The sequence below is a fragment of the Sphingobacterium sp. UBA1897 genome, assembly GCF_002337775.1.
GTDB classification, from domain to species: domain Bacteria; phylum Bacteroidota; class Bacteroidia; order Sphingobacteriales; family Sphingobacteriaceae; genus Sphingobacterium; species Sphingobacterium siyangense.
The window spans coordinates 57,672-115,342 of record NZ_DDGR01000031.1 but is presented as its reverse complement, the minus strand read 5'-3'; the positions used below and the strand labels follow the sequence as shown (position 1 = coordinate 115,342).

The 57,671-nt window shown below is 38.3% G+C and carries 58 protein-coding genes and 1 riboswitch (1 of these 59 only partly in view); of the genes, 34 read left to right on the top strand and 24 right to left on the bottom strand.

Going from position 1 to position 57,671, the window contains the following annotated elements; translation table 11 throughout:
• The first annotated feature begins 6 nt into the window (after positions 1–6).
• From B4N43_RS21185 to B4N43_RS21175, 3 genes are all read left to right on the top strand, one after another.
• Positions 7–846, top strand: a complete 840-nt coding sequence (locus B4N43_RS21185; protein WP_286736114.1) for a DUF4846 domain-containing protein — start codon at positions 7–9, stop codon at positions 844–846.
• A gap of 254 nt (positions 847–1,100) precedes the next feature.
• Positions 1,101–2,303: an NO-inducible flavohemoprotein gene (gene hmpA, locus B4N43_RS21180; RefSeq protein WP_232475555.1), complete on the top strand. Its 1,203-nt coding sequence runs from the start codon at positions 1,101–1,103 to the stop codon at positions 2,301–2,303.
• 97 nt (positions 2,304–2,400) lie between these two features.
• The gene (locus tag B4N43_RS21175) at positions 2,401–2,880 is read left to right on the top strand and encodes an RrF2 family transcriptional regulator (RefSeq protein ID WP_088162157.1); all 480 of its coding nucleotides are present in this window, start codon (positions 2,401–2,403) and stop codon (positions 2,878–2,880) included.
• Positions 2,881–3,448: 568 nt separating this feature from the next.
• On the opposite strand, the gene B4N43_RS21170 is transcribed toward B4N43_RS21175, so the two are convergent.
• A complete protein-coding gene (locus tag B4N43_RS21170) occupies positions 3,449–3,580 on the bottom strand; it encodes a hypothetical protein (protein WP_280176843.1) in 132 nt (43 codons plus the stop codon).
• A 734-nt stretch (positions 3,581–4,314) separates the two neighbouring features.
• Between B4N43_RS21170 and B4N43_RS21165 the strand changes: the two genes are divergently transcribed.
• On the top strand, positions 4,315–4,935 hold the full coding sequence (locus tag B4N43_RS21165) for a hypothetical protein (protein WP_286736113.1): 621 nt from the start codon (positions 4,315–4,317) through the stop codon (positions 4,933–4,935).
• Positions 4,936–5,095: 160 nt separating this feature from the next.
• On the opposite strand, the gene B4N43_RS21160 is transcribed toward B4N43_RS21165, so the two are convergent.
• Entirely contained in the window at positions 5,096–5,575 is a 480-nt protein-coding gene (locus tag B4N43_RS21160) for an SRPBCC family protein (protein ID WP_286736112.1), read from the bottom strand.
• Between the two features lie 115 nt (positions 5,576–5,690).
• Here B4N43_RS21160 and B4N43_RS21155 point away from each other — a divergent pair, with 115 nt between their 5' ends.
• Together B4N43_RS21155 and B4N43_RS21150 are read left to right on the top strand one after the other, a co-directional pair.
• A complete protein-coding gene (locus B4N43_RS21155; RefSeq protein WP_286736111.1) occupies positions 5,691–6,191 on the top strand; it encodes a GNAT family N-acetyltransferase in 501 nt (166 codons plus the stop codon).
• Between the two features lie 9 nt (positions 6,192–6,200).
• Positions 6,201–7,046, top strand: a complete 846-nt coding sequence (locus B4N43_RS21150; RefSeq protein WP_286736110.1) for a metallophosphoesterase — start codon at positions 6,201–6,203, stop codon at positions 7,044–7,046.
• A gap of 34 nt (positions 7,047–7,080) precedes the next feature.
• Here the strand turns inward: B4N43_RS21150 and B4N43_RS21145 are convergent, their stop codons facing one another.
• Positions 7,081–7,662: a TetR/AcrR family transcriptional regulator gene (locus B4N43_RS21145; RefSeq protein WP_286736109.1), complete on the bottom strand. Its 582-nt coding sequence runs from the start codon at positions 7,660–7,662 to the stop codon at positions 7,081–7,083.
• Between the two features lie 61 nt (positions 7,663–7,723).
• Between B4N43_RS21145 and B4N43_RS21140 the strand changes: the two genes are divergently transcribed.
• Positions 7,724–7,909: a hypothetical protein gene (locus B4N43_RS21140; protein ID WP_088162164.1), complete on the top strand. Its 186-nt coding sequence runs from the start codon at positions 7,724–7,726 to the stop codon at positions 7,907–7,909.
• 624 nt (positions 7,910–8,533) lie between these two features.
• Here the strand turns inward: B4N43_RS21140 and B4N43_RS21135 are convergent.
• Positions 8,534–8,959, bottom strand: a complete 426-nt coding sequence (locus tag B4N43_RS21135; RefSeq protein WP_075993311.1) for a cold-shock protein — start codon at positions 8,957–8,959, stop codon at positions 8,534–8,536.
• 371 nt (positions 8,960–9,330) lie between these two features.
• On the opposite strand from B4N43_RS21135, the gene B4N43_RS21130 reads away from it, so the two are divergent.
• Complete coding sequence (locus B4N43_RS21130; RefSeq protein ID WP_070565582.1) at positions 9,331–9,612, top strand: GNAT family N-acetyltransferase; 282 nt, start codon at positions 9,331–9,333, stop codon at positions 9,610–9,612.
• 53 nt (positions 9,613–9,665) lie between these two features.
• Here the strand turns inward: B4N43_RS21130 and leuS are convergent, their stop codons facing one another.
• On the bottom strand, positions 9,666–12,449 hold the full coding sequence (gene leuS, locus B4N43_RS21125) for a leucine--tRNA ligase (RefSeq protein WP_286736108.1): 2,784 nt from the start codon (positions 12,447–12,449) through the stop codon (positions 9,666–9,668).
• A gap of 218 nt (positions 12,450–12,667) precedes the next feature.
• Between leuS and B4N43_RS21120 the strand changes: the two genes are divergently transcribed.
• From B4N43_RS21120 to B4N43_RS21100, 5 genes are read left to right on the top strand one after another with little or no spacing between them, the layout of a single operon-like run.
• Positions 12,668–13,546: a cell division protein FtsX gene (locus tag B4N43_RS21120; RefSeq protein ID WP_046674489.1), complete on the top strand. Its 879-nt coding sequence runs from the start codon at positions 12,668–12,670 to the stop codon at positions 13,544–13,546.
• A gap of 2 nt (positions 13,547–13,548) precedes the next feature.
• On the top strand, positions 13,549–13,788 hold the full coding sequence (locus tag B4N43_RS21115; RefSeq protein ID WP_075993313.1) for a DUF3098 domain-containing protein: 240 nt from the start codon (positions 13,549–13,551) through the stop codon (positions 13,786–13,788).
• 22 nt (positions 13,789–13,810) lie between these two features.
• Positions 13,811–14,605, top strand: a complete 795-nt coding sequence (locus B4N43_RS21110) for an undecaprenyl-diphosphate phosphatase (RefSeq protein WP_075993314.1) — start codon at positions 13,811–13,813, stop codon at positions 14,603–14,605.
• Between the two features lie 9 nt (positions 14,606–14,614).
• Complete coding sequence (gene truB / locus B4N43_RS21105; protein ID WP_075993315.1) at positions 14,615–15,337, top strand: tRNA pseudouridine(55) synthase TruB; 723 nt, start codon at positions 14,615–14,617, stop codon at positions 15,335–15,337.
• Between the two features lie 55 nt (positions 15,338–15,392).
• A complete protein-coding gene (locus B4N43_RS21100) occupies positions 15,393–16,367 on the top strand; it encodes a bifunctional riboflavin kinase/FAD synthetase (protein WP_075993316.1) in 975 nt (324 codons plus the stop codon).
• Between the two features lie 91 nt (positions 16,368–16,458).
• On the opposite strand, the gene aroQ is transcribed toward B4N43_RS21100, so the two are convergent.
• Together aroQ and B4N43_RS21090 are read right to left on the bottom strand one after the other, a co-directional pair.
• Entirely contained in the window at positions 16,459–16,878 is a 420-nt protein-coding gene (gene aroQ, locus B4N43_RS21095) for a type II 3-dehydroquinate dehydratase (RefSeq protein WP_286736107.1), read from the bottom strand.
• 265 nt (positions 16,879–17,143) lie between these two features.
• A complete protein-coding gene (locus B4N43_RS21090; protein WP_286736106.1) occupies positions 17,144–18,817 on the bottom strand; it encodes a gliding motility protein RemB in 1,674 nt (557 codons plus the stop codon).
• 195 nt (positions 18,818–19,012) lie between these two features.
• Here B4N43_RS21090 and B4N43_RS21085 point away from each other — a divergent pair, with 195 nt between their 5' ends.
• The 4 genes from B4N43_RS21085 to B4N43_RS21070 all read left to right on the top strand — a co-directional run bounded on the left by B4N43_RS21085 (position 19,013) and on the right by B4N43_RS21070 (position 23,030).
• The gene (locus tag B4N43_RS21085) at positions 19,013–20,428 is read left to right on the top strand and encodes a glycoside hydrolase family 125 protein (protein WP_286736105.1); all 1,416 of its coding nucleotides are present in this window, start codon (positions 19,013–19,015) and stop codon (positions 20,426–20,428) included.
• Between the two features lie 53 nt (positions 20,429–20,481).
• Positions 20,482–21,306, top strand: coding sequence for a glutamate racemase (gene murI / locus B4N43_RS21080; protein WP_286736104.1), 825 nt, complete (start codon positions 20,482–20,484; stop codon positions 21,304–21,306).
• Positions 21,307–21,376: 70 nt separating this feature from the next.
• Entirely contained in the window at positions 21,377–21,622 is a 246-nt protein-coding gene (locus B4N43_RS21075; RefSeq protein ID WP_075993320.1) for a hypothetical protein, read from the top strand.
• Positions 21,623–21,776: 154 nt separating this feature from the next.
• Positions 21,777–23,030, top strand: coding sequence for a PQQ-dependent sugar dehydrogenase (locus tag B4N43_RS21070; protein ID WP_286736103.1), 1,254 nt, complete (start codon positions 21,777–21,779; stop codon positions 23,028–23,030).
• Between the two features lie 607 nt (positions 23,031–23,637).
• On the opposite strand, the gene rlmH is transcribed toward B4N43_RS21070, so the two are convergent.
• The gene (rlmH, locus tag B4N43_RS21065; RefSeq protein ID WP_286736102.1) at positions 23,638–24,111 is read right to left on the bottom strand and encodes a 23S rRNA (pseudouridine(1915)-N(3))-methyltransferase RlmH; all 474 of its coding nucleotides are present in this window, start codon (positions 24,109–24,111) and stop codon (positions 23,638–23,640) included.
• A 451-nt stretch (positions 24,112–24,562) separates the two neighbouring features.
• Here rlmH and B4N43_RS21060 point away from each other — a divergent pair, with 451 nt between their 5' ends.
• Positions 24,563–25,456: a DUF3078 domain-containing protein gene (locus B4N43_RS21060; protein WP_205400933.1), complete on the top strand. Its 894-nt coding sequence runs from the start codon at positions 24,563–24,565 to the stop codon at positions 25,454–25,456.
• A 129-nt stretch (positions 25,457–25,585) separates the two neighbouring features.
• Here the strand turns inward: B4N43_RS21060 and dnaB are convergent, their stop codons facing one another.
• A complete protein-coding gene (gene dnaB / locus B4N43_RS21055; protein WP_370445164.1) occupies positions 25,586–27,196 on the bottom strand; it encodes a replicative DNA helicase in 1,611 nt (536 codons plus the stop codon).
• A 385-nt stretch (positions 27,197–27,581) separates the two neighbouring features.
• Here dnaB and ubiE point away from each other — a divergent pair, with 385 nt between their 5' ends.
• From ubiE to B4N43_RS21025, 6 genes are all read left to right on the top strand, one after another.
• Positions 27,582–28,322 (top strand): bifunctional demethylmenaquinone methyltransferase/2-methoxy-6-polyprenyl-1,4-benzoquinol methylase UbiE, encoded by a 741-nt coding sequence (ubiE, locus tag B4N43_RS21050; RefSeq protein ID WP_120332660.1) that lies wholly within the window; start codon positions 27,582–27,584, stop codon positions 28,320–28,322.
• 64 nt (positions 28,323–28,386) lie between these two features.
• A complete protein-coding gene (locus B4N43_RS21045) occupies positions 28,387–29,148 on the top strand; it encodes an SDR family NAD(P)-dependent oxidoreductase (protein ID WP_088162176.1) in 762 nt (253 codons plus the stop codon).
• A 10-nt stretch (positions 29,149–29,158) separates the two neighbouring features.
• Positions 29,159–29,608, top strand: coding sequence for a GatB/YqeY domain-containing protein (locus B4N43_RS21040; RefSeq protein ID WP_286736098.1), 450 nt, complete (start codon positions 29,159–29,161; stop codon positions 29,606–29,608).
• 88 nt (positions 29,609–29,696) lie between these two features.
• Positions 29,697–30,149: a GNAT family N-acetyltransferase gene (locus B4N43_RS21035; RefSeq protein WP_286736096.1), complete on the top strand. Its 453-nt coding sequence runs from the start codon at positions 29,697–29,699 to the stop codon at positions 30,147–30,149.
• An 11-nt stretch (positions 30,150–30,160) separates the two neighbouring features.
• On the top strand, positions 30,161–30,535 hold the full coding sequence (locus tag B4N43_RS21030) for a DUF423 domain-containing protein (protein WP_286736094.1): 375 nt from the start codon (positions 30,161–30,163) through the stop codon (positions 30,533–30,535).
• Positions 30,536–30,541: 6 nt separating this feature from the next.
• Positions 30,542–30,604, top strand: a riboswitch (Fluoride riboswitch).
• Between the two features lie 36 nt (positions 30,605–30,640).
• Entirely contained in the window at positions 30,641–31,879 is a 1,239-nt protein-coding gene (locus tag B4N43_RS21025; RefSeq protein ID WP_286736093.1) for a voltage-gated chloride channel family protein, read from the top strand.
• A 239-nt stretch (positions 31,880–32,118) separates the two neighbouring features.
• Here B4N43_RS21025 and mgtE read toward each other — a convergent pair whose 3' ends face one another.
• The 4 genes from mgtE to B4N43_RS21005 form a co-directional block, all read right to left on the bottom strand.
• Positions 32,119–33,435, bottom strand: a complete 1,317-nt coding sequence (gene mgtE / locus B4N43_RS21020; RefSeq protein WP_088162181.1) for a magnesium transporter — start codon at positions 33,433–33,435, stop codon at positions 32,119–32,121.
• Positions 33,436–33,605: 170 nt separating this feature from the next.
• Positions 33,606–34,316 (bottom strand): dipeptidase PepE, encoded by a 711-nt coding sequence (gene pepE / locus B4N43_RS21015; RefSeq protein WP_088162182.1) that lies wholly within the window; start codon positions 34,314–34,316, stop codon positions 33,606–33,608.
• An 89-nt stretch (positions 34,317–34,405) separates the two neighbouring features.
• Entirely contained in the window at positions 34,406–34,582 is a 177-nt protein-coding gene (locus B4N43_RS21010; RefSeq protein WP_088162183.1) for a ribbon-helix-helix domain-containing protein, read from the bottom strand.
• A gap of 10 nt (positions 34,583–34,592) precedes the next feature.
• Positions 34,593–35,456, bottom strand: coding sequence for an SPFH domain-containing protein (locus B4N43_RS21005; RefSeq protein ID WP_088162184.1), 864 nt, complete (start codon positions 35,454–35,456; stop codon positions 34,593–34,595).
• Positions 35,457–35,553: 97 nt separating this feature from the next.
• Between B4N43_RS21005 and B4N43_RS21000 the strand changes: the two genes are divergently transcribed.
• The 5 genes from B4N43_RS21000 to B4N43_RS20980 all read left to right on the top strand — a co-directional run bounded on the left by B4N43_RS21000 (position 35,554) and on the right by B4N43_RS20980 (position 41,662).
• On the top strand, positions 35,554–36,036 hold the full coding sequence (locus B4N43_RS21000; protein WP_286736091.1) for a DNA-deoxyinosine glycosylase: 483 nt from the start codon (positions 35,554–35,556) through the stop codon (positions 36,034–36,036).
• Positions 36,037–36,089: 53 nt separating this feature from the next.
• Positions 36,090–37,268, top strand: coding sequence for an AIR synthase related protein (locus B4N43_RS20995; RefSeq protein ID WP_286736089.1), 1,179 nt, complete (start codon positions 36,090–36,092; stop codon positions 37,266–37,268).
• A 62-nt stretch (positions 37,269–37,330) separates the two neighbouring features.
• Positions 37,331–37,768, top strand: coding sequence for an ATP-dependent zinc protease (locus B4N43_RS20990; protein WP_286736088.1), 438 nt, complete (start codon positions 37,331–37,333; stop codon positions 37,766–37,768).
• Between the two features lie 58 nt (positions 37,769–37,826).
• The gene (gene rimK / locus B4N43_RS20985) at positions 37,827–38,762 is read left to right on the top strand and encodes a 30S ribosomal protein S6--L-glutamate ligase (RefSeq protein WP_046674465.1); all 936 of its coding nucleotides are present in this window, start codon (positions 37,827–37,829) and stop codon (positions 38,760–38,762) included.
• 158 nt (positions 38,763–38,920) lie between these two features.
• On the top strand, positions 38,921–41,662 hold the full coding sequence (locus B4N43_RS20980) for a DUF3857 domain-containing protein (protein ID WP_286736086.1): 2,742 nt from the start codon (positions 38,921–38,923) through the stop codon (positions 41,660–41,662).
• Between the two features lie 70 nt (positions 41,663–41,732).
• Here B4N43_RS20980 and B4N43_RS20975 read toward each other — a convergent pair whose 3' ends face one another.
• The 5 genes from B4N43_RS20975 to thrS form a co-directional block, all read right to left on the bottom strand.
• Positions 41,733–42,182 carry a DUF3060 domain-containing protein gene (locus B4N43_RS20975; RefSeq protein WP_075993337.1) on the bottom strand — a complete coding sequence of 150 codons (450 nt, stop codon included), beginning with the start codon at positions 42,180–42,182 and terminating at the stop codon, positions 41,733–41,735.
• 252 nt (positions 42,183–42,434) lie between these two features.
• A complete protein-coding gene (gene rplT / locus B4N43_RS20970; RefSeq protein ID WP_286736084.1) occupies positions 42,435–42,779 on the bottom strand; it encodes a 50S ribosomal protein L20 in 345 nt (114 codons plus the stop codon).
• Between the two features lie 98 nt (positions 42,780–42,877).
• On the bottom strand, positions 42,878–43,078 hold the full coding sequence (gene rpmI / locus B4N43_RS20965; RefSeq protein WP_002993964.1) for a 50S ribosomal protein L35: 201 nt from the start codon (positions 43,076–43,078) through the stop codon (positions 42,878–42,880).
• A 39-nt stretch (positions 43,079–43,117) separates the two neighbouring features.
• Positions 43,118–43,678 (bottom strand): translation initiation factor IF-3, encoded by a 561-nt coding sequence (gene infC, locus B4N43_RS20960; RefSeq protein WP_075993338.1) that lies wholly within the window; start codon positions 43,676–43,678, stop codon positions 43,118–43,120.
• 11 nt (positions 43,679–43,689) lie between these two features.
• Entirely contained in the window at positions 43,690–45,615 is a 1,926-nt protein-coding gene (thrS, locus tag B4N43_RS20955) for a threonine--tRNA ligase (protein ID WP_112376148.1), read from the bottom strand.
• 647 nt (positions 45,616–46,262) lie between these two features.
• On the opposite strand from thrS, the gene B4N43_RS20950 reads away from it, so the two are divergent.
• Positions 46,263–46,886: a 7-carboxy-7-deazaguanine synthase QueE gene (locus B4N43_RS20950; protein ID WP_075993340.1), complete on the top strand. Its 624-nt coding sequence runs from the start codon at positions 46,263–46,265 to the stop codon at positions 46,884–46,886.
• A gap of 103 nt (positions 46,887–46,989) precedes the next feature.
• Here B4N43_RS20950 and B4N43_RS20945 read toward each other — a convergent pair whose 3' ends face one another.
• The 3 genes from B4N43_RS20945 to B4N43_RS20935 all read right to left on the bottom strand — a co-directional run bounded on the left by B4N43_RS20945 (position 46,990) and on the right by B4N43_RS20935 (position 50,056).
• Entirely contained in the window at positions 46,990–48,237 is a 1,248-nt protein-coding gene (locus B4N43_RS20945; protein ID WP_286736083.1) for a hypothetical protein, read from the bottom strand.
• A 135-nt stretch (positions 48,238–48,372) separates the two neighbouring features.
• Complete coding sequence (locus B4N43_RS20940; protein ID WP_286736082.1) at positions 48,373–49,449, bottom strand: Gfo/Idh/MocA family protein; 1,077 nt, start codon at positions 49,447–49,449, stop codon at positions 48,373–48,375.
• A 16-nt stretch (positions 49,450–49,465) separates the two neighbouring features.
• A complete protein-coding gene (locus B4N43_RS20935) occupies positions 49,466–50,056 on the bottom strand; it encodes a phosphatase PAP2 family protein (RefSeq protein WP_286736081.1) in 591 nt (196 codons plus the stop codon).
• A gap of 581 nt (positions 50,057–50,637) precedes the next feature.
• Between B4N43_RS20935 and hisG the strand changes: the two genes are divergently transcribed.
• Together hisG and hisD are read left to right on the top strand one after the other, a co-directional pair.
• The gene (hisG, locus tag B4N43_RS20930; protein WP_075993344.1) at positions 50,638–51,489 is read left to right on the top strand and encodes an ATP phosphoribosyltransferase; all 852 of its coding nucleotides are present in this window, start codon (positions 50,638–50,640) and stop codon (positions 51,487–51,489) included.
• Between the two features lie 21 nt (positions 51,490–51,510).
• A complete protein-coding gene (gene hisD, locus B4N43_RS20925) occupies positions 51,511–52,797 on the top strand; it encodes a histidinol dehydrogenase (RefSeq protein ID WP_286736079.1) in 1,287 nt (428 codons plus the stop codon).
• Between the two features lie 98 nt (positions 52,798–52,895).
• Here hisD and B4N43_RS20920 read toward each other — a convergent pair whose 3' ends face one another.
• The 3 genes from B4N43_RS20920 to B4N43_RS20910 form a co-directional block, all read right to left on the bottom strand.
• Complete coding sequence (locus tag B4N43_RS20920) at positions 52,896–53,810, bottom strand: YARHG domain-containing protein (RefSeq protein ID WP_182984053.1); 915 nt, start codon at positions 53,808–53,810, stop codon at positions 52,896–52,898.
• Positions 53,807–54,376 (bottom strand): DUF2306 domain-containing protein, encoded by a 570-nt coding sequence (locus tag B4N43_RS20915; RefSeq protein WP_286736077.1) that lies wholly within the window; start codon positions 54,374–54,376, stop codon positions 53,807–53,809. Before B4N43_RS20915 ends, B4N43_RS20920 begins: the two co-directional genes overlap by 4 nt.
• 80 nt (positions 54,377–54,456) lie before the next feature.
• Positions 54,457–55,701 (bottom strand): ABC transporter permease, encoded by a 1,245-nt coding sequence (locus tag B4N43_RS20910; RefSeq protein WP_286736076.1) that lies wholly within the window; start codon positions 55,699–55,701, stop codon positions 54,457–54,459.
• Positions 55,702–55,885: 184 nt separating this feature from the next.
• On the opposite strand from B4N43_RS20910, the gene queA reads away from it, so the two are divergent.
• Both queA and B4N43_RS20900 read left to right on the top strand, forming a co-directional pair.
• A complete protein-coding gene (gene queA, locus B4N43_RS20905; RefSeq protein WP_075993349.1) occupies positions 55,886–56,935 on the top strand; it encodes a tRNA preQ1(34) S-adenosylmethionine ribosyltransferase-isomerase QueA in 1,050 nt (349 codons plus the stop codon).
• An 87-nt stretch (positions 56,936–57,022) separates the two neighbouring features.
• Positions 57,023–57,671 carry the 5' portion of a 2-C-methyl-D-erythritol 4-phosphate cytidylyltransferase gene (locus B4N43_RS20900; RefSeq protein ID WP_286736075.1) on the top strand. Its footprint extends 35 nt past the window's final position, so 649 of the gene's 684 nt are visible here — the first part of the coding sequence; the start codon lies at positions 57,023–57,025; the stop codon falls past the right edge of the window.

The following is a 57,671-nucleotide window of genomic DNA, read 5'->3' as shown; positions in this document are numbered from 1 at the left end:
TTTTATATGAGATCAATATATGTACTCATTCCACTCCTCTCGTGTCAGGTTTTCAGTGGATGTGGGCAGCCAAATGTTGCTGCACCTAATAACAAAACTTTGAATCCGGCAACTACTGCGTCAATAGCACCTGACGGAAATCAGTTTATCAACCCCGATGGGATGACGATCAAATCGCGCATTTTGTTACCAGAAGGCTTTAAAAGGCCTACCTACCGGGTCGAAGAATTTGGAAATTTTCTCGAAAATCTTCCATTATACCCCATCGACCAGGAGGTACATTATTATAACGGAAAAATTAAACCTAGAAATAACATCTACAATAGTGTTGTGAAGCTAGACATAGGAAAGCGCGATTTACACCAATGCGCCGATGCTGTAATGCGACTCAGGGCAGATTACTTATACCAACAAAAGCGGTATAAGGATATCAAATTCAACTTCCTTTCCGATAGCAAGCCCCGCGCATATACAAACTATGCAAAAGGAGACTCCTCCTACCCAACCTATTGGAAATACCTGGAATATGTGTTTGCCTATGCCAATACGGCTTCGCTACACGATGAGCTGCCCAGCGCAAAAACGACTCAGGAAGTTAAGATTGGAGATACTTTTATCCAGAAAGGATCACCCATTGGCCACGCAATCATTGTAGTTGATCTAGCCAAGGACAATACTGGAAAAACAATCGTGCTGCTCGCGCAAAGTTACATGCCAGCCCAAGAAATACAAATTTTAAACAATTGGAACAACAGCACGCTTAGTCCTTGGTACGATATAGACCAGGATATTATAAAAACCCCTGAATGGACATTTTACCCTAAAAACCTCAAAACATGGGAATAGCCAGGGTTAAAAACTTGTGAATAGCCAGAGCTGATCATAATAATACTTTTTCAATCGATCAGGTGATGACCAAACAACAGGTAAAAAATAATAAAAGATATTTTTGTCTTTTATTATAAATTTCTATTTTTGTACCCGATAGTCACTTGCAAATGAACCCTATCAAGGTTTACAAAATTCCTCGTAGCGAGGTGGATTTTTTTGTTTTTTATTCCGATCAAATAAAAGATAAAAAGGTATTTAAATATTTTATTATGATTACTGAAGCACAAAAAGAGTTAATCAAAGGCACTGTACCGATTTTAAAAGAACATGGTGTAGCGCTGACTAGTTATTTTTATAAACGTATGTTTGCCCACAATCCTGAGCTTAAACATATCTTCAATATGGGAAACCAACAAAATGCGCGACAACAAACGGCGTTGGCTACAGCTGTGTTAGCCTATGCGGAGCATATCGAGAATCCCGCAGTCCTCCTTTCTGCAGTGAAACATATTGGACAAAAACACAGTAGTCTCAATATTCGTCCGGAGCATTATCAGATTGTTGGCAAGCATCTATTGGCCTCCATTCAAGAAGTATTGGGGGATGCAGCAACAGAAGAACTGATTGAAGCCTGGAAAGTTGCCTATTTTCAATTAGCAGATCTGATGATCGGAGTCGAAAAGGATATGTATGATCAAATGATCCAGAACGAGGGCGGATGGACGGGTTGGAAGCCATTCACCATTGTAAAAGTGGTATCTGAGACCGCCGAGATTCAGTCTATTTATCTCAAGCCAACAGATCAAGGAAAACTTCCAAAACATGAGGCAGGCCAGTATGTAAGTGTACGTGTATTTCTTCCCGAATTACACCTGTATCAACCAAGACAATATAGTCTTTCCGATGCGAGCAATGGAGAGTACCTTCGGATTTCGGTAAAAAGAGAAGCTACGGAAGGAAAACCTGAGGGTATGGTGAGTAATTATATACATCAATACTTTGAAGTTGGAAAACAACTGGAACTCACAGCACCTACAGGTTCCTTTCAACTTATCGAAAGTGAAAAACCACATGTATTTATTAGTGGTGGAGTTGGTCAGACCCCATTAATTGCCATGTTAGAGCATTTAGCTGACAAGAAAGAAGACAAACCAATCACTTGGATCCACGGTTGCCGTAACCCTGATTTACATGCGTTTAAAGAAAGATTAATAACATTGGAAAATCAACATCAAAACATAACTAGTTTTTCTTTCTATGACGAAGCTCAAGATGCGGATGCCGACGTACTTGTGGGTTGGGTTGATCTCGCTAAAATAGATGCTTCGCATCTTCCACAGGAGGCAAACTATTACCTCTGTGGCCCATCAGGATTTATCAAAAAGCACTTCCAATATTTAACGAATCAGGGTGTCAACGCTGAGAACATTCATTTCGAAGAATTTGGTCCAGCATCTTTGCAACTAAATTAATTGCACTACCCCACTTCATCAAATAGTCATCCCTAATTTTTAATCATTGGCGGATGGCTATTTTTGATTTTGTACATTTGCAAAAAGCAAAAAGATTATGGGTATTTTTTCTAAAACATGTGAATATGGACTACGGGCAGTTTTTTTTATCGCACAAAGCTCCCAAGAAAATAAACGCGTGAGCATAAAAGAAATAGCAGAGAGCATCCATTCTCCGGAAGCTTTTCTAGGCAAGATACTACAGAATCTAAGCCGTGCAGGTATCATTCGATCCATGAAGGGACCTGGTGGTGGATTTTACCTCGATAGGGAAGACATGTCCACTCCACTATCCGAAGTCGTCAAAGCGATCGATGGTGAAAGTCTATTTGTCGGCTGCGGCATGGGGCTTGAATTCTGCTCCGAACAATATCCCTGTCCCTTGCATCACGAGTTCAAAAGCATACGCAACAACCTCTCGGAAATGCTTCAAAAAACAACGGTCGGCCAATTCAATGATGACCTGATTAAAGGGAAAATCCTGTTAACGAAAAGCCATATCGACCCGAATAAAACCACGGGTAATTCCTTGGATTAACAGGCTAAATCTTCAGCTTTTTCCTTCATTTTTTCTATTGAGTACCGTTTTGAAAATAATTCGGAAGACGTAAAATTCGCTTTTTTTCGTATAAAACTACACGTTCACATAATCCACATAACACAGCTGATTAAAAGCAATATAAAAATTACAAAACATTAGAATGTATCGCATTTAAGCGTCCCGGCATCCAATTATTCAAATCATTGAAATTACGCGAAATAGGATACCCCAAGACCATTTCTAAACTTGTTATCAGGTCGCCACCAAACTCGATATAACTCCCTGAAAGTAACCCTCACTTTTTATTTAATCCGCTCCATGAAACAAGGAAATAGGCTTTTTGTCAGCCTATACCAAGGCAACAATGCTCCTTTTTTGACGTATTTCTTTTGGGTTAAACCCAAAAAACATGAATTATTTTCTGACTATCACACCATTTTCATACAATTTTGCAGCTTTTAATATAAAACCAAAAAAAATACAAATTAACATCTAAACAACAACATATTACATATTTTATATAAATAAATAAAACACATATAAAACGGTTTAAAAAGCTTGATTTTTATAACAGAAAGGGTGTGGATAAAATTTTATCCACACCCTTTCTGTTATTCATGGATAGCGCTAAAGCGGGCATTCCCTCCAGTGCCGGATACAAAAAAATACAGGAGACCACAATCTTTAAATTCTTCATGTGTATTGTACAGTTCGAGGTCACAGTTCCCGCCATTAACGATGATTACCTACGAAAAGAGCATCCATGTAGTAGAGCGAGCACATAGACGTTACTATATTTTTTTAGCGCTTCTCCCAACATCATGCGAAACGTTTCGCCCCTCAAGCTAGTCCATTTGTAAAGACCACTTCATTATGAGTAAGCAAACACACGATTTAACACCCTTTTGAATCGATCTAAGACAATATCCCTACATAATCATTGCCTTTACCCACAATTTACACAAAGTCGCTTAAAACGAATAATAACAACCTTTCAGCAAAACTATAGGATGATTCAAAAAACTCCCCGTTAAATTAGACAGGCAACTCCCACCTGAATGGACCTACGGCAACCAAGACCAACGACCCAAATCACCCGACTTAATTCTAGCCCTCTTTTAATCGATTTAAGACATCTTCTCCGAGTAAAGCACCATACGGTCACTCAAGAAAAAGAGAAGCAAAAACGAGCTTAAAACAACCTTCACAGCATCGGACCAGCACTTGAATGTGATGAGTTAGACAACCCTTTCGGTATATCCAACAGCGTCAAAAAACAACAAAAAAATCAATAAGAAGATTTAATACAGCTAAATAAACAGAATAACTTTAAGTAAAACATTACAACTAAAACTACCCAAATCCATTAAAATCAAATTCACACAGAACAAAACAAACGCTTTTATTATATTTAAGTTTTCCCAACAAACCATGAGTAACACCCCCTTTGTATTGAGATCATTTTTAAAAACCGAACTTATAAAGATCAGGAAAACCCGCAATGTGATCATTGGTATCTTCCTCGCGATATTCGTTTTTTGTTACGGATTTTTTCTGGTGGCTTTTTTTCAGAAATGGTCGGACAGTGAAGACAGGCTGTCGTTTTTTTACAAATCACTCCCTACCCTATCCTTTCTTTTCGTTTATCTAGGCTTTGCGTTCGGCCTGTTGTGTTGGATAGCTTATATTAAAAACCAAAAATTCATCCATGCACTGCGGCAACTAAACGACGATGATCTTTACATCTACCAACAATACAGCAGACGACTGGTCCGCATCTTTTCAGCTATTGCCCCTTATCTTTTTTGTGAAAATGAAATTTTATTTTTCCCATTTATTGGAAACAAACAGATCCCAATTAGTCAAATCCATCGCATTGAAACAAAAATCATCAGAAGCTACCGAGGGCCCAACAGCTATCGCGTCTATTTCTATAATGAATTCAACAAAATCTATCAGACAACCATGAATCAGAAAGGAGCTTTTGATTTCTTACAGGAGCAGCTTCGGAAGGAAAATCCAGCGATAGTTGTTGTCGCTAGAAACCATTAAACACATACGAGTTTTCAGATAATTCAGCGAAAAAGCGGAGCATCCCCATATCATCGTTCATTGAACTGCTAAATGTGATCCAGTTGAAAAATTAACCCCTATGCTTCTCGCGAAAACCAACAGTCGACACCTACAACCTATCGCTTATTCCCGAAGGAAACTAGACTGGAAGATACAACAGGTATTTACCCGACTCAGCAACTTCTTTGATCACCTGGTTTCTTTCTTCAAGAAAGCGCAACATGTATCGGGTTAAAAATAGCCATTCTACAAGCCTTCCCAGAACTCCGAGAGGAGCCTTAAAATTAAACACATCGCGCATTAATACTTTACCATGTTCCAGTTCCTTGAAAATATGCTGGTGATCCATCGAATGAAACACTCCTTGAGTCATTCGATCTTCGAAAAAATGAGGTTTTTCCATCGCTGTTATCTGTACAGTTAATGTTTGCTTTACTCCAAGATGCCTTGCACGCCACCGCACATGCTGACCTGCCTCGATTAATCCTGTCGTCACCCCATCAATTGCCTTCTCCCCAGTTTTCTTTGTCGAATACATATGCAGATCAATACTACGTGCCAAGTCAAAAACAACCGATAAAGGAGCTTCTATAATTGTATCTAAAATAAGCTGCGGCATAATACTCTTTTAATATATTTCACACGAATTTCGTAAAATTCAGTAATTTCTTTAGGATCGGGCTCGAGAATTTTCTAAATTGATTTACCTTCAGAACGGCAACTAGACAATAATCATGATAACACTACTTCAATTCGAAAAATCAGATTTCCCGCTTTTTAAGTCATGGATTCGATCAGCTGAGGATCTATTACAATTTGCAGGGCCGTATTTTTCGTTTCCGCTTACCGATGACCAACTTGAAAAATACATTCAAGACCCAAAGCGAAACGCCTTTAAAATTATCGACACAGCAACCAAAGAAATTATCGGCCACTGCGAATTAAGCTTCGAACAGGACATTCCAAGACTTTGCCGCATCCTAATTGCAAAAAGTTCCGAACGAAATAAAGGTTATGGCAAGAGCACTGTGAACACACTCCTCAGGCGGCTTTTTATTGAAGGTAATTATGAAACAGCCGATTTAAATGTCTATGACTGGAATCACAATGCAATCCGATGTTATGAATCCGTAGGTTTTCGGATTAACGAAAATATGATTTCGGAAGTAACAATTGGCAACGAAACCTGGAAAAGCCTTAACATGAAGATTAGCAAATCTGATTGGAAAAGTTAATTTAGCACCATGAAAAATAAGCGAAAATTAAAGCATATAGCGATTTACTTATTCGTAATTGGCGCATTACTCGGTTTTTACAGCTGGAAAATTGAGCCACATTGGGTAAAATATGAGCAAATCAATCTAACTGTAAAACATTTACCCGAAGCATTGCAAGGAAAGTCATTGATCCAAATCTCGGACATCCATATTGGCAATTACGTGGATAAAGATTTTATAAAAAGAACCTTTCGGGAAATCGCGGCATTAAAGCCCGATATCATGGTATACACCGGCGACTTTGTACGTCTTGTCCATAATAAAATTCCCTTAGAAGAACTCGATGAAGTCATGCAAGATGCCCCAAAAGGCAAACTTCAAACATTGGCAATTCTAGGCAATCATGACTATGGAAAGAATTTTCAGGACAGTGCAGCGGCAGATTCAATCGTTAGCCTACTCAATGGATATTCGATAAAAGTATTGAGAAATGAAAGCGTAATAACCCAAGGATTAAGAATATTCGGTATAGATGACTTTTGGGGAACGAACTTTGACCTTGTAAAGGCCATGAAAGACTATAATCAATCTCAAGCCAGTTTAGTTTTATGTCACAATCCGGATGCCGCAGACCTCGACGGCTGGAATGGATACAATGGCTGGATACTGGCAGGACACACGCATGCTGGCCAAGTAAGAATTCCTTTTTGGGGCTCCCCGATTATTCCCGTCAAAAACAAAAACTACGATCAAGGAATCAAGAAAATAAGCGGAGACAGAACATTGTATATCAACCGCGGACTGGGCCACAGCATCCCCATCAGATTCAACGCTCGACCCGAGGTTACCATTTTCACGTTAAGGAAAGAATAACAACCCAAGGATCGATTCAATTTGACCCGTTCCTTTAAACAAGATATGGATAAAAGGCCGTGTGAATCGTCTGTCTATAATCTTCCAGTGGATTTCCATTTTGGTGTGCACCCAAAACAGCATAGCTTGAGCTCCAAAAATCTGAAATGATAAAAAGTTGGCGCACGAACCCCTGTAAATTTGCCAAGGGTATATCAGAGCGAAACATGCCTAGCTCAGCGTAATACAAAAACAGAGAGACAAGTTGCTCTTCACGCTGTGCCACCAAATTTCTGTAAGCCTCTGCAATACTGGGGATCCAGTTGCAAATTTCGACAAAATTCTCAAAAATAAACCTGTATTTCGATATTAGCGCATAAGAGCCATCAATAAAACTATCCAGCACCCGGCGAAATGTGCTTGCATCATCTTCAGGTTTCAAAATCATCTTTTCATACTCGTTTTGCAATAATTGGAAAAGTTGAAAAATAATATCCTCGGTATGTTTAAAATGATAATGAAGATTACCGGCACTTATATTCAGTTCCTGAGCAATTTGACGCGTTGTTACCGTACGTATACCATCACGATTGTAAAGCTTCAACGCACCCACAATAATTTTTTCTTTCGTATTCATGATGCAAAATTAGAACAATTGTTCTAATTTTGCATCATAAACTAAAAATAAGATCATATACATGGAAAAATCAACGGGAAATTGGCTAAAAAGGCAATACATCGAATTAAAACAAACTTTAATCCCAGCTCATCCAAACGACAGTTCTTGGAAGAAATTCGGTAAACAGACTGCTTTCTTTATGTTTTTAACTTTAATGGCATGCGGTGCTATAGCAATGTTAATCGCCATCTCCTTCGCTCATTAAGTAGGGAGCTGTTTGACGGCTTATTTATCTTCTACTGGTTTTGTTGGTTCTTTATTCGATTTACTCGGGCTAATCATTTCCCTATCCCCTTCCTAAACGACTGGCTGACTGATTTCGTTTTTGTACCGATTATTATCCATTGTTCATCTATAGTAGGTAGTTATGTATTCAACAATGGCAGAGCCCATGGTTATCCGCTTTACCAAATCTGGATAATTTCATTCTTCACCTCCTTACTTTTTGAATGGATCATGCCTCAATGTACCACTTATAATACCGGAGATATTGCTGACGTCGCAGCTTACTTTGCTGGAGGGTTATTTTATTTCTGTTTCCATCAATCCTTCTATATCAAAAAAAATCATCAACTTATCCGAGAGAGGAACAATAAGCAGAAATCGTGAAATTATACCGGTAGAAAAAAACTCTTTTCGCTCTCAACAGCGATTAATGAAAGCGATTTAAACGCTGAAACTGCGGGAAGCCTCTCTTTATAAAGAATACCTTTAGCGGGAAAGCAGGCATTCGGATAAATGTAAAAAAACCTTTGTTTGACTCCAAATACCCTGACATCAAACAAAAGGCCTTATAATCATCAATACTCGATTAAGAGTACTTTTTCAGCTAATACTCGATCAAGACTTCAGTGACTTGAGCACCTTGTTTAGCACTTTTAAATTTAAACTTCACTTTCTGATTCAAGTTCAATTTCTGTCCAGCAAGACGGTCATTGAAATAAATAGATTGTTGAGTTTCGTTGTCTCTAATAAACCCATAGTTGGAGTCGTTATTGTAATGGACAACTTTTCCGAAGGAATACTCGTCATGATGATTTGAGGCCATGCTTGGACTCTCCCCTTCTTTCAATTTTATCGCAGGTCTGTCTGAAATATTCCCATGTTCATCAACATAAGCAAACAATTCTTCCAAAGATTTCCCCTTGTCGTTGTTTGTTTTGTTGAATTCTTTTTTCTCAATTTTTTGTTGTTTTTTGAGTAGTTTCTTTTTTTCTCGTTCTTTTTTGTTAAATGTAATTTGGCTTTTGCTCATTCAATATGGATTAAAATAAATGTTCCCGAGGAGGTTACGGACCTTTAGAGCTTCGTTGAAAAGATAAAAATGCGATGTGTTCTAAGGAGATAATTGCAAAGGTACAAAAAATTCTTTAAAAAAGGGATATTGAGCGATCCTGCACCAAGTGATCTTAACCTGGAACCGATTCGTTTCTTCGACTTTAAACACAAATATCCAGTTCATAAATTTTTGTCTAAACCTAGTCGCGTACAATGGGCCCTGATAACAGTCAGTTACCTGAAGCCCATCGATCTTTCGATCTTTTTAAACAAGATTTATTTCGATCACAAAATTGAAAAATTCCATAAAACAAAAAGATCATTTGGACGTTATTTTTAAAAAAAACTATGGAAATAAGAAACATCGAAAGGGACGAAAGAGGCAATTTTATTGCAGAAGTTGAAAATAATGAAGCCGGAATTTTAGAGTATACCTGGCAAAACGATCATGAGTTTTCCATTGATCATACAGAAGTCTACGATGAGTATCAGGGAATGAGTGTGGGAAAAAAATTGGTACTGGAGGCTGTTGACTATGCCCGAAAGAATGACGCCAAAATTATCCCAAATTGTCCCTATGCGAAAGCTATCTTCGATAAAACAATAGCTTTTCAAGATGTATTGGCATAAAAAAGCCGTTTTATCCTGTCGATAAAACGGCTTTTTATACTGTATTGAGTGGGTTAAATCACGATATTGATTATTTTTCCTTTGACAAAAATAATCTTTTTGATTGTCTTCCCATCTAAATGCCGTTGTACATCAGCATGTGCTCTAATCGTATCTTCTACTGCTTTTTGATCTAAATCAAGCGCTAATGATAGATTGAATTTCATCTTGCCATTGAAAGATACCGGATAAGCAAATTCAGATTCAACCAAATATTCTGCTTTGAACACAGGATATGAAGCGTAAGAAAGTGTACCGGCGTCGTTACCCAACAGCGCCCACAACTCTTCCGTAATATGTGGTGCATAAGGCTGAAGAACAATGACGAGCTGTTCCAATATCTGTCGTTTATTGCATTTCAACTCGGTCAATTCATTGACACAGATCATAAAGGCTGAAACAGAAGTATTGAATGAGAAACGTTCAATATCATCTTCCACCTTTTTGATAATTTTATGTAAGGCTTTAAATTCTGCTTTGGATGGATCTTCATTGGAAACACTGAAATTACCCTCAGCATCGTGGAACAGTCGCCATACTTTACGTAAGAACTTATAAACCCCTTCAATACCATTTGTATTCCAAGGCTTAGCCTGCTCCAAAGGCCCTAAAAACATTTCGTATAGACGCAATGTATCTGCTCCATAGGATTCGATAATATCATCAGGATTGACCACATTGAATTTGGATTTCGACATTTTCTCTACCTCACTACCGCAGATATACTTACCATTTTCCAATACAAATTCAGCATTTGCAAAATCCGGCCTGAAGTTTTTGAATTTTTCCAAGTCCAGCACATCATTATGAACAATATTCACGTCTACATGCAAAGGAATAGTTTTGTATTCATTTTTTAATCCATAAGACACAAATTGATTTGTACCTCTCCCTTCGCCATCAAGTACACGATACACAAAATTAGAGCGCCCTTGAATCATACCTTGATTAATCAATTTGCGGAATGGCTCTTCCTCATTTTGGTAACCCAAATCTTTCAAAAACTTGTTCCAAAAACGCGAATACAACAAGTGTCCAGTAGCATGCTCAGAACCACCGATATATAAATCTACGGCTTTCCAATAATCCACAGCCTCTTTGGACGCAAAATTACCTTCATTTTTTGGATCCATATATCTAAACCAATACCATGAGGAGCCTGCCCATCCCGGCATCGTACTCAATTCATACTCATATTGATCTTCATATTTCCAATCTTTGGCCCTTCCCAATGGAGGTTCACCCGATTCCGTTGGTAAATATTTATCAACTTCGGGCAATAAGAGCGGTAATTCTTCTTCTTTAATTAAATAAGGTAATCCATTTTTAAAGTAGACAGGCACGGGTTCTCCCCAATAACGCTGACGCCCAAAAATAGCATCACGCATGCGGAAGTTTATTTTCGCTTTACCTAATTTTAATTCTTCCAATTTAGCAATCAAAGCAGGAACCGCCTCTTGGTAAGTCATACCATTGATAAAATCGGAATTGATGTATTTTCCATCTTTATTTGGATCAGCTTCTTCTTCAATATTTTGGGTATCCGAAATAGGAATAATAGGAAGAGTGAAATGTTTAGCAAACACATAGTCACGTTGATCGCCACTAGGAACTGCCATTACAGCACCTGTACCATAACCAGCAAGTACATAATCTGCGATCCAAATCTGTACATCCTGTCCAGAAATTGGATGTTTAGCGTAAGAACCCGTAAAAGCACCAGAGACTGTTTTTGTATCGGCCATACGATCCAATTCAGATTTTTTCGAAGTTTTCTCGATATAGGCGTCTACTTCTGTTTGCTGCTCAGGGGTAGTCAATGCTGCAACCAATTCATGTTCTGGAGCCAAAACGACAAAAGAAACACCATATATAGTATCTACACGCGTCGTAAACACTTCAATTGCTGTATTTAATTGTGGTACGGGAAATTTCACCGAGGCACCTACCGATTTTCCGATCCAGTTACGTTGCATTTCAACCAAAGGTTCTGGCCAATCAATTGTATCCAAACCTTTCAACAAACGATCCGCGTAAGCAGTAATGCGCATAGACCACTGCATCATCTTCTTTTGCTCCACAGGATAACCACCGCGCTCAGAGACACCGTTGATTACCTCGTCATTCGCTAATACTGTACCTAAAGCAGCACACCAGTTTACTGTACTTTCACGCAAATAAGCAATCCGATATTTCAACAATTCCCGTTGCTGTTTTTCTTCATCAAAAGATTTCCATTCGTCAGCGCTGAACTCCAAGAAGTCTTCATCTGAAACTGCTGAAATGCCAGTTGAACCACTTGCAACAAACCTCGCGATTAACGTTCCGATCGGTTCAGCTTTATCTGATTCCTTATTATACCAAGAATCAAACAATCTCATAAAAATCCATTGTGTCCATTTGTAATATGACGGATCAGAAGTACGCACTTCTCTACTCCAATCATAAGAGAACCCAATGTTGTCCATTTGCTCACGATATCGATTGATATTTACCTCAGTCGTCACTGCAGGATGCTGACCAGTTTGAATGGCATATTGCTCTGCTGGAAGTCCAAAAGAATCATATCCCATCGGATGCAATACATTGAAACCTTTCAAACGTTTATATCTTGAAAAGATGTCCGAAGCAATATATCCCAGCGGGTGACCAACGTGCAGCCCCGCTCCGGAAGGATAAGGAAACATATCCAATACATAGTATTTTGGCTTTTGATGCGTATCGGAGGTTTTATACGTTTGATGATCCGCCCAAAACTTTTGCCACTTTTTCTCTAATGATTTGTGATTATACTCCATTTTTATTCGTAAGGAATTTTTATGACTTGCGAAATTACGATTTTAATACTGAAATGTGATAAAAGTTTTGTAGTTTGAACAATAAATTATAGTATTGAAAAGTTAATTAAACATAGGAAGAAAACAGCCTTCGAATTGATTTTTATCAAAGTAATTACAAGATTAATTCGAAATCTTCCACTCAAATAGTTACTTTCGCAAATAAATTTTTGCTTATTATGTCAGAATACGAATTAAGCACACAAAAAAGAAAAACAAAATCTGTATATGTATCTACGGTTATCAGTATCGCTCTCGTGTTGTTGGTAACAGGTATGTTGGGATTACTCTTGGTGCACGCTAAAAATCTTTCGAAATACGTTAAGGAAAATATCGTCTTAAATGTCATCGTAAATGATGGCACAAGTGAAGGTGATGTCCTTTCTCTACAAAAAGACCTGGAAAAAGATCCTTACGTGCTTCGCACCGAATATATTAGTAAGGAATTGGCTGCAAAAAACTTGAAAGAAGATCTTGGTGAAGATTTCGTACAATATTTGGGACATAACCCACTTCTACCTTCTTTGGATGTTTACATGAAAGAGAATTATGCCAATACAGATAGCATTAAAACTTTTATTGAAAAGATCTCCAAAAACAATAAAATTAAAGAAGTTGTATACCAAGAGTCATTAATTGACATGGTCAACAAAAACGTACGTATAATCGGAATGATTGTTCTTGCTTTTGCGGTTATCCTATTGATTATCGCCGTAGCTTTAATCAACAATACGATACGTCTTGCGATCTATTCACAACGTTTCTTAATCAAAAGTATGCAATTGATTGGGGCTACTAAAAACTTTATTCGTAAACCATTTATAACGTATGGCATCATTCATGGTTTACTGGGATCTTTGATCGCGATTTTACTCCTTATTTTAACGCTGAAATTTGCACAACAGCAAATACCAGAACTGGTCTTTTTACGCAATTGGTTCGAATTTGCGGTGATCTTTTTAGGCGTAATCTTGATTGGAATTCTCATTTCGGGACTTAGCACCTATTTCGCAGTAACAAAATATTTAAAGGCACAATCTAACGATTTATACAGATAAAAATGGCTCAAATAAAGAAATCTACTGAATCAGTCAACAAAGGTTCATTTGTATTCTCCAAAGTAAATTACCAACTGTTCATAGCGAGCTTAGCTATTGTAATCATAGGCTTTACATTGATGTCTGGTGAAACTGATATCTATAGTTTTACCAAGATTACCTTGGCCCCTATTGTTGTTGTTCTTGGGTTTGCGATAGGCTTTGCGGCAATCCTATATCGTCCCAAAAACAAATCAAATTAAAGCATAATCTTATCTTAAACAGATGTCTATTATTGAAGCTATCATCCTTGCTATCATTGAAGGATTAACGGAGTTTTTGCCTGTATCTTCGACAGGTCATATGATCATTGCTACTGCCTTAATGGGTATTCAACCATCGGCATTTGTCAAACTATTTACGATTGTCATCCAGTTAGGAACAATATTATCGGTTCTGGTACTATACTACAAACGTTTTTTTAAAACGCTATCATTTTACTACAAATTGGTCATTGCAGCTATTCCAGCCTCTATATTGGGTTTGCTATTCAACGATTATATTGATGCATTATTAGAGAGTCCTTTAATGGTCGCAGTGATGTTGGTAGTCGGCGGCGTAGTGCTACTTTTCGTTGACAAGTGGTTCAACAAACCAACTGTTGAAGATTCGGACAAGGTTTCCTACAAACAAGCTTTTATGATCGGGGTATACCAATGTCTTGCATTAATCCCGGGTACCTCAAGATCTGCAAGTACAATTATTGGCGGTATGGCTGAGAAACTAACCCGTAAAGCTGCTGCGGAATTTTCCTTTTTCCTTGCTTTGCCTATGATGTTTGGTGCTTCTGCAGTAAAGCTTTTAAAGTTTTTTAAAGAAGGTAACACCTTCACAGGAGAAGAACTTAATTTGCTTATTATTGGAAATCTAATTGGTTTCGTTGTTGCAATTGTAGCCATTAAGTCTTTTATTGGCTTTTTGACCAAATATGGTTTTAAAGCATTTGGTTGGTACCGAATCATCGTTGGTGTTATTATTCTTGCCCTCCTACTTTCGGGCCATAGTTTACAAATTATCTAAAATCTTCGGATGGAAAATATAGAGGTTAGTGAAAATTCAGCAAAGTTCAACTTTGCTGAAGGAGAAATGTTGTTGATCGATAAACCTTTAACATGGACAAGTTTTGATGTTGTTGGTAAAGTTAGAAACTCAATCAAGCCATTAAAATTAAAAGTCGGTCATGCAGGAACTCTAGATCCACTGGCAACAGGTCTACTGATTGTATGTACCGGAAAACTAACAAAGAAAATAGACAGCTACCAAGCTGAAGACAAAGAATATACAGGTTCGATCACATTAGGAGCGACAACGCCTTCTTACGATCTGGAAACAGAAATTGACCAAACCTTTCCAATCGATCACATCACAGAGGAAATGATCTTCGAAGCAGCAAAATCCTTTGAAGGCGAAATTCAGCAGTTTCCTCCAGCCCATTCAGCCATAAAAATTAATGGTGAACGCGTCTATGAAAAGGCCCGTCGTGGCGAAGAGGTTGAAATAAAATCCCGCCAGGTACGCATCAATAGCTTTCTCATTGAAAAGATCGAGCTTCCCAACGTGTATTTTCGCATATCCTGTTCAAAAGGAACCTACATTAGATCATTGGCCTATGACTTTGGAAAAATCTTACAGAGTGGATCACATCTGAGTTCTTTAAGACGCACCAAAAGTGGAGATTATTCGGTAGAAAATGCCTGGAATCTAGAACAACTTATCGCTGAAATAAAACGTCATAAAGAAATCATTAAATAACTTTACCCTCCCATTTTATTGATTCTTTATCTTATTTTTGCAAAAACTCCTATAAATGAAAATCTACAGAAGTTTAGATGATTTCTCACCAGTTGAAAATGCAGTTGTAACCATCGGTACTTTCGATGGTGTTCATATTGGCCATCAAAAAATATTGGCTCACTTAAAGGAAGCAGCTCATAAAATTAATGGTGAGACAATTTTGCTTACTTTTTTCCCACATCCACGGTTGATTATCAATCCAGATGATGATAGTTTACGCCTAATCAACGATATCGAAGAAAAGGTCAGTCAATTAAGCAAAGTGGGAATTGACCACTTAATTATCATTCCTTTTTCCCGTGATTTTTCAAATCAGACTCCGGAAGAATATATTAGTAATGTTCTTGTAGGCAAATTGGGTACAAAAAAGATTGTGATAGGTTATGATCACCATTTTGGAAAAGACCGAAAGGGTACTATGGGCGATTTAGAACAGTTTGCATCTATATTTGACTACAGTGTTGACGAAATTCCGGAGCAGGATATCAACGATATTGCAGTATCCTCTACACGAGTACGTGAAGCGCTTATAAAAGGCGATATAAGAACAGCTAATCTCTATTTAGGCTATCCTTTCGAATTAACGGGAACTGTTATTAGAGGCGACCAAATCGGGCGTACAATCGGATTTCCAACAGCAAACCTACAGGTTCACGAACCTCATAAACTCATACCGGCCTATGGTATTTATGCTGTTGAGGTTTACATCTATAATCATATCCAAAACATCACTACTGGCGAGTATAAAGAGGAAAATCCGGTTTCAATTGCGAAAGGTATGGGCTATATAGGGACCAGACCCACTGTTGATGGGATGAATCGTGCTATTGAAATCAGCCTATTCGATTTCGATCAGGATATTTACGGCAAGACACTACGTGTCAAGTTCCTTCATTTTATCCGACATGATGAGCGGTTTGACTCGCTTGAAGAAATGAAAGCTCAGATCAAAGCAGACGAAGTCGAAATCAGAAGTCTTATTGGTTAGAACAAGTCTGTTAGTTATAAAATAAAAAAGCGGGAATTCCCGCTTTTTTATTTTATAACTATTTTTTCTCTTCCTTGCACAAAAGAAGATATTATTTAATAAACGCCTCGATACCCAATCTGTAGCTATCCAGGCCAAAACCACAGATCACCCCTTTACAATTCTTTGCCAGGAACGAATGATGGCGAAACTCCTCTCTTTGATGGACATTGCTTATGTGAACTTCAATTACAGGTGTTGTAACAGCCGCAATTGCATCTCCAATAGCAACAGATGTATGCGTATACGCTCCAGCATTCAACACAATTCCATCAAATTCAAAACCAACTTCGTGGATCTTATCGATTAACCCTCCTTCTGAATTGCTTTGAAAATAGTGCAATTGTACCTTTTCAAACTGTTGTTTAAGTTCTTCAAAGTAGCTAAGGAAGTCCTGGCTACCATAAATCGATTTCTCCCTTACACCCAACAAATTCAAATTTGGGCCATTCAGTATGAGGATTTTTTTCATTGAAATATAATTATTTTTGCACTGGTCCATTGGCTAACGGAGCGAACCCATGCCATTTTCTGTTTAAATAGATCGTTTTTAAGCCGTAATAAATCATAAGAAAGGATCGTCAACCATCGGATATTTTATGCTGGCTGTATCAAAGCTTTCTCTCCTATGTTGTCCATTTTTCCTGAGACATGGTTTTAAAAACAAACTATATTGATCCTATAGTCGAATCAATATAGTTTGTCCTATTTCAAATATAGTTCGATTTATATAATTTCTATAAATCGTTATAAATTGCCCGGAAACTTGAGCGAAGACCAAATGAAACAACGCCGGACTTATTGACTACCGGTGTTTCATATTGTGCTTTTGCGTAACGTTGGGTATAACCAAGTTCTAAGCGAAGGTTATACTTGGGGTTAAGCACATAGGCAGCCTTAGCATCCGCATAATAGATATTGTTCTTTATTCCTTGCGCTATATGGTTTCCATATAGATTTGGTATCGTTCGATAGGATTGAAAAATATCTCCGCCCATATTACTTCCATCAGGTAGATCCAGCCCATTTTGGGTAAACATGCCCTGTAACGAAAAGTCCCATCTATCCCAGGCATAATTCACAAGACCAACAAGCTCTCTAAAGTTTGCCCCTTTCGGATGGGCCAATGGTTCGGCATTGTTACTGTAGTTTGAATACGATTTAAAGTGTGCGTAAGTATATGGTCTTGCTGTATTATACTCGGCAAGAAAATTTAAATTCTTCACACCAAACATATCATATCCCCTTACGCCAAGTTGTGCTCCCCATTTGTTGTGCGCATAGCCGTTACCGGCGAAGAACTCTTTAGCAGTAAATTCACCCAGTAAAAACTGTCCATATGCAGTCAATCTATAAGGTAATTTATATTTGGAGGTCAATCCCAAAAACATTTTGTCAGGCGACGTTGAGTTATTACTTTCAACAGGTCGAATAAAGATAATTGGACTAATATAACTAAAATCAAAACCTCTTTTACCAGCTTCATCTTGAGCAGCCCAAACGACAGACTGAAAAAAGCCTATCGATAACTTATTTGTCACATTCCAATCCAAGTATTGGAAAGCACCCCATTTTTTTCCGTCTCCTAAACGTGTATTATTCTGCCCTTCCATCGGAGTTGTACCCGTCAAATCTTGCCTAGGATGCGTCGGATCATTCATATACGCCCAGATCGAAGTATATTGAACATTCCCTATGGTCCCGGTCAATTTCAGATGCGCATAGTTTGAAGAAAAATCCGATAAAAGCATCGATCGATAGCCATCCCCGATAAAGTTTTTGTCGTAAGCCAAAGTTGCCTGGATATACTTATGGGCGTCATAAGTCATACTAGCTGTCGCATACATCCAGTCCATTTTATTCTTGGACTGAAATTTTGTATTTCCTTGACCCGGAATAACTTTATGTGCAACAATATAATCATCTAAATATTTAGGAAAGACAGCTTGGTTTTCAAATGCAGAGGTATTCAATGTAAATTTGTTTCCTACATTCAATCCCACCTGAAATCCTCTACCATTCATCCAAGTACGACGTTTGTCACCTTGCATATCTTTTCCAATATACATATCAGGCAAATAGTCTGCGTAAAATGTGTAATCGTCTTTTTCAACCTGCACAAGATGTTCGTTAAAGATCTTGCGCATGAACCAATTAGACGAAGAAACGGGTTTATTAGATTGGATTGAATCAAACTTAGCTAACAATAAAGAGTCTTTTATGACGAATGGTTTAGCAGAAGTATGCATTCTCGTCTCCGTAGAATAAACCGCATCGTTCATTTTTTGATAAAAATGATACGAATAGGGCTGACTCTTAATCTGGGCAAAACCTCCGCAGGAAATACCTACTCCCATGCCTGCCAGCACGATTCGGAGTAAATTATTATTTTTTGTTATATTAAGCCTCATAAAATTATTTCAAAGATTATTTTTTCTAGCAAAATGCATTCCTAAACGCAAATTAACCGAATAAAATTGACTTTATTCATATGTTCAGTCAATTTTATCATGCTAAATCGTATTTGCTGTTTCTTTTATTCAAAAATATTTATATCTTGCATTTCAGTAAATAACCTTAAATCATAAAAAACAGCCCTAATAAGCATGAAACGCAGAACATTTATCCAAAACGCAACCCTGTTAACCGCAGGTGCACTTACAAGCAAATTTTCATTCGCTCAGGAACATTCTTTTCCCACCGTACGGACAGGTAAAGAGAAAAGACTTTTCTCGAGCAAGATAATCGAAGATGCAATTGTAGAATTTCAGAAAAATGTTAAAAATAAGGAACTGGCTTGGTTATTTAACAACTGCTTTCCTAATACCCTAGATACTACCGTATTTCCCTATGTCCAAAACGGAAGAAATTATACCTATGTGATTACAGGGGATATTGATGCCATGTGGTTGCGTGACAGCAGTGCGCAGGTATGGCCGTACCTCCCTTTTATGAAAAAGGACAAAAAACTACAAGATCTTATTGTTGGCTTAATCCAAAAACAGAGTAAATGCATCAATATTGATCCCTATGCCAATGCATTTTATAACGATCCAACAAAAAAAGGCGAATGGTTCAGTGATCACACAAACATGAAACCTGGAATTCATGAACGAAAGTGGGAAATCGATTCATTGTGTTATCCAATTCGATTAGCTTATCATTATTGGAAAGAAACAAATGATAGCAGTCCATTTAATGAAGAATGGTTAGAAGCACAACATAAAATATATCAGACTTTCGTTGAACAACAACGTAAAGATAGTCTAGGCCCATATAAATTTGAGCGAACAACCTCTAGAGGATCCGACACATTACAGGTAGATGGCTACGGATATCCTGTAAATCCAGTTGGTTTGATCTGCTCTAGTTTTCGACCGTCGGACGATTCTACAATCTTCTCATTTTTGATTCCATCGAACTTATTTGCGATTGTTAGCCTTAGACAGTCTGCTGAAATTTTGAAAAAGGTTAAAAATGAACACGAACTCGCTGCAAAAATGGAAGCGCTTGCCAATGAGGTCGAAGCAGCAGTCAATAAATATGGTATCATCGACCACCCGACACTGGGCCGGATTTACGCATTTGAAGTAGACGGTTTTTCGAGCCATCTTATGATGGATGATGCAAATATCCCTAGTTTGTTGGCCCTACCATATTTAGGAGCTGTAGATATAAATAACGAAGTTTATCAACGTACGCGTAACTTTGTTTTGTCTGATAAAAATCCATTCTTTTTTAAGGGAACAGCAGCAGAAGGCATTGGTGGACCTCACATAGGAAGAGATATGATCTGGCCGATGTCCATTATTATGCGGGCGCAGACCTCAACAAATGATGATGAGATTCGTAATTGTATTAAAACACTGGTCAATACACATGGTGGAACAGGATTTATGCATGAATCTTTTCATAAAAACGATCCTAAAAAATTCACAAGACATTGGTTTGCTTGGACAAATACATTATTTGGCGAATTAATTTGGAAAATATATAAAGAGAAACCATCTTTGCTTCAATAAATCTGAAACTTGTAACACAATGTTATAAGTTTCAGAACTTATAACATTGTGTTATGGATAATTTAACAACCCCCGGTCCTATTGGTATTTTTGATTCCGGTTATGGAGGACTCTCCGTATTCAAGGAAATTCAAGAACTTTTACCTCAATACGATTATATCTATTTAGGCGATAACGCCCGTGTTCCCTACGGTACAAGATCCTTTGAGACCGTTTATAATTACACCAAACAATGTGTTTTTAAATTATTTGACTTGGGCTGTAATCTCGTTATTCTCGCATGTAATACGGCTTCTGCAAAAGCATTAAGGACTATTCAACAGCATGATCTTCCCCCTGGAAAGAAAGTCCTTGGCGTCATCAGACCCACAACCGAAATCGTACACAATTTTACGAAAACTAACAAGATCGGTATTTTAGCCACTACAGGAACGGTAAAATCTGAATCCTATAAAATAGAAATACACAAATTCAATCCAGAAATTGAAGTTTTTCAGCACGACTGCCCTTTTTGGGTTCCTTTAGTAGAAAACAATGAAATCAATACAGAAGGCGCACATTACTTTGTAGAAAAAGATTTACGAGAACTTTTACAGCAATCCGATCAAATCGACACCATTGTACTTGCCTGCACCCATTATCCATTATTGCTACCCGTAATCCAAAAATATACACCAAGTAATATAAAAATCATCTCCCAGGGACCTATTGTTGCCAATAGCTTAAAAGAATATCTTGATAGACACCGGGAAATTGAAACAATTTGTTCTCAAAATGGCCAACTGGCCTTTTATACAACAGACGATCCACGGGACTTTGAAAACAAAGCAAAAATATTTTTTGGACAGCCAATAGCCGCAAGCCATATCAGTGTTTAGAAAATAAAAGGCAATAATTTTTAAAACTTTTACTTCCCAATTTTCGTTATTCTGATAAAAGGCGAGTAAAATGAAAAAGAACTTTATAACCATTGCTTATAATCAGGATACACAGCATTGCGAATCCAAAGAGTTTTCAAACATACAGGAAAGTGCAGATTATTTTAAGACTTTCGAGACCTCTGCACAACCCAACTACGTTCCCGTGTGTATTTACAATTTAAATACAAACACCATTCTAGATATAAGTGATTATTATATAAACAACGATATTGAGCTCCACCGAATCGTAAGAAACTGCCTGGCGGGAAAATAACTCCTTTAATACTTATAAACAAATTAGCGGACTAGCATTCCCCTTTCTTATTAGTATGAGTTATATATTTATATTATTACATTCTGAAAAATAATATTTCATTAATTTTTAATATCTTCAAGCAGATAATCAGACCAAAAACAAGTCACAGATAATGAAAACCAAACTGACAATAAGCCTCTTAACAGTATCTTTAGGATTAACTGCATGTAATTCCAACCATGCCAATTCAAATTCAAGTTCGGATAGCAGTGCAAATTCTGCAACTGATACAACAAGTTATCCTCCCGTAGAAACACAAAAGGCAAACACGAATTATAAACCAGCATTTGCTGGACAAACCAGAATTAGAGGTGCAAAGACGAGCACGCCATTCGAAGGTAAAGTAATTGCCGAGGGATTAAAATCTCCTTGGGGTATCACTGCGCTACCCGATGGTCGATTATTAATCTCAGAAAAAGAAGGTGATTTTCGCATTGCAACGGCAGACGGCAAATTAAGTGAACCAATTAAAGGTTTACCTCAAGTCAATAGCAGTGGGCAAGGTGGGCTTTTGGGATTACGTCTTGATCCAAAATTCGAGTCAAACCGTATGATATATTGGGTTTTCTCTGATAATACCGCTGCTGGAACTTTGACGGCTGTTGCGAAAGGAAAACTGTCAGCAGACGAGAAATCGATAGAAGGTGCTAAAGTTATCTACCAAGCTACTCCTGCTCATAAAGGGAACTTGCATTATGGTGGACGAATTATCTTTGATAAAGAAGGTAACATTATTTTGAGTACAGGTGAAAGATCTGATTTGGTCACAAGACCATTGGCACAAGATCTGAATGCAGCATTGGGCAAGATCCTACGTATTACCACTGATGGACAGCCTGCCCCTGGGAATCCATTTATAGGCAAGGCAAATGCACGTCCGGAAATTTACAGTTATGGACATCGTAATCCACAGGGACTTGCCTTACATCCTGAAACTGGCGATCTTTGGGAAACCGAATTTGGTCCACGGGGCGGCGACGAGTTGAACAGAATTGAAGCTGGCAAGAATTATGGATGGCCAACGATTACGTATGGTATAGAATATAAAGGAGATAAGGTTGGTGAGGGCATACAACAAAAAGACGGTCTGGAACAACCCGTCTATTATTGGGATCCTGTTCTCTCGCCTAGTGGAATTACATTCTATACCGGACAGAATATTCCAGAATGGAAGAATAATCTTTTTATTTGCGGTTTGAGCAGCATGCACATTGCCAGAATTATCCTGAAGGATAACAAAGTGGTTGGAGAAGAACGTCTACTAGGCGGTGAAGGACAACGATTTAGAGATATCACGCAGGGAAAAGATGGCGCGCTGTACGCCATCACAGATATCGGAAAATTATATAAAATTGATAAAAAATAAATACTTCGATTCGACGCAGCCCTTCTCAAATGGGCTGCGTTTTATGTTGACCTAATGCTAAAAAACACATTTTCAATTATTTTTTTATTGACCTCATTTGCTATATTTCTTTTCGAACATGACAACCACTCTAGTTTGGCTCGATTATTGATCATCTATTAGCGAATCAATAAATTATTATATGGTAAAAAAAGAAAAAATGAAAAAACTATTAGAAATTAATCCCTTGTCATTCTATATGACCAACTGGGGATTCGTAAACAACACCGCCCCAAAAAGAACGCGCAAAACCTGCCAACCTTCTCCCAAAAATTAAGCGTTCTTGCTTAAACAATTCAATTAAAATTTATTAAAATCATCTGCTGATATCCTCCATACGGATATTAAGTAAGAGATTTATTTCTTTTACTAGATCCGTATGGAAGGGCATTAAGCTATGCGAAAAAATAGGCCAATGCGATTACGATTATAATACAAGCAATCATAATGTATTTATTCAATTGGCTATTTTTCTCTCCTTCGTCACTTTTATAGTGATAATCTCGTTTGTTGGGCAAATTCATAAGCTTGTTTTTATTCATGATGAAGTTACGGACTTTTTTCCATATTATTCGTGATGATAAGGCTCTCCCTTCATGATAGAAAATGCACGATAAAGCTGCTCTGTAAAAAACAAACGAATCATTTGATGCGAAAATGTCATCTTGGACAACGAAATTTTTGAATTTGCTCGATCATAAATTTTTTGGTCAAATCCATAGGGACCACCAATAATAAATACCATTTGCTGAACACTTTGCACCATCATTTTTTCCAGATAAGCAGAAAACTCCAGGGAGCGAAACTCTTTTCCATGTTCATCGAGCAGAACGACTAAATCTTGAGGCTGTAATTGTTTTAGAATCAAAAGAGCCTCCTTATCTTTCTGCTGTTCAGCAGAAAGATTCTTGACATTTTTGATGTCTGGTATCACCATGATATTAAAGTTCACATAAAACTTTAACCGTTTAATATACTTGTCAATACCCTCTATCAGGTACTTGTCATCTGTCTTACCTATACAAAGTAGCGTTATCTTCATCTAAACATTTTATAAGTTTTTGTTATGAATAGCACAATAGAAGCCGGCTTTCTCGATCCAAAATAATGGCTTTGTTCTTGTTTCCGGGTATTGTCAAAAGCTGCTCATAAACTTTTATCCAAGAGCTGCTACGCTAATAAATAGCGCATACATACAATTGAGCAAAGTTCTGATTTTATTTAAAATAAACACAATCAAAAGGACAAAAAAACATTAACCTCATTTATTCGTTTAGTTATAAAACATTTATTTTCTCGTACACGCTGAAAATGGATAATAACCTCGTTTTAAGCGCATCGATCAGATCAAATTGTTGTATATAACAATGATATTTCAACAACTACAATACGCGGAAATAAAGCTGCTGCGTTCATTGTCTAAAAAGATGTGAAACTGTACGTGCTCATTTGGATTATAATAATATGGAAATGCAAACAAATTAAGTATACACATGAAAATAATAAAATCAATTATTCTTATTGCTTTTGGCTTATTAGCACATGAAACCTACGCTCAGACAACCGCGGTAGACAGTACGAAAACCTGGATTATCAAAGGAGAAAACACCTTTCTGATCAACCAAAGTTCATTTTCCAATTGGGCTGCAGGTGGGGTAAATTCATTTTCCGGCAACCTAACTCTTAATTACGACTTCAATTACAAAAAAGGCAAATGGTCATGGGACAACAAGGTCCTTGCGGCTTATGGGCTAACCTTTCAAAAAGAGTCGGACTGGCGCAAAAATGATGACCGATTAGTTTTAAATAGCTTGTTGGGACATCAGGCGTCTCAGTATTGGCTTTATACCTTCTTTCTAAACTTTAACACACAATTTGCCGATGGTTATGATTACACAGCTTCACCCAAAAAAAGAATATCCAGGTTTTTAGCTCCGGCATACCTGAGCTTCGGTCCGGGTTTTGCTTACAAACGATCGGACAACCTCAGATTTAATCTTTCACCTGCGGCTGTGCGCTTTGTATTCGTAAGTGATACACTCCTTTCCACACGATATGGACTAAATCCGAACAGCAAGTCCCGCACTGAATTCGGCGCATCATTTGATGCTTATTATAAAGTAAATTTAATGGAGAACATTTCATTTGAAAATATACTAAAACTCTATTCAAACTATTTAGATAAACCTCAAAATGTAGATATCGACTATACGGCCAATCTTTTTATGAAGGTAAACAAGTTTATTACAGTAAACGCAGGTGTACAGATGATCTACGATGACAATACAGCTATTCCGATTATTAAAGATAATGTTGAAGTTGGAAAGAGAAATTCTGCCCTACAAATTAGGCAAATTGTTGGTGCTGGCGTGACATACAAGTTTTAAAGGCAAAAAAAATAGCAGGCACAAGCCCACATAAGCAAGATAAATTACGAAGTCGCTGTAAACGAAAAAACCGAATTTAAATCATTCGGTTTTTTCTATTATTTAGGAATACTTATGTAAAATTAATCACTAAAATGGCGCATCATCAGGCATGTCGTTCATTCGGGATGGCATAGTAATCCCCCCACTGAAGCCCCCAGCACTAAAATCATCAGCAAAGTTTGGCGACGGATTCAATGCAGAAGCAGAAAATGTAGCCGGTGCATCACCGAATCCATCTCCACCACCCATACCCGAAAACTCATCTTCTAAATCCACAAACTTCACAAATTTACCCACAAAGCGAAGTGGAACAATTCCGGTCTCACCATTACGGTGTTTTGCAATAATAACTTCACCGACACCGGCAGTAGGACGTCCCTCTTCATCTTCTGTCAAACCATAATATTCGGGTCTATATAAGAAAAGAACCATATCCGCATCCTGCTCAATAGAACCAGACTCCCGTAAATCGGACAACATAGGACGCTTACTGTTTCCTGGCCTTGACTCTACTGCGCGACTCAACTGCGACAATGCAAGCACAGGAATATTTAACTCTTTGGCAACAGATTTCAAAGCACGGGAAATACTACCGATCTCTTGTTCACGGTTCCCCCCACCTTTACCGTCTGCTTTTCCATGCATTAACTGCAAGTAATCGACGATCACCATTTGGATATCGTATTGTGCCTTTAAGCGCCTACATTTAGCTCTAAATTCGAACACGTTCAACGCCGGCGTATCATCAATAATAATAGGCGCATCAGTTAAACGACCAATTCTCGAATGTAATTGTTGCCATTCATGATCAGCAAGATTTCCTTTTTTCAATTTCTCTTGCTCAATTTCGGTTTCACCAGCGATTAGACGATTGACAAGCTGAACAGATGACATCTCCAGCGAGAATACGGCAACTGCTTTTCCGTGTTCCACTGCAGCATTACGTGCAACGGAAAGTACGAATGCCGTCTTTCCCATCGCTGGACGTGCTGCAATAATAACAAGATCGGAAGGCTGCCAACCTGAAGTCATACGATCCAAGGCAGTCAAACCCGAAGGCACACCTGTCAAACCATCCGTGCGGTCACGCAGCATCTCAAGATTAGAAATCGCCTCACGCATAATATCGTCCATCTTCCTTGAATCTCTCCGCAAGTTATTCTGCGCGATATCAAACAAGCTTTTTTCGGCATGATCCAAAAGATCGAAGATATCTGACGTTTCATCGTATGAGCTATTAATAATTTCAGTAGAAACTTTAATAAGCTCACGCTGAATATATTTCTGCGAAATAATACGTGCATGATACTCAATATTAGCTGCCGAAACCACGCGATCTGTCAATTGCGTAATATAATAGGCACCGCCGACCATTTCAAGAGCCCCCATCCGTCTAAGTTCCGAGGTAACGGTTAATATATCAATTGGAGAAGTCTTTTGAAAAAGGCCAAAAATCGCTTCAAAGATTTTTTGATGTGATTCCTTATAGAACGATTCCGGTTTTAAAATATCAATAATTTCACTCAGCGCATTCTTTTCAAGCATCAAAGCTCCCAAAACAGCCTCCTCAAGATCCACTGCCTGCGGCGGAAGTTTACCCAAACCACTCACCAAATTATTTAATTTGGTACGACGTTCGCCATAATTACCCCGTTTGTTATTATCCGTGTTATTCGCTTCAAAATTACTGTCGTTCATCATGATATTATATCAGAAATATAGCTTTGCTATCCTTATAAATTTTAGATAGGATAACAAATGTATAAAAAATAAAATTCACCACCATGCGGAGTTACACACAGAGAAATTCAACGATCACACCCGAAACCTCAAAAAGCTTTGAAGGACACAGATTTACACAGTGAGTTTTCAACACTTACTGTTGAAAAGATGTTGAAAATAAAAAATTACCACTTAAAATCAACACATTAAAAAATGTTAATAACTTAAGCCATTGTGAATAAGCAAAATGGTAAAAAGCAAATCAATCCTCTCGACTATCATCAAAACAAACTGACTTTAAGATGAAAACAAATCCCTTTTTTAGCACTAAAAAATATTCATATATTGTATCTTTGTAACTATGACGCACGACTCCTCAACATTAAAACCCTATAAAGATACCAACGATGGGAAGAAGAAACAGGTAGCAGACATGTTTGACAACATCTCTCATTCCTATGATTTTTTAAACCATTTCATGTCTTTGGGTATTGACATTATATGGCGCAAAAAAGCCATCAATGCCTTGAAGTCCATAAAACCGCAACTGATGTTGGATGTAGCGACGGGAACTGGTGATTTTGCATTGGAATCAATTAAAATCTTGAATCCGAAAAAGATTATTGGTGTCGATATTTCCCAAGGAATGCTTGAAGTTGCTAAGAAAAAAATTGCAAGTAAGGGTTTAGCGAATCAATTTGAGGTAGCGTTAGGAGACTCAGAGAGGCTTCAATTTGAAGATAATACTTTCGACGCTGTTACCGTAGCATTTGGTGTCCGTAATTTTGAAAACTTGGAGAAAGGCCTATCAGACATATACCGCGTATTAAAACCTGGTGGGAAAGCTGTTATTTTAGAATTTTCGAATCCAAAGAAATTTCCCATTAAACAGCTTTATAATTTTTATTTCAAGTTTATTACACCAACCATTGGAAAATTCTTTTCAAAAGATTCCAGTGCATATGAATACCTACCAGAATCAGTTGCTCAATTTCCGGACGGCCAAAAGTTCGTTGCCATCAACAAAAAAGCAGGTTTTAACGAAACGATTGTTAGACCGCAAACATTTGGTATCTGTACAATCTATATTGCTACAAAATAGTGCCAGCTAAGATCTGGTTTTGAATCAAATCGGATTCATTTTTAATATCAACGAGTTACATTATATGACTAAAACAGTTTTTATTACAGGAGCAAGTTCAGGAATTGGTCAGGCTTGCGCCGAAGTTTTAGCGAAAGAGGGTTACAATCTTTTACTTTGCGCGCGCAGGTTAAACCGTTTAGAGGCATTAAAAGATGCATTGTTAGCGGCCTACCCTACTATTCAGATCCATATTTTTGAGCTTGATGTTCGCGATGCTGAACAAGTTGCGAATCAGATTGAGGGCCTGCCTCCAGCATGGAAAAAAATAAATGTTCTCATCAACAATGCTGGTTTGAGCCAAGGATTGGATCCTATTCAAAATGGTGATATCGGAGATTGGGACAGAATGATTGATACCAATATTAAAGGTTTACTGTATGTGAGTAAATCTGTAATACCACTTATGGATACTGAAAACGGCGCCCATATTGTTAATTTAGGATCTATTGCAGGGAAAGAGGTTTATCCGAATGGAAATGTGTACTGTGCTACCAAACATGCTGTTGATGCTTTAACTAAAGCTATGCGCATTGATTTGTTAACTCAGGGCATTAAAGTAACCTCTATCGACCCCGGGATGGTGGAGACGGAGTTTTCGGAAGTTCGTTTCCATGGAGATCGGGAAAGAGCTAAAAATGTCTATAATGGTGTGCAGGCCCTGACAGGGAAAGATATTGCCGAAACGATCCTTTTCGTCATTACCAGACCTGCACATGTTAATATAAACGATCTATTAATAATGCCTACAGCTCAAGCGACAGGCACAATTGTCAATCGAAAATAATTTAAATATCATGTCATTAGAAATACAAATAAATCAAGACATTAAGGCCGCAATGATCGCAAAAGACACGGCAAAATTACGTGGCTTACGTGCAATTAAAGCAGCTATTCTCCTAGCAAAGACAGAAAAAGGTCATGCCGAAGACCTTAATCAGGAGGCGGAGATTAAAGTTTTACAAAAACTTGTAAAACAACGTCGCGAATCTGCTGAAATTTACAAGAATCAGAACCGTGAAGATCTTTATGAAATTGAAGTTGAGGAAGAAAAAGTAATTGAAGCTTATTTGCCAAAACAATTAAGCAAAGAAGAAGTTGAAACTATTGTCAAAGCAATTATCGCTGAAACAGGAGCTTCTTCCATTAAAGATATGGGTAAAGTAATGGGAGCCACAAATCAAAAGCTTGCTGGGCAAGCAGATGGAAAAACCATCTCTGAAGTTGTTAAAAGTCTTCTTGCATAAAACTATTAAATCAATAGAGTCAAATTAAATTGGATATGTCTTTCCAGCCATATCGATCGCATAATTTGACTCTATTTTTATTTCAATTATGGCTTTTCAGTGGAATCTAAAGAGTTTTGACGAACTCAACACGACAGAATTATATCGTATTTTAAAGCTTCGAATGGAAGTGTTTGTTCTGGAGCAGGAATGTTTATATCCTGAATTGGACGATAAAGATTTTGCTTGTATACATCTGTGGACAGAACAAGATGATCGTATTATAGCATACACGAGATTGGTTCCTCCAGGCCTTTCCTACCCACAAGCTTCGATTGGTCGGGTTATCGTCGCCGAGGAAGCGCGCGGAACCGGCCTGAGTAAACAATTAATGATTCATTCTATCGAATCTCTCTATAAAGAATTTGGTGAAGGCGAGATACAGATAGGTGCGCAATTTCATTTAAAATCCTTTTATGAAAAATTAGGGTTTAAACAAATCTCCGAGCCCTACCCTGATTATGGAATCCTTCATATTGATATGATTAAACCCGCAATTTAGTAAATTTAGGCATGCAAAACGTTGTCATCATCACAGCCGCCCTATTTGGCGGCCTCGCTATTATCCTAGGTGCATTTGGAGCCCATGCATTCAAAAAAATTCTATCAGCTGAAAAACTGGAATCCTTTGAGGTCGGCGTTCGATATCAAATGTATGCTGCGCTAACCCTATTGATTCTAGGATTCAATTTCCACTTTGAGCTTCAGTCTGAACGAGTCGCATTTTATCTGATCACACTAGGAACTCTTTTATTCTCTGTAAGTATATATTTTCTATCGTTTGCTGAATACTGGAAAAAGAATCTAAAGTTTCTTGGCCCAATTACCCCGCTCGGTGGATTACTTATGATCGCAGGCTGGGTTGCTATTATCATTCGTTTTTTGTAGATTTGAAATAAATATGGCAATGATGTCTGCCCTGAACCGCCCTAATAAGCTGATGACGTCTACTATTTTAGTATAAAACAACAATTTTATATAAAGTGTAGACTTATGGCTATAACACATTCAAATCAAAGCAATCTTCATTTTTTTCTTAAATGGCTTATCTCCTGTAGTGCGATAGGTTTCATCGTAGGCTCTATTTGTGCGTTTTTTCTCTTTTCCCTCAATTGGGTAACGCAGTACCGAGAAGCTCATCCTTGGATAATTTATGGACTTCCCCTAGCGGGATTTGCCATAGCATTGTCCTATAAGTATTGGGGCAATCCATCAAGCAAAGGAAATAACCTGCTGATTGAAGAATACCTTCATCCCCAACGCCGCATTCCGCTTATCATGGCGCCTCTTGTCCTATTCGGAACTTTACTTACACATCTGTTTGGGGGTTCTGCAGGTCGTGAAGGAACTGCTGTACAGATAGGTGGAGCAGTTTCCGATCAGCTCAATCGCTGGTTTGACTTCGATAAAACTGAACGTCGCATCTTAATTTCGATCGGCATCACTGCAGGCTTTGCCGCTGTGTTTGGTACCCCGCTCGCCGGAACGATATTCGGACTGGAAGTACTACTGATTGGCAAAAAAAGATATTTCGGTATACTGCCCTGTTTATTTACCGCCTATTTTGCGAACTTCAGCTGTCAATTATGGAATATTCCACACACCCATTATCCAATTCATGATGTAATTCCAATGCTGTCCTTGACCAATATTGGATTTAGCCTCGCCGCAGGCATTCTATTCGGTATTACAGCATGGCTTTTTACGTTTGCCAGCGATTTCTTTAGCCTTCAATTCAAACGAATTAAATACCCTCTGCTTAGACCAGTGATCGGCGGTATTATTTTGGTACTTATCATTACGTTATTCCATAGCAGTAACTATATTGGACTTGGTATCCCGATGATTCAGAACGCATTTGTCGATCAGTCGAACTATTATGACTTTATCATCAAATTGCTTTTAACGACTTTCACCCTTTCTGCCGGATTTAAAGGCGGAGAAGTCACCCCGCTATTTTTTATCGGGGCAACCTTGGGAAGTGCATTAAGCACCGTTATTCCACTTCCCATCAGCCTGCTGGCTGCCATGGGCTTTGTAGCTGTATTTTCAGGCGCTACAAACACCCCGCTCGCCTGTATTGTAATGGGTTATGAATTATTTGGGATTCAGCCTATTTTATTTATAGCAATAGCGTGTATAGTCGCTTTTTTATTTTCCGGAAAAAAAGGAATTTATATTGCGCAAAAAGGCGGTTTAAAGGAAAAATTATACCGCAAACTCAATTTATAAGCAGACTCACTTTATAAACAAGACAATGCGCTTTCAGCTTCTCAGTCTATCTCCTTGTATCCCATTATGAACTACTTCAAATAAAAACACGATAGGGAAAAAAACATGCTAAGAATAAGAGTGCAGACCCCAATGAATGGATAGATTACTTTAATAAAGACACGAGAAAAATTTTTTGATAAAAAAAAGCCTAAATCATAAGTATGCTTTAGGCTTTTTTTTTAATCTTTTCATCCGAACTATAGTAGTTTTCCATGCAGAAAGAATGCTGCAACAGTAAAATAGATAATCAATCCTGAAACATCCACCAACGTAGCTACAAATGGTGCTGATGCCGTCGCCGGATCCAATCCAAACCGACGTAGAATAAATGGAATAAACGATCCTGACAAAGTCCCCCATAAAACAATAAACAATAAGGAAACAGCAACCGTAAAACCAATTGAAATCCAATAAGGACCATAGTCATACAGACCAAGAAAATGCCAAGCCAATATCCGTAGGAATCCGATCGAACCCAATATTCCACCTAAGATTAAACCAGAAGAAATTTCGCGCTTCATCACGTACCACCAATCTTTCAGCTTTAACTCTCCGAGCGCCATGGCACGAATAATTAAAGATGCCGCCTGCGACCCAGAATTACCCCCACTGGATATAATTAAAGGAACAAATAAAGCAAGTACAACCGCCTTTTCCAGTTCCCCTTCAAAAAATCCCATTGCTGAAGCTGTAAGCATTTCGCTAAAAAACAAGATGATCAGCCAGCCGGCTCTTTTTTGAATCAATTGCAACAAAGGAGTTTTAGTATAAGCCAGATCCAATTCTTCCATCCCCCCAAATCGCTGAATATCTTCTGTATCCCGATCTTCAATTCGATCCAACACGTCATCAAATGTCACTATTCCGACCAATACCCCTGCTTCTGTAATAATAGGCAAAGCACTTCGGTCATATTTTTGAAAAATCTCGAATGCCTCTTCCATGGGTGTGGAAGCCTTAATCGCGGCAAAATTGTAATCAATTAAGTCAGAAATCTTGGTAGAAGAATCCGATAGCAGTAATTGACCAATTTTCAAGTCATCGATCAACACATTTTTCTCATCAACTACATAAATAAAATTAAGCGTTTCGGCCTTCCTTCCAAACACCTTGATATGCCGAAAAACATCATCCACGGTATAATAAGGACGAACTTGCACATACATTGGCGTCATAAGCCGAGCAATACTATCCTCTTTATATCCGATCAGCTCCAAAGCCATCTGCTTCTCGCGCTCATTCAATAGATTGATCAGATACTTGATCAGATCATCAGGCAATTCAGACAGTAATTCATTACGCGTATCCGGCTTCAAATTATTCAGCAATTCGGACAGTTCATGTTCCGTCATGGATTTGATCAACGTATATTGAACATCCATTTCAAAAAAAGAAAAGATCTCCAATCTATCCTCCAAAGGATAGTCCATAAACTGTTGATGTTGTTCTCCCTTACTTAAACGCGATATTTCTTCCGCGATATCGGCTGGGTGTAATGCTGAATTTTGTTCCATTGGAAGAATATTTTAATGGATTTAGCGCAAAAGTAGCTTATTTTGTATGATTTTCAACAATCTGAAAAACTATTTTTTCCAATGGGAATTGCTGCTAGTCTTTCGTAAAATCGTCTACTACATATTGAAGAGTACATTTGACTTGATATGCGCATGAACTTTACAATATCTTAAAAATTAATTAATCCAGGCGCTAGCTCCTCGGGCTCAAAACCAGCTTTAAATAGCCGGGCTGTTAAATTACCTTTCAGTTCTATATTTCCTTCATCTACATGCAACCAGCTCCCTTCACGCAAGCCTATGACTGGTTGAGGATTAAGCTGATGAAATTCCTGGATTCGCGTTTCCCTTGTCTCTCCTTTATGTGTAGAATTTGGATCCGGATCCAAATAATGTGGATTAATATTAAAAGGTAAGAAACCAAGTGCGTCAAAGCTAGGCGGATAAACAATAGGCATATCATTTGTAGTTCCTATTGTTAGTCCGGTCAAATTGGACCCCGCAGATGTACCGACATATGGGATCCCCTTTGCTACTTGTACACGCAATTGCTGTACCAAATCCAGCTCATACAAGGTTTTTAAGAGTAGAAATGTATTTCCTCCACCAATAAAAATAGCCTTAGCATCCTGAATAGCCTTCTTCATGTTATGAAACTCATGCAGCCCCCGAACCGTTATACCGCTATCTCTCAGTGCGTCCTGCACCTTAGCCGTATAACCATCAAACGAAATTCCTGAGGGTCTTGCAAAAGGGACAAATAGCAATTCGTCTGACTGAATAAATTCTACAAAATCTTGCTTAATATAAGCTAAAAACTCACTACCATAGATCGTACTTGTACTTACGACCAATAACTTGTACGCTGGATTAACATTCATCTTTTTTTCGCTAAAACATTAAAATAAAAAGTACCCTTGGCTTTGTCGATTGCGAAGCCAAAGGTACAGTTTTCGTTCCTTACTCTATGCTATTTCTTATCGGTAGTCTTTTTTTCAGCACCCAATCTTTTATTTTCCTGCAGCGCTTTATGTAAAAGATATTCGATCTGTCCATTAACGCTCCTAAACTCATCTGCAGCCCATTTTTCCAATGCTTTGTACATCTGGTCGTCTAAGCGTAGCATAAAGTTTTTCTTATCCGCCATTTCATTTCGTTTATTGGTACAAAGTACCTGTATTTACAATTGGTGTCGCCGCCTTCTCTCCACAGAGCACCACCATTAAATTGCTGACCATTGCTGCTTTTTTCTCGTTGTCCAACTCTACAATATCTTTCTCAGACAATTTATGCAAGGCCATTTCCACCATCCCAACAGCACCGTCTACGATCTTTGCCCTTGCTGCCACAATTGCTGCCGCCTGTTGTCTTTGAAGCATAGCACCTGCAATTTCGGAAGCATAAGCCAAATGACTGATTCTGGCCTCTTTAATAATAACCCCGGCTGGAGCCAAACGATCGGACAATTCTTGTTCAAGAATATGATTTACGGTATCCCCACCTTCACGCAAAGTGATCTCCGCGCCTTCATCTTCCAGGTTATCATAAGGAAAGCTTCCGGCCAAATGTCTTACTGCTGCTTCACTCTGCGTGCGTACATAAGATGTATAATTACTTACATCGTAAGCAGCTTTATACGTATCACCTACCTGCCATACGATAACCGCTCCAATCTCGATTGGATTTCCCATCTTGTCATTTACTTTCAGTGTCTGTCCCTGTAAGTTATCCGACCGAAGACTTACTTTAATCGTTGAATACAACGGATTGACAAAAAATAATCCATTTTCCTTAACAGTACCTACATATTTTCCGAAGAAATTCAGCACACGTGAATGATTTGGATTAATAATCATCAATCCCTTTAAAATAAAAAAAGTAGCAATCATCAATATCACCCCCAGCACAACATACAGGGAACTTGCTTCGACATTCGCGAAGGAGAATATAGCTGCCACAAAGGAGACAACAGCTATCAATAAGGCTAAATAGCCAGACATTGGTTTAATTAGTTTTTCCATAATTTGTTAATATATATTTGATATCATTTTAATATCATAAATATACTATAATATTTTTCATATTTCAAATGAAAATTTAAAATTACTATTTTTGATTATGCGCAAAAGATCCTTTCTACCTTTAGTAAACTCCACGACAGAAATACTCATCCTTGGCTCTTTGCCTGGAGACAAGTCTTTGGCAGAAAATGAATATTATGCGCACCCACAAAATCGATTTTGGAAAGTAATCACCTCTTTGTTTAATGCGCCGGAACAAACAAATTATACGGAGAAGATAGATCTATTATTCAAAAACAACATCGGTCTTTGGGACGTTTGCGCAGAAGCCTCTCGTCCCGGCAGTATGGATCTCGCCATACAAAATGAAGTTCCGAATCAGATTGTTGAGCTGCTAGAAGCCCACCCTAAAATCACACAAATTATTTTTAACGGGCAAAAAGCGCACAGTTTATACTTAAAGCATTTCAACAAAAGAGCGGACATTATTTACAGATGCTTACCTAGCACAAGTCCAGCCAATGCGAAAAGTAATCTCGAAAATCTAATTAAACAATGGTGCGTAATAATAAGTGATTAAATTACACGAATTAGATTCGTTAATTCAGTCCTATTGCTTATTTTTGCCCTAAGATGTCAGATTTAAAATACAATCAACGAGGCGTATCCGCAGGGAAAGAGGATGTGCACAATGCGATAAAAAATATAGATAAGGGTCTGTTTCCCAAAGCATTTTGCAAAATAATTCCAGATATTTTGGGTGGAGACCCAGACTGGTGTAATATTATGCATGCTGATGGTGCTGGCACCAAATCTTCATTGGCGTATGTCTATTGGAAAGAAACTGGTGATATTTCAGTTTGGAAAGGTATAGCACAAGACGCAATTATCATGAATATTGATGACTTGCTTTGTGTAGGCGCCATCGATAACATTCTCTTATCCTCAACGATTGGCAGAAATAAGAATCTTATTCCTGGTGAAGTGATTGCTGAAATCATCAATGGTACAGAAGAGATTCTGGCGGAACTTCGGGAGTTGGGAATTGGCATCTATTCTACAGGAGGTGAAACTGCCGACGTTGGCGACCTTGTTCGTACCATCATTGTTGATAGTACAGTAACCTGTCGGATGAAACGTGAAGATGTTATTTCAAATCATCGCATCAAAGGCGGTAACGTCATTGTTGGCTTAGCATCGAATGGAAAAGCAACGTATGAACAGTCGTACAATGGCGGAATGGGTTCCAATGGACTAACTTCTGCACGTCATGATGTATTTAACAAAAAAGTAGCTGAAAAATATCCTGAAGCGTATGATCCAGCTGTTCCTTACGAACTAGTTTTCGCTGGAAGCCAAGATCTTACAAATGAAATCGAAGTTGAAACCGGAGAAAAAATAACTGCGGGTAAGCTTGTTCTTTCAGCGACGCGTACTTATGCGCCTGTTATCAAGCAAATACTAGACAAATATCGTTCTCAAATTGACGGGATGGTGCATTGCTCTGGTGGAGCGCAAACAAAGGTCTTACACTTTGTGGATAATGTGCACGTCATCAAAGATAATCTTTTCCCGATCCCACCTCTTTTTGAATTAATACAGAAAGAATCCAATACAGACTGGAAAGAAATGTACAAAGTATTCAATATGGGACATCGTATGGAATTATATGTACCTGAATCGATTGCATCGGATATCATTGCTATTTCAGAATCATTTGGCATTCCGGCTCAAATCATAGGTCGCGTGGAAGAATCTACGACTAAAAAAGTTACTATAACCTCTCCTTACGGAGAATTTATCTACGAATAAAAGATTTTCATCCCTGTCCTTTGCTTATACATGGGACAGGGCTATTTTTCAATTTGGTATAAATGAAAGAAAAACTTCTTGTGGGCTGGAAAGAGACCCTTGATTTACCTGAATTGGGAATATATGGTATAGAAGCAAAAGTCGATACCGGCGCTGCTTCATCGGTACTACACTGCAACTCGTACAAGGTAGTTAAGGAAGATGGTCAGGACTGGATTATCTGCGAACTTATCATTAATTTTGAAACCGAAGAGACAAAAACTTTAAAATTAAAGCTCTATAAAACAAAATTGGTTAAAAGCTCTTTTGGTCAAGAAGAGAAGCGATTTTATATCCGTACCACAGCAACATTGTACGACCAAGTGTTTGGCATTAAGATATCCTTTAGAAATCGATCCCAAATGACCTACCCTATGCTTTTGGGGAAAAATTTTTTATATAAAAGGTTTTTGGTTGATGTTTCCAAGGAAAATCTCTCCGTGAAGGCCTTGTCAAAATAAAAACAAATAGCCAAGCTATTTTGTTATCTTAGCACAAAATATACTCAATATACAAATCGTGAAAATTGCCGTATTATCGACAGTAAAGAGTTTATACTCAACTCGTCGTCTCGTAGAAGCCGCACAACAAAGAGGACACGAATGCGTTGTCATCGACCACAGTAAATGTTATGTAGGTATTCAACAAGGTAAACCCAGTATTCATTACAAAGGACAGGATCTGAGTGATATCGATGCCATTATTCCGCGAATAGGAGCATCGGTAACATTTTACGGATCAGCTATTGTTAGACAATTTGAGGTGATGGATGTTATTTCCGCTAATCCCAGCCAGGCAATTACGCGATCTCGGGACAAATTGAGGTGCCTGCAGATTTTATCCGGTGCAGGAATCGGACTCCCAATTACGGGATTTGCACGTACGGCCTCCGACGTAGACGACCTTATTAGCATGGTTGGTGGAGCTCCATTAGTTATCAAATTGTTAGAAGGAACCCAGGGTATTGGGGTCGTTCTTGCAGAGACAAAGAAAGCCGCTTCATCCGTTATTGAAGCGTTCTACGGCCTTGGCAATAACATTTTGATTCAAGAGTTCATCAAAGAATCTAAAGGCTCTGATATTCGCGCATTCGTGGTGGACGGCAAAGTTGTAGGTGCAATGAAACGTACGGCAAAGGAAGGCGAATTTAGATCAAACATCCATCGTGGCGGTACCGCACAAATTATCCGTTTAAGTAAGGCTGAGAAAGACACAGCGATTGCCGCTGCAGCACAGTTAGGGCTTACGGTATGTGGCGTTGATATGATCCCTTCTGATCGCGGACCTTTAGTACTCGAGGTTAATTCATCTCCTGGTTTGGAAGGCATCGAGAAAGCGACCAAAAAAGATATTGCCTCAGAAATTATACAATATATTGAGAGACAATATGAAGCGAAACAGGCTCAAATGCCTAAAGTTGTCAAGAAAAAGAAAAAAAGAGAAAGTAAATTATAAGATTACCGAATCAGCAACTAAAAGGCTTGTCCATATTTGGACAACCCTTTTTATTTCTAAAGACCCTAAACTCAACTAAATCCAGATTTCCAATACTCTTTAAATGCGGTTACCATTACGTCCAATTTTTACTTATCTTAGGCTAAATTAATGAATTAATGAAAAGATTTAGCCATCTTCTATTTGCCTTTGTACTCGTACTAGCTGCATTTTCCTGGTCTTTTAGCCAAACAACTATCCAAAAAACAGCATCACCAAATTGGCTCCGCCCTACTACAAAAAAGCCCATAAAGCCAAATTTGGATGATATTAGTGATGGATATTACTATGAGTTAATCGAACATCAAATAAACTTAGCTACCCAAACAAAATATTATAAGGACATAAAAGTTCTATTTGATCAGACTGGAATCGAAAATCTGGGACAAGTCCAGGTAACCTTTGATCCGCATTTTCAAAACCTTCAACTACATGAGTTAAAGGTTATTCGGAACGGCAAAGATATCAACCTATTACCGCAGGCAAAATTTAAGCTCCTTGCCTCCGAAACAGAGCTTTCGAGATCCATTTACAACGGAAGTCAAATGGCCCATTATGTTTTGGAAGATTTACGCAAAGACGACAAGATTGTATTTGCTTATTCAATAATAGGTGTAAATCCGGTATTTGAACAGAAATTTTTCGACAGCTATTACTTACAGGGATATGAACCTACAGGTCTGGTTCATCTCAACTATATTGTACCCAATGGTCGCAAACTTCAGTTTAAAAGTTTCAATGGCGCACCTGAGGCACAGCAACAGTCAACAGGAAATACAACAAATTTTTTCTGGGAGCTGACGGCGGACAAAACGGTTCAGTACGAGGATTATAGTCCGTCGTGGTACAGCCCTTTAAAATATATCCAATGCTCGGAATTCAATACCTGGCAGGAAGTTGATCAATGGAACCGTAAAATTAATCCTATTCCACAAATAGCAACGACAAGTACACTTCAAGCCTTCGTCAATCAACTTTGGAAAGAGTCCAACGGGCAACCCTATGCGTACCTGAAAAAGGCCTGCGACTTTGTACAAAATGAGATACGCTATATGGGTATTGAGATGGGAGAATATTCGCACCGGGCAAATGTTCCAGAAAAAGTATTTTCCCAGCGCTACGGCGATTGTAAAGATAAATCAATGCTGCTGGCCACAATGCTCAAAAACAAGAATATTGATGCAGGACTCGTATTAGCCAATACCTATAAGAATAGAGGCCTGCAGGAAGAACTCCCCTCACCTTATGCTTTCAACCATATGGTTATTGAAGTTAATATTGGTGGACGGTCCCAATATATTGATCCAACCATAACTAATCAGGGTGGAGATATCAAAAACAGGTATTTTCCAGCTTATGGAAAAGTACTCTCGACTATAGGTAGTGGAAAGCTTACAGACGTACCGCAGCATGTTACTGGTAATATTAAAGTCAAGGAAACCTTGACAATGGAAGGCAAATTTGAGGCTACCCTTGATGTCCACACAACTTATGTTGGAAATGAAGCGGACGATATGCGTACTTATATTCAAAGTAGTGCAAAAAATGACATACAGAAGCAATACTTGGAGTATTATGCCAAGATCTATCCGAAGATCAATAAAATTGGTCAAATACAATACAAAGATGATCTGGAGAACAATATTGTGGAGATCATCGAAAAGTATAAAATAAAAAACATTGGAAAGACAGAAAGCGGATCTACTAAAAAATATATTCCTTTGTTGGGAACAAATATAAATGACAAGCTTCCAGAGATTATGGAGGATCGTATTGCTCCCCTAAGCCTTTCTTTTCCAACAGATCTAACCTACGAAATGTATATCGTCAACAAAGGGAAAAAGGAATTTGGCAATTATAGAGACAATAGTTATTTCGACCGCACTGCGTATGTTTTCGGCAAAACACTGGAAGTTGAACAGGATAGTATTAAGGTTGCATACACGTTAAGTTTCCACGAACCCTTTGTCGAACAAAAAGACCTGAAACAGTATTATACAGATTTTGCAGATCGTGATCATATCTTTTATAATGGTTTCTATCTTGACAATGATGGATATGTAACAGATGGGATAACTAATCTGAATACGCCGGCATCAGTGAAAGACATTAATTGGTTTGTCCTGATCCTATTCGTTCTTCTGGTGCCAGCTGTCATCTGGTATATTGTTAAAAAGTATAATAGGACCAAAGCTTTTATCATCAAACCTTATGACGAAATTTATTACGATCAGATCGGCGGATGGATGATCGTACTACTTATTGTACTATTTATAAATATATTGACCTTATCCGGTATATTTATCTTCCAACAGTCTTTCTTTAGTTTAAATACTTGGCAAGCGGTAGATCAACTGGAAGGTGTTTCCCCCGTTCTATACAGAACTTTACTATTATTGGAAATAATCGGTAATATATTGATACTGTCTGGATTGATTTATAGCTGTATCCTTCTAATTAAGAGAAGGGATATTTTCGCTCAGACCTTCTTTATGGTTGCACTATTTATGGCCATATTTTGTACACTAGATGCAATTGCAGGCTATTTTATGTTCAAACAATACTTGAATAAAACCGATGACATATTTACCAAATATGAAGATACGATAAGAACTATTATCTTTTTCTGTATTTGGGGAACTTATGTCTATAAATCGGAACGTGTAAAGGGTACCTGTGTTCGCCCATATCAGAACGATCAGATTATTCCCAAGGCTGCGACAGAGCATCCTTTTGATCAAGACTTTCTAAAGCCTTATTCAACGATGAAACAAGGAGAAAACGAAGCTGGAGCGGAATTTCAATCCCAGGGGGATACAGTTGCTCGCAGTCATCCCGAGGACGATCAAGACAAACCGTAGCTACCATTTTCATAAAAAAGGGTTCTGTAAATAATATACACAACCCTTTTTTATGGAAATCTGATTTACATTATTTCATTTTCATCACCATATTATCCGCGCCTTCAGTAGACACTTTTACCTGACCAGACTTGTTCTTCGTAGACTTATAATGGACATGGTTTTTGACTCCCTCAATTTGAACAGTCTCTACTGAACCAATATTAACCATATTGTCTGCCCCCTCTATCGTCACCGTTGTGATGTCATTCCCTGTTACAGTATTCCCCTTCCCCTCAATAATCAATTTACTTACATTGCCACGGATTACAACTTTATTGTCAGCACCTTCTATTTGTACAATCTCCCCCCCTTTGGCCTCTATCGTACGATTATTGTTCACCCCTTCAATTGAGATAACTTTTCCCTGCTGATTAACCACTTCGTTCGTTAGAGCCTTGGAAACTGGCTCTTTGGCCGCCATCAACAAACTTCCGATCAAAAGAAGTGAAAATCCGAATGTAATTGTTCTTAGTTTCATAATGTTATGTTTTCTACAGATCAACAAAAATCAAACCTAATTTCAAATCTAAAAGAGCTATAAGTTGTAATATACAGCGTCACTTGCATCAAGAGTATAATTGGGGAGTAAGAACTAAAATGAAACATAGCATTGAATTGGGTTTACCTGGCACATAACGTCCAAAAAAAGATACAGTAACCGTCATAACAAAAAAAGGAGCCTAAAAGGCTCCTTTAATATCTCTAACAAATTGACAGCGGATTAAAAACTCTATTTTACTGCGTCTACAACTGCTTTGAAAGCTTCTGGGTTATTTAAAGCTAAGTCAGCTAAAACCTTACGGTTCAAACCAATGTTTTTAGCGTTTAATTTACCGATCAATTGGGAATAAGAAATTCCGCGTTGACGAGCTCCAGCGTTGATACGTTGAATCCATAAAGCTCTAAACTCGCGTTTTTTGGTTTTACGATCGCGGTAAGCGTATTGTAAACCTTTTTCTACTGTATTTTTAGCAATAGTATAAACTTTGCTACGTGATCCAAAGTAACCTTTTGCAAGGCCTAGGATTTTTTTGCGTCTTCTTCTAGAAGCTACTGCGTTAACCGAACGTGGCATATTTTTAAAATTAGTTTGGTAGAAGGTGTCATGTATTTCAATGAACTTACAACCTTATACCCGGTTAAAAAATTATTATTAATAAAATCGAATAAAACTTATTTACCGATAGCAAGCATACGTTTTACGTTGCCCATATCGCCATCAGATACATAACTTGTTTGTGTTAAGTTACGTTTACGTTTTGTGCTCTTTTTTGTCAAGATGTGGCTTTTGAAAGCGTTTTTTCTTGCAATTTTACCTGTTCCAGTCAATTTGAAACGTTTCTTTGCGCTGGAATTGGTTTTAACTTTTGGCATAATACTTATAAATTTTATATCAATCTGTTAGAATTCTTATTATTTTTTAGGAGCCTTTGGAGCTACTGTTAAAAACATGCGTTTACCTTCTAATTTCGGTAAAAGCTCTACTTTACCGTAATCCTCTAAAGCCTGAGCAAAGCGTAACAACAAGATTTCACCTTGATCCTTGTGTACAATAGCACGACCTTTGAAGTGTACATAAGCACGAACTTTCTCTCCACTTTCAAGAAACTTAATCGCATGCTTCAATTTGAACTCAAAATCATGCTCACCAGAGTTAGGTCCGAAACGAATTTCTTTAATAACAGTCTGTTTTGCATTAGCTTTGATTTCCTTTTGTTTCTTCTTCTGTTCGTAAACAAACTTACTGTAGTCGATAATCTTACAAACCGGCGGTACAGCATTTGGCGAAATCTCCACTAAATCAAGTTCCAACTCATCAGCCAACTCTAACGCTTTGCGCGTAGGGAAAACTCCTTGCTCCACATTATCTCCTACCAAACGTACCTCAGGTACTTTGATTAACTCATTAATGCGGTGATCTGGTTCTTTCTTTCTCATTGGTGGTCTTGGACCACCGGGTCTTTTTAATGCCAAATGTTTAAAAATTAAACGGTTATTTCCTTAATTAATATATCTCTAAATGCCTCAGCAGTCATAGTTCCTAATTCCACTGAGCCATGTTTACGTACAGAAACTGTGCCATTTTCCACCTCTTTTTCCCCTACAATCAACATATAAGGAAGCTTTTTCACTTCGGCGTCTCTGATTTTTCTGCCCACTTTCTCGTCACGTAAGTCTATCAGTCCGCGAATATCGGAATTATTTAGCGAATTCAAAACATTTTGAGCATATTCTTCATATTTTTCTGACACTGGCAAGACGATAAATTGCTCAGGAGCAAGCCATAATGGGAATTGTCCAGCACAATGTTCGATCAATACAGCCACAAAACGTTCTAAAGATCCGAAGGGCGCACGGTGAATCATCACAGGGCGATGTTTCATGTTATCACTTCCTGTATATTCCAACTCAAAGCGCTCAGGCAAATTGTAATCCACCTGTATAGTACCCAACTGCCATTTACGACCTAAAGCATCCTTCACCATAAAATCCAATTTTGGACCATAGAAAGCCGCTTCACCATATTCTACGACTGTCGGCAAGCCTTTTTCCTCTGCAGCTTCAATAATTGCAGATTCAGCCAAAGCCCAGTTTTCGTCAGTACCAATATACTTCGTACGATTCTCAGGATCACGTAACGACACTTGTGCTGTATAATCATTAAAGCCTAAGGCTCCAAAAACATAAAGTACTAAATCGATTACCTTTTTGAATTCATCTTTAACCTGATCGGGACGACAAAATAAATGGGCATCATCCTGAGTAAATCCACGCACCCTTGTCAATCCGTGAAGCTCACCAGACTGTTCGTAACGATATACAGTACCAAACTCTGCAAATCGAACCGGTAAGTCCTTATACGAACGTGGTTTTACTTTATAAATTTCACAGTGATGCGGACAGTTCATTGGTTTTAACAAAAACTCTTCTCCTTCGATCGGAGTTTTTATCGGCTGAAATGAATCCGCGCCATATTTCTCATAGTGTCCAGAAGTCACATATAACTGCTTATGTCCGATATGCGGAGTAACAACAGGCTCATACCCTGAGTTTAACTGTGCTTTCTGTAAGAAGTCTATCAGCTTTTGACGTAATGCAGCACCTTTAGGCAACCAAAGAGGCAAACCTGCACCAACTTTTTCAGAAAAAGCAAAAAGTTCCAACTCTTTCCCCAGTTTACGGTGATCGCGTTTTTTCGCCTCTTCTATAAATTTCAAATATTCTGTAAGCTCCGATGCTTTAGGGAAAGTAACACCATAAATACGTGTCAACTGTTTGCGAGACTCATCACCTCTCCAGTAAGCACCGGCAACATTAGTCAATTTAATCGCTTTGATAAACCCAGTATTTGGAATATGAGGCCCACGACATAAATCTGTAAATTCCCCTTGAGTATAGAAAGTAATCTTTCCATCTTCCAAGTCTTTGATTAAATCTAGCTTATACTCATCTCCTTTTTCAGTAAAGTAAGCCAATGCATCCGATTTCGAAACAGCTTTACGTTCAAATGTTTCTTTCCGTTTAGCCAGCTCCAGCATCTTGTCTTCGATCGCTTTAAAGTCATCAGACGAGAATTCACGATCACCAAAATCAACATCGTAGTAAAATCCGGTTTCAATCGCGGGACCAATACCAAATTTAATCCCAGGATACAATGCCTCCAATGCCTCAGCCAATAAGTGGGCTGAAGAATGCCAAAAAGTGGATTTACCTTTGGTATCATTCCAGGTCAATAACTTGACAGTAGCGTCATTTTCAATAGCACGGGCAGAATCCCACACTTCACCATTAACTTCGGCAGCAAGGACGTTTCTTGCAAGCCCCTCCGAGATTGATAACGCAATCTCTGCAGCAGTGATCCCTTGTTGATACTCTCTTACGGAACCATCCGGTAGTGTAATTTTAATCATTTACAACTATGATCTTTAAATTGTTAAAAAATAGAAAACATAAAACAACATGTACAATTATGTTATTACACTTACGTTTTCAATAAATAAATTGTGACACAAATTTAGTAAAAATTCTGATAAAATAACAGGAGTTTAGCGCTATTCAACGCATTATACAGGTATAATTACTAGCCCCGCTCCCGACCTCTGTTCAAACACACCGATTTCATCAGCTTTACATCCTCATCATTGCAGTTTAAAACGAATTGATAATCTGATCTTATTGATCAACAGCTCCTCTCTATTGTCCCCATGTACATCCCAACAATGAATGAAAATCAGGTTATATACTAACAGGGGTATAGCAAGGGGTTAACAGGGGTATAACAGGGGGTTAACAGGGGTAAATCCCTATTAACCCCTTGTTACCCCCCTGTAAAAAGAGTATTGTTTCGCTGTTAATAGAAAACATCGTATAAACCTGATACCATAGTAGCGGTAAACAATGTGCTTTGCTTAAACATCAACCTAAAAATAAAAGGGATAAAACAGATTATTACCAGCAACTATATATAAAAAAAATGACAGGACAGCTACTTAAAAGCCACAGGACAAATTGAGCATCTCATTAATATTTGCTACCTTTGCAGACTGAAATTTTAACTATGTCAAATCAAGTACCAGAAGACGGAACACTATTGCCCTTAATGGAAGAATTTTACACTATTCAGGGAGAAGGCTACCACACCGGGACTGCTGCTTATTTCATACGATTGGGTGGTTGCGATGTGGGCTGCCACTGGTGCGATGTAAAGGAAAGTTGGGATGCATCTATCCACCCCCTTACAACCGCAGATTCGATTATCGAAAATGCAAAGAAATATCCGGCAAAAACAGTTGTCATTACGGGTGGCGAACCACTTATTTATAATTTGGATTACCTAACAAAAGGACTTCATGAGGCGGGCATTAAAACGTTTATTGAAACCTCAGGTGCATATCCTTTGAGTGGCGAATGGGACTGGATATGTTTATCTCCAAAAAAATTCAAAGCTCCACGGAAAGATGTGTTAGAAGCTGCTGGTGAACTTAAAGTTATCGTTTTCAATAAAAGCGATTTCGCATGGGGAGAAGAATACGCACAACTTGTAGGACAAAACTGTAGATTATACCTTCAACCTGAATGGTCGAAATCTAAAGAGATGACACCTTCTATTATTGACTACGTAAAAGAAAACCCTAAATGGGATATTTCACTACAAACACATAAGTTCTTGAACATTCCTTAATCGTGCAAATGCACAATTAAATAGACACATAAAAAAGGCCTTCGATACTATCGAAGGCCTTTTTTATAAATAATAAATTTATATTAATGCATGGACTTTAAAATCACTTCACATAGGTCTTTAAAAAAGCTTCCAGGTCTAACGTTTTCGTTTCTTCACCCTCCTTCTCCCGGACCAGAACATTTCCAGCATTATCAGCATCTAAAAATAATAAGTTCGCCTTTAATAAAATCTTCCCATTTTCATCCAACAATCCAACTTTTCCATTTTCAGAGAACATCAAATAATTGTCTAAAAATTTACTGATATTTTCCTTTTTGTCAAGCAGAACTTTCCCTTCCTGTGTGATCAATCCAAAATTACCATCTTTCTGAAAAATAGCCAGTTTTTGATTTGCAGGCGTAAGCCAGTCAAACCCTTCTTTATTCACCTTTCCTCCTTTCTTATCCAACAACCAGAAATAATTATCTTTATCTGAAACAATAGCAGTCTGCTCATTAAAATAGGCTAAAGAGAAAAGAGAGCAAGGCAACACGTCCTCTCCCGTTATGCTTTTTATACCATAATATTCATCATTGGTATCTTTGTCCTTGATCATCGTCCATTTAAGTGATTTTTCCAATGGAAAAGTATCTTCAAATAAACTCACATCTTCCCCTTCACTCGTATTCCCTCCCCCTGAGATATCAATCACCTTTGCATTTTTAGGAAGTGCAAAATCTGTCACAGACGATACATTGATCACTTTCGTTGTTTCAAAACCAAGGTCATTGTTCTCACCCAGAGACAATTTGAGCACACCTCCAGGCAAATCATTGATAAATGAAAATGCTGTCAGATAATAAGTGGGCACTGCTTCCGAATACCATACCGTTGCTACCGCGGAATCGGCATGGTTTTTTATAAATAACTTTGCTTTCTTACAGGTAATTCCCGCTATCGATTCGATCTCGCCCATATCTTGCAGCTGCACATAAGGCCCTTCCGACTCCCCTAACTTCGTACTGACAATCTTATAGGATGGACTGTATGCTTCGGCAGTAACAATATCATCGCCGATCGAATACGAATATGTTTTTGCTAATTTTCGATTTAAAATAGCATGTGCTTTTTGATTCACTACAGTAGAAGAATAATCGGCATCAGCCAAAATCTCCACATTCCGATAAGCCATTTTTCCTTTCAAAAATGGCTCATAAAACTCTTTTGCAAATTCCGGAACTTCATTTTCAAATTTTTCAGGGGAAACTTCACCTTTAAACACCAACTCCATCTGCCATTGCTTATCTTGTGCATAGGTTGTCGAAATTGATAATCCAAATAATAGTGCAACGTTGAGTAAATAATTCATAAGAATGATAAATATGTAGCTAAATAACAAAAGACAGACCAAAAAGCCTATCTTTTACGCTATTTTTTTATTTATTTACTTTTTTCGCTTCATATTTCCATAAAAAGCAAAAAAAAGACCACTAAGCAAAATAAACTATAATTTAATCATCCGCCTAGTTTTCACCGCTTCGTCACATGCCAAAGCAATTCGTAGACTATTAACAGCATCTTCCATCGAATCAGAAAGGTCCAAATTATCTACAATCGCCTGCTGAAAGAATAACTGCTCCCGGTTACATAATTCCTGATGATCGGGCTCATCAGATAAGTTGACCCACTCATCGACCTTCGTAAATTCATTTGCCGCATTTAAATCGGCGTAATGTACGCGAAGGCTTTCTGTTTGTGTATGGGATGCTACCGAATCCGATTTACCTTCATCGCTTGCTTTATTTGCGACAATGGAAACTGCACCTTTAGGTCCAAAAACATCCTTTACAAAAAAAGCGTTCTGACTAACCATTGGTCCCCATCCGGCTTCATACCATCCTACGGACCCATCTTCAAAATGCAGCTGCAATTGTCCGTAGTTGTAGTTCCAAGCAGGAATCTCATCGGTTAACCGCGCTCCGATTGCAGATACATACAATGGTTTCGCACCCACCATTTGACACATGACATCAATATAATGAACTCCACAGTCAACAATGGGACTTAAACTAGCCATTAGATTTTTATGCACATCCCACATATACCCATGGCTCTGTTGATTGAGATTCATACGCATAACAAGTGGTTTTCCCATCGTTTTAGCTATTTCAATAAATTTGACCCATGAGGGATGATATCTCAAAATATATCCAACAACCAATTTTTTATCATATTTCACTGCTGCATCGACGACCTCCTGCGCGGAAATCACATCTTCAGCTAAAGGCTTTTCAATAAAAACATGAGCACCAGCCTGAAAGGCTTTTATAGCATACGCTTTGTGTGTATCCGGATAGGTCGCTATACAAACGGCATCCGGCCTCGTTTCCTGAAGTGCATCCTCATAAGATTCAAACAATTTATAGTTGCCTCCCAATTGTTCATTCAGTTTACTTTTGCTCTCCCCACGAGCTACTAGCCCCACAATTTGAAAGCCATCTAAATCGTGATATGCCTTCGCATGAGATGCGCCCATATTTCCACATCCAACAACCAATATTTTAATAACCTGTTGCATCATTTTTTCTATTTCTATATTATTTCTTTAATCCATCTAAAGCAAAGGCTGCTCCTGTTCCCAGTACAGCACCTGCTAACACATCGGAGGGAAAATGTACGCCCAGATACATCCTTGAATACCCCACGCTACTCGCCCATAAAAGCGATGGTGCGACGACGTACCACTTTGAGTAAGCCCGAGACAAAGCAGAAGCAGTAGCAAAAGCAGATGAGGTATGACCAGACGGAAAGGAATACCCACCGGCCGTACGAACCGATATGAAATTAGGATGTTTTTTAAATGGCCTGCTTCGCTTAAAAATATGTTTTAACCCAACATTCACGAGCGCTGTTACAGCTGTACTACTAGCAACATACAAGGCATTCTGACGCATTGCCTTATCATCGTTGACCGCACCTGCAACCAGTAAACCTACAGGAACGGCTATCTGAACATAGTTATTGATATCAGAAAGCACTTTAAATGTTTGTGTTTGTGGCGCTGTCCGAGTCTCGGCTATGGACTCCAATATACGGATATCTAACGTAGACGCTGGCTTTTCCTGTCCAAGGACAGGACCACATAGACAGTTAATCCAACAAATAAAAATAAAAGCTAATCTTTTCATCAAACAAATAATCTATCTAATTTATAATCCCTTTGAAACATGTACCACTAAACACATTCCTCCTATTTATTAAACAACAACTTATACTCCCTACTACTGCAACTCTTATTCGCTACTAACTTAGTATGTCACCCCCAATTCCTAAAAATAAGAAAATTTATGTGAGTTGTCAGCCTATAAAAAGCGTTTCGATTGAACAAGATTTCACAACTTGCTATTTAAAGTAATTCAAACAGCCTACTATAAGGATAGGAAATCAGCATTACCTTTTGTCTAAATTATGGTATATTCCCCCAATCAACAGCATTGTTTTCACATTTTTTTCAAGAAAATTGAATTCATTTCAACAACAAGTCCATTGGGATAAGAATTTTAAAATGATAGTCTTGCATTTCCCATTAATTTACTATACATTTGCTTGCAGTTATTAATACAAACATGGTTTATACTTACGTACATCATTTTCATTTGCATCATCGCCATTGTGGCGATATGTTAATTTAATGTGTTCTTACGTAGAATACCTTCCCTCTTGTTTGATTTCTTATTATTAATAATTTACTGCTAACATTTATAAAGCGTTGAAAAATCTTAAAATTGCTATCCAAAAATCGGGTAGGTTAAACGAAAAATCTGTTCAATTACTGAAAAATTGTGGTTTAGACTTCGAGAACTACAAAAGTTCTTTAATCACAACTGTTGGGAATTTCCCACTGGAAATATTATTTCTGAGAGATGATGATATTCCGGGATATGTGGAACAAGGCATAGCCGACCTGGGCATCGTCGGTGAAAACATCATCGATGAGACCGAATCCAAAGTAGAATACATCAAACGGCTTGGTTTCGGAAAATGTACATTGAAACTGGCTATTCCCAAAGATAGCACCATCCAAGATATTAAAGACCTTAACGGCAAAGCAATCGCAACCTCTTATCCAAATATCCTAAAGAATTTTCTAGACGATTATAAGATTAATGCAGACATCCGTTTGATATCCGGCTCAGTTGAGATTTCACCGGGCTTGGGTCTTAGTGACGCGATCTGCGATATCGTATCTACCGGAGGAACACTAAAAAGCAACGGTTTGAAACCTTTTGCTGATGTCAAAAATTCAGAAGCCATTTTGGTTGGAAGAAAGGGATTAGAAGGCAATGAAGTTTTGACCGAATTAGTACAACGTATCGAATCTGTTCTTTTAGCAAAAGAAACTAAATATGTGGTATTGAATGTCGAAAAGAAAAATTTGCCAGCCATCACTTCTTTATTGCATGGTGTTAAGAGCCCGACGGTTGTTCCACTGGCAGAAGAAGGTTGGGTAGCCGTACACACCGTTATCACTGAAGATGACTTTTGGGATAAGATCAATAAGTTAAAAGCTGAAGGTGCCCAAGGTATCGTTGTGATGCCCATTGAAAAAATCATTCTTTAAACTTGATGCACTTATACAACCATGTTAAAAAAATATGATTACAAAACGTTAGGAAAAACCGAAATCCAGCAACTGGTCGCTAGGAATACGGATCCAAACAATGCAATACAAGAGGTTGTCCAGGAAATTATTCAACAAGTACGCCACCAAAGTGATATCGTATTACGCGAATATGCGGCCAAATTTGATAAAGTTGAACTTGACAGATTATATTTAGACGAGGAAGATATCGACGCACTGGCATCTACCATTGACCGCGATCAACAAAGAGCATTGGAAATCGCGTTTCAAAATATACATAAATTCCATAGTACACAATTAAAAAGGGAGCGCACTGTTGAAACGATGCCCGGCGTAAAATGCTGGCGCGAGGTTCGTCCCATTGAAAAAGTTGGCCTTTATATCCCAGGGGGATCAGCAGTTTTACCCAGCACACTTTTAATGCTCGGTATTCCTGCGAGAATAGCTGGATGTAAAGAGATTGTCGTTTGTTCTCCTCCACAATCCAATGGAAAAATAAATGGCTTTGTTGCTTTTTGTTTAAAATTACTTAAGATAAATAGAATATACCTCGTTGGAGGCGCTCAAGCTGTTGCTGCTATGGGGTTTGGAACAGAGACTATACCAAAAGTCGATAAGATATTTGGCCCAGGAAATCAGTTTGTCACAAAAGCAAAATCCATCATACAGGGCCTTGCAAATGTTAGCATTGACATGCCTGCGGGGCCATCCGAAGTACTGGTCATCGCTGACGAGTCGGCCAATGCAGCTTTTGTCGCCGCAGATCTTTTGGCACAGGCCGAACACGGAGCCGATAGTCAAGCAGTCCTCGTTGCAACTTCCGCGGCTATAGTTGATGCCGTCAACACAGCATTAGTAGCCCAATTAGCTGTTTTGCCTCGCAAGGAACTTGCTGCAAAAGCGATTGAAAATTCCTATGCAATAACTGTCGAGAATCTTCAGGAGGCCATACAGTTTTCAAATGAGTATGCGCCAGAACACCTTATTTTGGAGACGGACCAATGGGAGTCCCTAACACGTTATATCAGTAACGCTGGTTCGGTTTTCTTAGGGCACTTAACCCCCGAAAGCGCAGGAGATTATGCCTCAGGTACAAATCACACGCTTCCTACATCGGGCTATGCACGCTCCTACTCCGGCGTATCGGTAGATTCTTTTGTGAAAAAAGTTACTTTTCAACATATAAGCGAAACTGGACTTCAACAAATCGGGTCGGTAGTTGAAATACTCGCTGAACTCGAAGGCCTGCAAGCGCATAAAAATGCGATTTCTATTCGGAAGAAATGATAAAACAGAAACTCTTGATATCACAAAAAAGGCTTTACAATGTAAAGCCTTTTTTGTGATACTGATCTTTCGAATATTCATGACTAATGTTGACTGCATTACCTTCCGAAGGTGTCATAATTATCCGTTGCATATTTTTCAAATCTAGTCAGCAAAGCTATATTATCTTTTTCCAATGGACTTAAGTCAGCAGTCACATCTTTTGAAATAGGCACATACCAATCTACAGGTTCAAAAAACTGGCGAATGCTAGGTTTGGTAAACGCATAACCATGTCGGGCAAAAATCGTATTCCGAATAATCTCCAGATCTAATTTCTTGAGGTTTTTCAAGTCTTTCTCCGTCAACTTTTGTTTAGATGCATTTACAGTAAAGACCGCAGGGGATGCCGATCGATAGTATTGAATAATGTAAGTATAAGTTGAATCTCCATCCACATCAGTTTCCTCCTTTCTTTTTTCGTTAATCCAGTCGACCAAAGTTCCGTCTTCTCCATCCTGATTTTTTAGCATCAGATTTGGATTATAGGCGAACTGCTTTTTCAACAATTTAAAGCTTCGCTTTTTGATCTTTACTCCTTGGTCATATGCGGTCCAATTACCAATTAAGGTATCGTGATTAAGCTTAATTTCAAAACGCCCGTCGGACTTTTTGTCGCCGGGCTCATCCAATAATAACCGGATATCGGCACCATTTTCCTCCAATTTCCCCACAAAAGAACGCAGATTTCCTTTGACAACATTCTGTCCGAAGATATTACCCTTATCCGTAATTTTTTTTATGGTCAAATTTATCTTCGGAGAATAATCTGTCGTGGGCAGCCCTTCTCCTTCTTCAAGAGTACTTTCATCCACAACAAATTCGCCCACCCAGTTGCCATAAAGCTCCTGATGTGCCTCAGCTTCGGCCACAACAGTATCTTTTGTTTCGGTGGCTTCATTCTTTTTGCTTTTCCCGTCCTTACAACCAAGGATTGCTCCAAGCATTAACATTAAACAAAGGTTCTTCCTCATAATTTATGATTTTTTTGATAAATAATAAATTCCGCCAACAACAAATTAGGGATCCATCCCAACCATGCAATAATTTGATAGAGATCCATCGGATTGGGCTGAAACAGGTACACTAAAGCAAGCTTCCAAAAACGTAGGGTAAGTGCTGAACAGGTTAAGGCAAAACTACGGATCATAAAATCGCGGTGTTTATCAAATTTTCGCCGACTCGCCAAACGAACTGCCCGCCAGGTGAAATAGAACCATCCAAGCCCCAATAATTCAAATGCAATAATTGAGGTTAATCCGCCATTTGCCACGGATCCAATAAGCAAACCTGAAGGAGCGGCAAAAACCAAAATGGCGAATACATACAAATACCCGATACTTCGATGGACTCGCGGATATTTATTCAATAGATAAGTATTAAACTGCGTAAAGCCGGCAGGCAAGGCAAAGATAGCTGTGCAGACATGGACATAAAACACGTAGCGATACCACCAAAGTTCTTCAATTTCCGTTTGTTTAATCATCAGGAAATTAGCATCGAGTGAGAAACCACGATAGCGAAGTGTGATTTCTGCCATCAGCATACAGCTATAGGCAAAAATTAAAAGCCAAAATCCTTGTAATATCGAAAATTGCGCTTTTTTAAACATATCGCTTTCTATTTACTCCGGATCGCTTCTACCGGATCCAATCGAGAAGCCATTAGCGCCGGAACAATACCAGATATGAGACCAATAAACGTCGAAAGCGAAACGGTAAGCATAACCATTTTCAAACTTACGACAATAGCAACGCCAGTTGCAGCTTGTACTAGAAACGCCAAAAAATAAACAACAACGAGGCCTATCCCTCCCCCCAACAAACATAGTATGATAGACTCAACTAAAAATTGTGAAAGAATAAAGAAATTTTTAGCCCCCAGCGCTTTCTGGATTCCGATGATATGTGTACGCTCTTTGACACTGACAAACATGATATTGGCAATACCGAAGCCACCAACCAAAATCGAAAAAATACCGATTGAAAAACCCGCAAGATTAATTATCCCAAAAAGCTGATCCAGCGCACCTGTAATCATTGTTGTCTGGTTGATGGAAAAGTTTTCCTCCCGTTGTGGCGATATACGACGAATCGAACGCATGAGTGTCTTCGCTTCGCTCTCCGCCTCGCCAAGCGTATAGTTCGATTTAATAACCATCGCTATGCTCGGTGAGAAATTATCATAGTTGACCAAATTTCTCGCAAGCTCAAATGGAATAAAGGCGGTATCATCGGGGGAGGTATTGATCAATACACCATTTCCTTCTTTCTTTAATACACCGATAACCTGAATCTTTCGGCCTAACATATTAATATATTTGCCAACAGGTTCCTCATTAGGAAAAAGCCCTTCCGCAATATTTGCTCCCAATACAGTTACAAGAGCTCCACCCCTCGACTCGCTTTCAGCAAAGTAACGACCATCTACAATATTCAAATTTTGAATGTACAGGTTCTCATAGGTCGCTGCATTGACCGATGAGCCTTGGGCCGAATTATTCTTATATTTTATAGTCGTATTACCAATATTGATCATATACGCCATATACTCGGCTGTCGTCATCCGACTCTTCAAATCCAGGTAATTATTGTATGTAGGTTCGGGTCTATTCAAGTATTTCCACCAAGGAAAATTTGGACCTCCATCCCAGGGCCATTTCTCAATATAAAGTGTTTTGCTACCGATCTTCTTTACTGATTCCTCTATATTATTCCGTAGGGTATCTACCGCAGAAAATACACCAATAATCGTAAAAATACCGATGGTCACACCCAACAGCGATAGTAAGGTGCGAGTACGATTGTCTTTTAATGCCGAAAAAGCAAACTGACAACTCTCCAATATCAATCTAAAAAATAGCATAATTGTATTCTAAAATACAATATAGTTTTGATTTAATGTCAAAATCGTTAAAAATATATACATAAATTAGAAATAAGCCCTTTCTATACCCGAAAAAGTTATAACTTTGTATGCTTTTTGCAACCTAGTATTTGGTGCACTGTAATGCACTGAAAGGCAGACATTAAAATATATATCATTAAAGATGAAGTTATCTCAATTTAAATTCAACTTACCAGAATCATTACTTGCTTCTGAACCTTCTGAAAATCGTGACGAATCACGCTTGATGGTCCTACATAGAGATACTGGTAAAATTGAACACAAAATTTTCAAAGATGTATTGGATTATTTCGATGACAAAGATGTCATGATCTTAAACAATACTAAAGTTTTTCCAGCCCGCCTTTATGGTAATAAAGAAAAAACTGGAGCTACGATTGAAGTTTTCTTGTTGCGTGAATTGAACAATGAGCTTCGTCTTTGGGATGTGTTGGTAGATCCTGCGCGTAAAATCCGTGTAGGCAACAAATTATATTTCGGTGATGATGACTTATTGGTTGCCGAAGTAGTTGACAATACAACTTCTCGTGGCCGTACAATTAGATTTTTATTTGATGGTACCGATGAAGAGTTCCGTCGTAATATTGAAATCTTAGGTGAAACTCCACTTCCTAAATACATCAAGCGTAAAGCTACACCGGAAGATAAATTCCGTTACCAAACGATCTACGCAAAAAATGAAGGTGCTGTTGCTGCTCCTACAGCTGGACTTCACTTCTCAAGAGAGTTAATGAAACGTCTGGAACTTAAAGGTGTTGATTTTGCAGAGGTTACTCTTCACGTTGGTCTTGGAACTTTCCGTACTGTTGAAGTCGAAGATTTAACCAAACATAAAATGGATTCGGAACAGTTCATCATCACTGATGAAGCTGCGCGCGTTGTCAATAGAGCAATCGACAACAAACGTCGCGTATGTGCTGTCGGAACGACTTCTATGCGTGCAATAGAATCTTCTGTTTCTGCAGATCACCATTTAAAAGCGGCGTCTGACTGGACGAGTAAGTTCATCTATCCTCCTTACGATTTCAGTATTGCAAACTCGATGATTACAAACTTCCATACACCAGAATCCACACTTTTAGTGATGATTGCTGCGTTTGCAGGCTACGAAAATGTGATGAATGCCTATGAAGTTGCTGTAAAAGAAAAGTATAGGTTCTACAGCTATGGCGACGCTATGTTAATCGTTTAACGATGTGGCTTAAAAGATAAAATAAAAAAAACGTGGATAGCCTTAAACTATCCACGTTTTTTTAAATAATAACCTTTCAATAACAACATGAACTTTGTAATTATCGTTGCTGCCGGAACCGGAAATAGAATGAATAGCGATCTTCCAAAGCAGTTTCTTGACTTAAATGGACTGCCGATTGTTATGCATACAATTAATCGTTTTTGCCAATCAGAAACTATTTCGGAAGTTATTTTGGTCATCAGCGAGCTAATGGAAAGTTTTTGGACCGAACTGTGTTTGAAGCATCAGTTTGATCGCCCTATACATATCGCTTTTGGCGGACAAACCCGCTTCGAAAGTGTAAGGAACGGAATAGATTACATTCAGCAAAATTTTGATATCGGTCCAAAAGACTATATTGCGGTACACGACGGAGCTCGTCCTATCATCACTGAAGCTCTTATTAAAAAAGCCTTCCAGGGGGCGTATGACCATCAGGCAATTGTCTTAGCACAAAAGAGCATTGAATCAGTTCGGATGGGAGACACCACATCCAACTCCGCTGTTGATAGAAATCATACCTGGTTAGTACAAACTCCACAGGTTTTTCATGGAGAATTGCTTCTAAAGTCCTATCAGCAAACCGAAGATCCCCTTTTTACAGATGATGCGTCGGTGGTAGAGAAAATGGGCAAGCGTATCGCTATCATTGAAGGTGACTCCAGAAATATAAAAATCACCTACCCTCAAGACT

Coding starts and splice junctions, on each gene's coding strand:
- B4N43_RS21135 (WP_075993311.1), bottom strand. CDS start 8,959: ATGAGCAAAAGCCAAATTACATTTAACAAAAAAGAACGAGAAAAAAAG.
- B4N43_RS21165 (WP_286736113.1), top strand. CDS start 4,315: ATGAGTAACACCCCCTTTGTATTGAGATCATTTTTAAAAACCGAACTT.
- B4N43_RS21045 (WP_088162176.1), top strand. CDS start 28,387: ATGACTAAAACAGTTTTTATTACAGGAGCAAGTTCAGGAATTGGTCAG.
- hmpA (WP_232475555.1), top strand. CDS start 1,101: ATGATTACTGAAGCACAAAAAGAGTTAATCAAAGGCACTGTACCGATT.
- murI (WP_286736104.1), top strand. CDS start 20,482: ATGGATAATTTAACAACCCCCGGTCCTATTGGTATTTTTGATTCCGGT.
- B4N43_RS20975 (WP_075993337.1), bottom strand. CDS start 42,182: ATGAAACTAAGAACAATTACATTCGGATTTTCACTTCTTTTGATCGGA.
- B4N43_RS21075 (WP_075993320.1), top strand. CDS start 21,377: ATGAAAAAGAACTTTATAACCATTGCTTATAATCAGGATACACAGCAT.
- B4N43_RS20995 (WP_286736089.1), top strand. CDS start 36,090: ATGTCAGATTTAAAATACAATCAACGAGGCGTATCCGCAGGGAAAGAG.
- B4N43_RS20915 (WP_286736077.1), bottom strand. CDS start 54,376: ATGGCAGAAATCACACTTCGCTATCGTGGTTTCTCACTCGATGCTAAT.
- B4N43_RS20945 (WP_286736083.1), bottom strand. CDS start 48,237: ATGAATTATTTACTCAACGTTGCACTATTATTTGGATTATCAATTTCG.
- B4N43_RS20935 (WP_286736081.1), bottom strand. CDS start 50,056: ATGAAAAGATTAGCTTTTATTTTTATTTGTTGGATTAACTGTCTATGT.
- B4N43_RS21150 (WP_286736110.1), top strand. CDS start 6,201: ATGAAAAATAAGCGAAAATTAAAGCATATAGCGATTTACTTATTCGTA.
- leuS (WP_286736108.1), bottom strand. CDS start 12,449: ATGGAGTATAATCACAAATCATTAGAGAAAAAGTGGCAAAAGTTTTGG.
- B4N43_RS21010 (WP_088162183.1), bottom strand. CDS start 34,582: ATGGCGGATAAGAAAAACTTTATGCTACGCTTAGACGACCAGATGTAC.
- dnaB (WP_370445164.1), bottom strand. CDS start 27,196: ATGAACGACAGTAATTTTGAAGCGAATAACACGGATAATAACAAACGG.
- B4N43_RS20990 (WP_286736088.1), top strand. CDS start 37,331: ATGAAAGAAAAACTTCTTGTGGGCTGGAAAGAGACCCTTGATTTACCT.
- rpmI (WP_002993964.1), bottom strand. CDS start 43,078: ATGCCAAAAGTTAAAACCAATTCCAGCGCAAAGAAACGTTTCAAATTG.
- queA (WP_075993349.1), top strand. CDS start 55,886: ATGAAGTTATCTCAATTTAAATTCAACTTACCAGAATCATTACTTGCT.
- rlmH (WP_286736102.1), bottom strand. CDS start 24,111: ATGAAGATAACGCTACTTTGTATAGGTAAGACAGATGACAAGTACCTG.
- B4N43_RS21025 (WP_286736093.1), top strand. CDS start 30,641: ATGGCTATAACACATTCAAATCAAAGCAATCTTCATTTTTTTCTTAAA.
- B4N43_RS21160 (WP_286736112.1), bottom strand. CDS start 5,575: ATGCCGCAGCTTATTTTAGATACAATTATAGAAGCTCCTTTATCGGTT.
- B4N43_RS21005 (WP_088162184.1), bottom strand. CDS start 35,456: ATGGAAAAACTAATTAAACCAATGTCTGGCTATTTAGCCTTATTGATA.
- pepE (WP_088162182.1), bottom strand. CDS start 34,316: ATGAATGTTAATCCAGCGTACAAGTTATTGGTCGTAAGTACAAGTACG.
- B4N43_RS21155 (WP_286736111.1), top strand. CDS start 5,691: ATGATAACACTACTTCAATTCGAAAAATCAGATTTCCCGCTTTTTAAG.
- B4N43_RS21085 (WP_286736105.1), top strand. CDS start 19,013: ATGAAACGCAGAACATTTATCCAAAACGCAACCCTGTTAACCGCAGGT.
- B4N43_RS21035 (WP_286736096.1), top strand. CDS start 29,697: ATGGCTTTTCAGTGGAATCTAAAGAGTTTTGACGAACTCAACACGACA.
- B4N43_RS20920 (WP_182984053.1), bottom strand. CDS start 53,810: ATGAGGAAGAACCTTTGTTTAATGTTAATGCTTGGAGCAATCCTTGGT.
- hisD (WP_286736079.1), top strand. CDS start 51,511: ATGTTAAAAAAATATGATTACAAAACGTTAGGAAAAACCGAAATCCAG.
- aroQ (WP_286736107.1), bottom strand. CDS start 16,878: ATGAAAAAAATCCTCATACTGAATGGCCCAAATTTGAATTTGTTGGGT.
- B4N43_RS21185 (WP_286736114.1), top strand. CDS start 7: ATGAGATCAATATATGTACTCATTCCACTCCTCTCGTGTCAGGTTTTC.
- B4N43_RS21100 (WP_075993316.1), top strand. CDS start 15,393: ATGAAAATCTACAGAAGTTTAGATGATTTCTCACCAGTTGAAAATGCA.
- mgtE (WP_088162181.1), bottom strand. CDS start 33,435: ATGGAACAAAATTCAGCATTACACCCAGCCGATATCGCGGAAGAAATA.
- B4N43_RS20950 (WP_075993340.1), top strand. CDS start 46,263: ATGTCAAATCAAGTACCAGAAGACGGAACACTATTGCCCTTAATGGAA.
- rplT (WP_286736084.1), bottom strand. CDS start 42,779: ATGCCACGTTCGGTTAACGCAGTAGCTTCTAGAAGAAGACGCAAAAAA.
- B4N43_RS20910 (WP_286736076.1), bottom strand. CDS start 55,701: ATGCTATTTTTTAGATTGATATTGGAGAGTTGTCAGTTTGCTTTTTCG.
- B4N43_RS21170 (WP_280176843.1), bottom strand. CDS start 3,580: ATGAAGAATTTAAAGATTGTGGTCTCCTGTATTTTTTTGTATCCGGCA.
- B4N43_RS21140 (WP_088162164.1), top strand. CDS start 7,724: ATGGAAAAATCAACGGGAAATTGGCTAAAAAGGCAATACATCGAATTA.
- B4N43_RS21060 (WP_205400933.1), top strand. CDS start 24,563: ATGAAAATAATAAAATCAATTATTCTTATTGCTTTTGGCTTATTAGCA.
- thrS (WP_112376148.1), bottom strand. CDS start 45,615: ATGATTAAAATTACACTACCGGATGGTTCCGTAAGAGAGTATCAACAA.
- B4N43_RS21175 (WP_088162157.1), top strand. CDS start 2,401: ATGGGTATTTTTTCTAAAACATGTGAATATGGACTACGGGCAGTTTTT.
- ubiE (WP_120332660.1), top strand. CDS start 27,582: ATGACGCACGACTCCTCAACATTAAAACCCTATAAAGATACCAACGAT.
- B4N43_RS21000 (WP_286736091.1), top strand. CDS start 35,554: ATGCGCAAAAGATCCTTTCTACCTTTAGTAAACTCCACGACAGAAATA.
- B4N43_RS21030 (WP_286736094.1), top strand. CDS start 30,161: ATGCAAAACGTTGTCATCATCACAGCCGCCCTATTTGGCGGCCTCGCT.
- truB (WP_075993315.1), top strand. CDS start 14,615: ATGGAAAATATAGAGGTTAGTGAAAATTCAGCAAAGTTCAACTTTGCT.
- B4N43_RS21130 (WP_070565582.1), top strand. CDS start 9,331: ATGGAAATAAGAAACATCGAAAGGGACGAAAGAGGCAATTTTATTGCA.
- B4N43_RS20980 (WP_286736086.1), top strand. CDS start 38,921: ATGAAAAGATTTAGCCATCTTCTATTTGCCTTTGTACTCGTACTAGCT.
- B4N43_RS20940 (WP_286736082.1), bottom strand. CDS start 49,449: ATGATGCAACAGGTTATTAAAATATTGGTTGTTGGATGTGGAAATATG.
- B4N43_RS21145 (WP_286736109.1), bottom strand. CDS start 7,662: ATGAATACGAAAGAAAAAATTATTGTGGGTGCGTTGAAGCTTTACAAT.
- B4N43_RS21110 (WP_075993314.1), top strand. CDS start 13,811: ATGTCTATTATTGAAGCTATCATCCTTGCTATCATTGAAGGATTAACG.
- B4N43_RS21115 (WP_075993313.1), top strand. CDS start 13,549: ATGGCTCAAATAAAGAAATCTACTGAATCAGTCAACAAAGGTTCATTT.
- B4N43_RS21120 (WP_046674489.1), top strand. CDS start 12,668: ATGTCAGAATACGAATTAAGCACACAAAAAAGAAAAACAAAATCTGTA.
- B4N43_RS21040 (WP_286736098.1), top strand. CDS start 29,159: ATGTCATTAGAAATACAAATAAATCAAGACATTAAGGCCGCAATGATC.
- B4N43_RS21090 (WP_286736106.1), bottom strand. CDS start 18,817: ATGAGGCTTAATATAACAAAAAATAATAATTTACTCCGAATCGTGCTG.
- B4N43_RS21070 (WP_286736103.1), top strand. CDS start 21,777: ATGAAAACCAAACTGACAATAAGCCTCTTAACAGTATCTTTAGGATTA.